Annotated in this window: 44 protein-coding genes and 6 pseudogenes; 28 read left to right on the forward strand and 22 right to left on the reverse strand. The window is 46.8% G+C overall.

Features of this window, described 5'->3' with window-relative positions; all coding sequences use genetic code 11:
• Positions 1-339: 339 nt before the first annotated feature.
• The 6 genes and pseudogenes from NDI52_RS25680 to NDI52_RS25705 all read right to left on the reverse strand — a co-directional run bounded on the left by NDI52_RS25680 (position 340) and on the right by NDI52_RS25705 (position 4,165).
• Positions 340-876 (reverse strand): general stress protein, encoded by a 537-nt coding sequence (locus tag NDI52_RS25680; protein WP_190775630.1) that lies wholly within the window; start codon positions 874-876, stop codon positions 340-342.
• Between the two features lie 38 nt (positions 877-914).
• Positions 915-1,151: pseudogene (locus NDI52_RS25685) on the reverse strand (response regulator transcription factor); the annotation flags it as partial.
• A 309-nt stretch (positions 1,152-1,460) separates the two neighbouring features.
• Positions 1,461-2,024: a hypothetical protein gene (locus NDI52_RS25690; RefSeq protein ID WP_190775628.1), complete on the reverse strand. Its 564-nt coding sequence runs from the start codon at positions 2,022-2,024 to the stop codon at positions 1,461-1,463.
• Positions 2,025-2,446: 422 nt separating this feature from the next.
• Positions 2,447-2,620 (reverse strand): hypothetical protein, encoded by a 174-nt coding sequence (locus NDI52_RS25695; protein WP_348256552.1) that lies wholly within the window; start codon positions 2,618-2,620, stop codon positions 2,447-2,449.
• 33 nt (positions 2,621-2,653) lie between these two features.
• Positions 2,654-3,562 carry an alpha/beta hydrolase gene (locus tag NDI52_RS25700; protein ID WP_190775627.1) on the reverse strand — a complete coding sequence of 303 codons (909 nt, stop codon included), beginning with the start codon at positions 3,560-3,562 and terminating at the stop codon, positions 2,654-2,656.
• Between the two features lie 456 nt (positions 3,563-4,018).
• Positions 4,019-4,165, reverse strand: coding sequence for a XapX domain protein (locus NDI52_RS25705; protein WP_242046002.1), 147 nt, complete (start codon positions 4,163-4,165; stop codon positions 4,019-4,021).
• A gap of 330 nt (positions 4,166-4,495) precedes the next feature.
• Here NDI52_RS25705 and NDI52_RS25710 point away from each other — a divergent pair, with 330 nt between their 5' ends.
• Together NDI52_RS25710 and NDI52_RS25715 are read left to right on the forward strand one after the other, a co-directional pair.
• Complete coding sequence (locus NDI52_RS25710; protein ID WP_348256553.1) at positions 4,496-4,993, forward strand: helix-turn-helix domain-containing protein; 498 nt, start codon at positions 4,496-4,498, stop codon at positions 4,991-4,993.
• Positions 4,993-5,559 carry an IS630 family transposase gene (locus tag NDI52_RS25715; protein WP_190775625.1) on the forward strand — a complete coding sequence of 189 codons (567 nt, stop codon included), beginning with the start codon at positions 4,993-4,995 and terminating at the stop codon, positions 5,557-5,559. The genes NDI52_RS25710 and NDI52_RS25715 overlap by 1 nt, the downstream gene beginning before the upstream one ends.
• Positions 5,560-5,684: 125 nt before the next feature.
• Here NDI52_RS25715 and NDI52_RS25720 read toward each other — a convergent pair whose 3' ends face one another.
• The 10 genes from NDI52_RS25720 to NDI52_RS25765 form a co-directional block, all read right to left on the reverse strand.
• Positions 5,685-6,122, reverse strand: a complete 438-nt coding sequence (locus NDI52_RS25720) for a thiamine pyrophosphate-dependent enzyme (RefSeq protein ID WP_190775632.1) — start codon at positions 6,120-6,122, stop codon at positions 5,685-5,687.
• Entirely contained in the window at positions 6,095-7,483 is a 1,389-nt protein-coding gene (locus NDI52_RS25725) for an FAD-dependent oxidoreductase (RefSeq protein ID WP_190775624.1), read from the reverse strand. The genes NDI52_RS25720 and NDI52_RS25725 overlap by 28 nt, the downstream gene beginning before the upstream one ends.
• Complete coding sequence (locus tag NDI52_RS25730; protein WP_190775623.1) at positions 7,473-7,904, reverse strand: DUF6130 family protein; 432 nt, start codon at positions 7,902-7,904, stop codon at positions 7,473-7,475. Before NDI52_RS25730 ends, NDI52_RS25725 begins: the two co-directional genes overlap by 11 nt.
• 185 nt (positions 7,905-8,089) lie before the next feature.
• A complete protein-coding gene (locus NDI52_RS25735) occupies positions 8,090-8,479 on the reverse strand; it encodes a DUF302 domain-containing protein (protein ID WP_190775622.1) in 390 nt (129 codons plus the stop codon).
• A 107-nt stretch (positions 8,480-8,586) separates the two neighbouring features.
• Positions 8,587-8,916 (reverse strand): SDR family NAD(P)-dependent oxidoreductase, encoded by a 330-nt coding sequence (locus NDI52_RS25740; RefSeq protein ID WP_199330956.1) that lies wholly within the window; start codon positions 8,914-8,916, stop codon positions 8,587-8,589.
• On the reverse strand, positions 8,917-9,069 hold the full coding sequence (locus NDI52_RS25745; protein ID WP_199330954.1) for an SDR family NAD(P)-dependent oxidoreductase: 153 nt from the start codon (positions 9,067-9,069) through the stop codon (positions 8,917-8,919). It abuts the gene before it with no gap.
• A 45-nt stretch (positions 9,070-9,114) separates the two neighbouring features.
• Positions 9,115-9,618: a quercetin 2,3-dioxygenase gene (locus NDI52_RS25750; protein ID WP_190775621.1), complete on the reverse strand. Its 504-nt coding sequence runs from the start codon at positions 9,616-9,618 to the stop codon at positions 9,115-9,117.
• A 69-nt stretch (positions 9,619-9,687) separates the two neighbouring features.
• Positions 9,688-10,599: an SDR family NAD(P)-dependent oxidoreductase gene (locus NDI52_RS25755; protein ID WP_190775631.1), complete on the reverse strand. Its 912-nt coding sequence runs from the start codon at positions 10,597-10,599 to the stop codon at positions 9,688-9,690.
• Between the two features lie 8 nt (positions 10,600-10,607).
• The gene (locus tag NDI52_RS25760) at positions 10,608-11,483 is read right to left on the reverse strand and encodes an SDR family NAD(P)-dependent oxidoreductase (protein ID WP_348256554.1); all 876 of its coding nucleotides are present in this window, start codon (positions 11,481-11,483) and stop codon (positions 10,608-10,610) included.
• 293 nt (positions 11,484-11,776) lie between these two features.
• A complete protein-coding gene (locus NDI52_RS25765; RefSeq protein ID WP_190774120.1) occupies positions 11,777-12,106 on the reverse strand; it encodes a hypothetical protein in 330 nt (109 codons plus the stop codon).
• Between the two features lie 775 nt (positions 12,107-12,881).
• Between NDI52_RS25765 and NDI52_RS25770 the strand changes: the two genes are divergently transcribed.
• The 3 genes from NDI52_RS25770 to NDI52_RS25780 all read left to right on the forward strand — a co-directional run bounded on the left by NDI52_RS25770 (position 12,882) and on the right by NDI52_RS25780 (position 17,475).
• A complete protein-coding gene (locus tag NDI52_RS25770; protein WP_190774121.1) occupies positions 12,882-14,204 on the forward strand; it encodes an HlyD family secretion protein in 1,323 nt (440 codons plus the stop codon).
• Positions 14,205-14,678: 474 nt separating this feature from the next.
• On the forward strand, positions 14,679-16,250 hold the full coding sequence (locus tag NDI52_RS25775; RefSeq protein WP_190774122.1) for a DHA2 family efflux MFS transporter permease subunit: 1,572 nt from the start codon (positions 14,679-14,681) through the stop codon (positions 16,248-16,250).
• Positions 16,251-16,494: 244 nt separating this feature from the next.
• Positions 16,495-17,475 (forward strand): SGNH/GDSL hydrolase family protein, encoded by a 981-nt coding sequence (locus NDI52_RS25780; protein WP_348256555.1) that lies wholly within the window; start codon positions 16,495-16,497, stop codon positions 17,473-17,475.
• A gap of 144 nt (positions 17,476-17,619) precedes the next feature.
• On the opposite strand, the gene NDI52_RS25785 is transcribed toward NDI52_RS25780, so the two are convergent.
• Positions 17,620-17,781, reverse strand: coding sequence for a hypothetical protein (locus tag NDI52_RS25785; protein WP_190774124.1), 162 nt, complete (start codon positions 17,779-17,781; stop codon positions 17,620-17,622).
• Between the two features lie 49 nt (positions 17,782-17,830).
• Positions 17,831-20,071 carry an ATP-binding protein gene (locus NDI52_RS25790; RefSeq protein ID WP_190774125.1) on the reverse strand — a complete coding sequence of 747 codons (2,241 nt, stop codon included), beginning with the start codon at positions 20,069-20,071 and terminating at the stop codon, positions 17,831-17,833.
• Positions 20,072-20,264: 193 nt separating this feature from the next.
• Between NDI52_RS25790 and NDI52_RS25795 the strand changes: the two are divergent.
• The 23 genes and pseudogenes from NDI52_RS25795 to NDI52_RS25905 form a co-directional block, all read left to right on the forward strand.
• Positions 20,265-20,848: pseudogene (locus tag NDI52_RS25795) on the forward strand (IS3 family transposase); the annotation flags it as partial.
• 21 nt (positions 20,849-20,869) lie between these two features.
• On the forward strand, positions 20,870-21,313 hold the full coding sequence (locus tag NDI52_RS25800) for an ATP-binding protein (RefSeq protein ID WP_242045964.1): 444 nt from the start codon (positions 20,870-20,872) through the stop codon (positions 21,311-21,313).
• Positions 21,314-21,546: 233 nt separating this feature from the next.
• Positions 21,547-22,212: pseudogene (locus NDI52_RS25805) on the forward strand (DUF2231 domain-containing protein); the annotation flags it as partial.
• Between the two features lie 112 nt (positions 22,213-22,324).
• Positions 22,325-22,471 (forward strand): annotated as a pseudogene (locus NDI52_RS25810) (DUF2231 domain-containing protein); the annotation flags it as partial.
• Between the two features lie 85 nt (positions 22,472-22,556).
• Positions 22,557-22,901 carry a hypothetical protein gene (locus NDI52_RS25815; protein WP_190774129.1) on the forward strand — a complete coding sequence of 115 codons (345 nt, stop codon included), beginning with the start codon at positions 22,557-22,559 and terminating at the stop codon, positions 22,899-22,901.
• A gap of 272 nt (positions 22,902-23,173) precedes the next feature.
• On the forward strand, positions 23,174-23,620 hold the full coding sequence (locus NDI52_RS25820) for a cytochrome c oxidase subunit II transmembrane domain-containing protein (protein ID WP_190774130.1): 447 nt from the start codon (positions 23,174-23,176) through the stop codon (positions 23,618-23,620).
• Positions 23,610-23,985 (forward strand): annotated as a pseudogene (locus NDI52_RS25825) (cbb3-type cytochrome c oxidase subunit I); the annotation flags it as partial. The gene NDI52_RS25820 and the pseudogene NDI52_RS25825, both read left to right, overlap by 11 nt.
• Positions 23,972-24,365, forward strand: a pseudogene (locus NDI52_RS25830) (cytochrome c oxidase subunit 3); the annotation flags it as partial. The pseudogenes NDI52_RS25825 and NDI52_RS25830, both read left to right, overlap by 14 nt.
• A 104-nt stretch (positions 24,366-24,469) precedes the next feature.
• On the forward strand, positions 24,470-25,099 hold the full coding sequence (locus tag NDI52_RS25835) for a response regulator transcription factor (protein ID WP_190774132.1): 630 nt from the start codon (positions 24,470-24,472) through the stop codon (positions 25,097-25,099).
• Between the two features lie 700 nt (positions 25,100-25,799).
• Positions 25,800-26,534, forward strand: coding sequence for an alpha/beta hydrolase (locus NDI52_RS25840; RefSeq protein WP_199330881.1), 735 nt, complete (start codon positions 25,800-25,802; stop codon positions 26,532-26,534).
• A 47-nt stretch (positions 26,535-26,581) separates the two neighbouring features.
• On the forward strand, positions 26,582-27,172 hold the full coding sequence (locus NDI52_RS25845; RefSeq protein WP_190774133.1) for a DNA starvation/stationary phase protection protein: 591 nt from the start codon (positions 26,582-26,584) through the stop codon (positions 27,170-27,172).
• A gap of 40 nt (positions 27,173-27,212) precedes the next feature.
• On the forward strand, positions 27,213-27,683 hold the full coding sequence (locus NDI52_RS25850) for a cupin domain-containing protein (protein ID WP_190774134.1): 471 nt from the start codon (positions 27,213-27,215) through the stop codon (positions 27,681-27,683).
• A 24-nt stretch (positions 27,684-27,707) separates the two neighbouring features.
• Positions 27,708-29,285 carry a GMC family oxidoreductase N-terminal domain-containing protein gene (locus NDI52_RS25855; RefSeq protein WP_190774135.1) on the forward strand — a complete coding sequence of 526 codons (1,578 nt, stop codon included), beginning with the start codon at positions 27,708-27,710 and terminating at the stop codon, positions 29,283-29,285.
• A gap of 3 nt (positions 29,286-29,288) precedes the next feature.
• The gene (locus NDI52_RS25860) at positions 29,289-30,782 is read left to right on the forward strand and encodes an FAD-binding oxidoreductase (protein ID WP_190774136.1); all 1,494 of its coding nucleotides are present in this window, start codon (positions 29,289-29,291) and stop codon (positions 30,780-30,782) included.
• Between the two features lie 28 nt (positions 30,783-30,810).
• Positions 30,811-31,461, forward strand: a complete 651-nt coding sequence (locus NDI52_RS25865; RefSeq protein WP_190774137.1) for an MOSC domain-containing protein — start codon at positions 30,811-30,813, stop codon at positions 31,459-31,461.
• Positions 31,462-31,519: 58 nt separating this feature from the next.
• Complete coding sequence (locus tag NDI52_RS25870; RefSeq protein ID WP_190774138.1) at positions 31,520-32,389, forward strand: alpha/beta hydrolase; 870 nt, start codon at positions 31,520-31,522, stop codon at positions 32,387-32,389.
• Positions 32,390-32,427: 38 nt separating this feature from the next.
• Positions 32,428-33,300: an alpha/beta hydrolase gene (locus NDI52_RS25875; protein ID WP_190774139.1), complete on the forward strand. Its 873-nt coding sequence runs from the start codon at positions 32,428-32,430 to the stop codon at positions 33,298-33,300.
• A 185-nt stretch (positions 33,301-33,485) separates the two neighbouring features.
• Positions 33,486-34,202: a dienelactone hydrolase family protein gene (locus NDI52_RS25880; protein ID WP_190774140.1), complete on the forward strand. Its 717-nt coding sequence runs from the start codon at positions 33,486-33,488 to the stop codon at positions 34,200-34,202.
• A 113-nt stretch (positions 34,203-34,315) separates the two neighbouring features.
• Positions 34,316-35,311, forward strand: coding sequence for an alpha/beta hydrolase (locus NDI52_RS25885; protein WP_190774141.1), 996 nt, complete (start codon positions 34,316-34,318; stop codon positions 35,309-35,311).
• A 145-nt stretch (positions 35,312-35,456) separates the two neighbouring features.
• Positions 35,457-36,104, forward strand: coding sequence for a cysteine hydrolase (locus tag NDI52_RS25890; RefSeq protein ID WP_190774142.1), 648 nt, complete (start codon positions 35,457-35,459; stop codon positions 36,102-36,104).
• A 206-nt stretch (positions 36,105-36,310) separates the two neighbouring features.
• A complete protein-coding gene (locus NDI52_RS25895) occupies positions 36,311-37,279 on the forward strand; it encodes an alpha/beta hydrolase (RefSeq protein WP_199330882.1) in 969 nt (322 codons plus the stop codon).
• A 60-nt stretch (positions 37,280-37,339) separates the two neighbouring features.
• Positions 37,340-37,732 carry a DUF6130 family protein gene (locus NDI52_RS25900; RefSeq protein WP_348256556.1) on the forward strand — a complete coding sequence of 131 codons (393 nt, stop codon included), beginning with the start codon at positions 37,340-37,342 and terminating at the stop codon, positions 37,730-37,732.
• Between the two features lie 522 nt (positions 37,733-38,254).
• Entirely contained in the window at positions 38,255-38,659 is a 405-nt protein-coding gene (locus NDI52_RS25905; protein WP_190774145.1) for a DUF302 domain-containing protein, read from the forward strand.
• A 324-nt stretch (positions 38,660-38,983) separates the two neighbouring features.
• On the opposite strand, the gene NDI52_RS25910 is transcribed toward NDI52_RS25905, so the two are convergent.
• The 4 genes from NDI52_RS25910 to NDI52_RS25925 form a co-directional block, all read right to left on the reverse strand.
• Complete coding sequence (locus NDI52_RS25910; protein WP_190774170.1) at positions 38,984-39,616, reverse strand: response regulator transcription factor; 633 nt, start codon at positions 39,614-39,616, stop codon at positions 38,984-38,986.
• A 316-nt stretch (positions 39,617-39,932) separates the two neighbouring features.
• Entirely contained in the window at positions 39,933-40,556 is a 624-nt protein-coding gene (locus NDI52_RS25915; RefSeq protein WP_190774146.1) for a response regulator transcription factor, read from the reverse strand.
• Between the two features lie 6 nt (positions 40,557-40,562).
• Positions 40,563-43,283: a PAS domain S-box protein gene (locus NDI52_RS25920; RefSeq protein ID WP_348256557.1), complete on the reverse strand. Its 2,721-nt coding sequence runs from the start codon at positions 43,281-43,283 to the stop codon at positions 40,563-40,565.
• Positions 43,284-43,330: 47 nt separating this feature from the next.
• Positions 43,331-49,216, reverse strand: a complete 5,886-nt coding sequence (locus NDI52_RS25925; protein WP_348256558.1) for an AAA family ATPase — start codon at positions 49,214-49,216, stop codon at positions 43,331-43,333.
• Between the last annotated feature and the right edge of the window lie 72 nt (positions 49,217-49,288).

The following is a 49,288-nucleotide window of genomic DNA, read 5'->3' on the forward strand; positions in this document are numbered from 1 at the left end:
GGGAGGTGATTGAAGGAGTGAAATTCAAGGATGGGATCCGAGTAGACCCAAAAACCGACATCAGCAAGAACGCCGCTTAATCTTTCTTCGTACACCAGATTTGACGATAACTCATCAAGAACAACACTATGTAAACAATACCTATGCCCAGAAATGGGGCGGTGTCAAAAAGTACGATCGCAAACAAACTTCCTGCTGCCCTACTCAAATCACCTGCTGCTGCCCAGATAACCGGGGGGAATAGCACTGACCGCTCCTCTTAGAACAATGTTCTGGGTGTGATGCCGTTTTAACCGGTGAGTGTAGAGCAGCACGTAAAGGAGAACCCCGACTATTGAATTAAGCAACAACAGATCGAGGAATTTCATGATTTGCGTTTTGCAGAATCTGTTGTACCTGATCCGTTTCCTCATCCGTGCCTGAGACAACTACCATAAACTTACCGGCTTTGATTTCTGTCTCGTACTTCAGAGCCTGCTCTTTGGGAATTCCCAATCCAACTAGAGCACCCACCAGTCCCCCAGCAACAGCAGCGCCCACACCACCCACAATCATCCCTTCGATCCAACCTGCTAACACTCCGACAGCGTGTCCAGCCACAATCACCGGGCCAACTCCTGGAATAAACAGCAAACCAACTCCTGTGAGAATGCCGAATAACCCACCAAAGAAAGTACCCCAGTATCCCGCTTCCCCAGCTCCAGTTTTAGCTGTGTCTTTCCAGGTGAGGAAGCCACGAATATGCTCAGAGGTTTGATAGTCCTTACCAATAATCGAAATCTTTTGCATATCGAAGCCTGCTCTTTGCAGTTTTAAGACGGCGATTTCTGCCTCAACATGGGATGGGAAAATGCTTACAGCTTGTTTGTCTGACATGGTTTTATCTCCGTTAAGAATTCAATGACATCGACTTTTTAGTGAACAAGACCCGACCGAAGGGCCCGAATTGCTGCTTGAGTGCGACCGCTAGCACATAGCTTCTTCAAAATGTTGCGAACATGGGTTTTCACCGTACCCGCACTGATGCACAAATTTTGCGCGATTCTACCATTGCTGTACCCGTCTACAATCAGTTGCAGTACCTCTAATTCGCGCTCAGTCAACGGTTCAACAGTCAGAATATGCCTGTATTCGGGCTCGATCGCCCGAATGGCAATTGTTCCAACCTGATCGCCACTACCAGCTTGAATCAGGTAAGTATGTTGCAGTAAATTAGAAACCTCTTGTGCAACATGAGTGAAGGCATGGTTGACAGAGGAGTCACTTAAAGAACCAACCTGATCTAAAACTCTGAAATGTTCAAAATCATTTTTGGCTAATAATGGTATACGTGTCATAAAACTATCCTTCGTGAAATATTAATTGAAACGGTTGGTTCAATTAGCAGATGCTCTGAGCCATTTGAAATACTAAAAATCATCCTGTTGTTGCAAGATTGTGAATGAAAACCAACAGCCCCATTAACGCAACATAGTTTCAGCGAACAGTCTATGCTCCAACTGCTGGTTAACAGAGTTCTCATTCAGCTTCAACTGCTGGAACAGCCGCTCGTACTTTCTCATGCGCTGCCTCAATTGACTCAGTTCTTCGACGAGTTGATCAAGGTCAACTGGTTGCGTTGGTGGTTTCGCATCAGTTAGAGCTTTAGACGTTACAGCACCGGTTCCATGACTATTGGACAAGGTATAATCACTTGCTTCTAACGACAAGTTGAATGCCCGGAAAAATGTTTTAAGCGTACTCTTATCAACTTTGACTTCGCAGGTCAACAATCGGCTGACAGTGCGTTCAGTCAGATTCGATCGCTCACTCAACTGTTCGTAAGTGTAGCGGCATCCTAATTCGTCGTACAATACTCCAGCTTGCATCAACTTTTGCCAGCCCTGAGGCGACAAAACCACACCTCGGTTGCGGCTACGCTTCACGGATGAGAGATAAGACTGGGGTTGTTCATCGTTGTTCTGCCGGTGATACGCATCTGTTGAAGCAATGGGGATAGGTTGAGAACACAGAGTTTGAGCCATTGTTTTCACCTCGGTTTTTCAGGTTGGTTTTTGCTGGCTTAATAAGCTGCCTTGCCAGAGAAACGAGTAGCGGTTTGGGGTCATGCTCGTCGCTTACTGATACCCCTGGAGAAAAGCGTCCTACCGCGCAAGCGACGCCTGCGGCGGGCTACGCCTACGCCTACAGCTTCTCTAAAAACTGTGTTAAATAAACATTGCTTGACAACTGGGTCGCTTTGCTACCCTTGTTAGCATCAGCCTACTATAGGCAATTGCCTCTCATTTTTCGTCCACTCAGAGTTGGAACTTTTGCACCATAATAGGATTGGTTGTTCATTCCATCTCAACATGGAAATCTAGATGCAACTCAAGTTGGGCCCAAACTCAAACCTGAGTACAGCTCACAAACTCACAATCCCACGCTTAACTGCAATAATCACGGCTTAAGCACAATGATTCATGGCTCGTTGGCTAAGAATGCGATGAACATAGGATCTAATAGTACTTTCACCGATACTCACATTGCGCCACAGGTCGGTTTGCACCATGCCTGGAGAGACTGCATTGACGCGAATAGGACAGAACAATCGAGCCGTCTTGGCATTCAGACGATACACTTTACGAGAACGGTAGCTTCCAAAACAGGTGCTTCAAGCCTGCTTTAAATATTTCTCGAACCAGCTCAAGGCAGTTGTACTTGCAACCTTAAAGCCCTCTCCCTGGAAGCCGTCAAAGTGCCCGCCCTTCAAAACTGTGAAAGACTTTGGCTCCATTGCCCGTGCATAGACAGAAGCGGCCAAGTCGGGAGTTGCAAGGAAGTCCTTCTCGCCCACAATCATGCAGAGTGGGGTTGGAAAGATTGCTTCAGGGTGAGGAACCGATTCATAGTAGAGACAGTGTTCAATTGATTCATAAGTGAGCCGATTTTTCCATCGTCCTTCGCTGGCGCTCTTAGCCGATTCAGCCCAAGCGAATGCGTCAGGTGTTGCCAGGAAGCAGGGTTGACCGGGCGGGGCAACCAAGGGGAAGTAGCTCACCTCTCCGGTTTGATACCGTTTTATCCGGTCAATTAAAAGCGTTTTCTTGAGTTCGTCGAGCTCAAGGGGGGAGGCTAAGCGGCGGGAGTTAAGAAACGCATTCACCGTAGGCATTTGTACCACGATCGCTTTCACACGCGGATCGAATGCAGCCACATGCAGCACATGACCGCCACTATAGGAGAAGCCCCAGAGACCAATGCGCTCAGGGTCAACTTCGGGTTGGAGCTGGGTCCAGGTGATGGCATTGCGGTAGTCCTCATGTTGCTCGCTAGGAAGCATTTGCTCACGTGGTTCTCCCTCACTGGCACCCATGTAGCGATAATCAAACAGTGTGACGACGAATCCAGCTTGAACAAAGAACTCAGCAAACTGCGGCAGACCCATCTCTTTGATCAAGCCAATGCCATGAGCCATGACAATCGCTGGATAGCGATCGCCCGATGCAGCTTCATCCGGCGTGTAAAATGTGACGGAACACTTCAGACCTTTACTGTCGAAACCGGTAGTTCTTATTTTCATAGATAAAACCAGGATAAGTTTGTAATTTTCTCGACGATCGAGTTTAGCGTGACACTTGCTAACAAGGTGATTACTGAATTGTTTTTACGACCTTGGCTGTCCCCCAGCCTCAATCAAAAATTAAAGTTTGATACGTTCATTTGTAGAAACCCTGGAAATCCTGAGGGCTTTCCACCAAGATCTAGTCAGAAAGTGGGTGTTCTACCATTGGTAATCCGTACAGTACGAGAAGACTTCCCCAAATGGCTCTAAGCACCAGAAGCCCCCAGCCCGAGAAGCCATTGAGAAAAGTGAGAAGCTGTTCAATTAAGATTGGAAGTTCCATACATTTAGCGCAAATGTGGTTTACTTGGTTCGAAATAGGTAATTCCTATTCTTCAGAAGTCAGTTAATTCAAACCAGGCAAGATTGTGAAGATAGGCCTTATCTCAAAGGAATGAGTCGTCTTCATCACCATTACTCAACACCCAGCAAAACCCCAACTGCTTTAATCAAACCCAACCATGGCGGTACGGGAGGGATTAACTTCATGTCGGCCAAAAACACTCCAACAACCCAACCTCCTAATAACACCATGCCAGCTTCTTTCATGAACCCTGTCATTCTGTGGCTCCTGCTTCATGGCAATACTAAACGGCGGCTAACCCTTCTTTCACTTTGCTAAAAAATGGATCGGGTTGTTCAAATCAGGAAAAATAACCCGCCTTCTCAATCAAAATGAACTTAGAGCCTACAATTCCCGTATGCAGTTGATGGGCATGGAGGGGTGAGCAAATAAAGTCATGGCTGCCAACCACAACTAAAGCTGGAACTTGGTCTCTTTCAGCCGCGGCATCAAGTTGGTCTTGTTCCACTGGGACTGAGCAGCATCCTTATACCAATTAAATATGAAGCTGCGTCAAAATAAAGAGGTTCCCTTTGAGTGCAACAGCCATGCGAGGACGCCCCTTTCGAGTAACGGTGAGCGAAAGTCTGGAACAGTTGGAGAAATCGCTGCAAAAGGCTCGTACGGTGAGCCAAAAGGAACACCTACAGATGCTGGTGTGGTTAAAGCAAGGAGTGGTGAGCAGTCGCGGTGAACTAGCAGAGCGGTGCCAACGCAACAACTCCACGATCACACGCTGGCTTACTCGCTATCAGCAAGGAGGACTGAAGGAATTACTGGCAACCCGTCATGCTCCGGGTGCCACTCCCAAAATTCAAGGGGAAGCCCTGGAGAAACTGAAAGCTCGATTAGCCCAAGCTGAAGGGTTTCACAGTTACTCAGAGATCCAACAGTGGTTGGAGCAAACCTGTCAGTTAACAGTGGAGTATGGCACGCTCTACCGAGTGGTGCGCTACGAACTGAAAGCAAAACCGAAAGTACCCCGTCCCCGTGCCCTGAAGCAGGAATCCGCAAAACTGGATGGCTTCAAAAAAAAATTGCCTTGATGCTCAAAGGGCTACAACGCTCAGCGAAACCAGGGCAGCACGTTCGTTACTTATGCCAGGATGAGACCCGCTTGGGCTTGAAAACAATACCGGGGCGATTGATCACGGCCTGCGGCGTCAAGCCTATCGGAGAAACGCAATGGAAACGGGACTGCTTTTGGCTCTATGGGGTGGTCGAACCGCTGACAGGCTTCAGTTTCTTCTATGAGTTCTCCCACCTCGACCGCCCGTGCTTCCAACAGTTTCTAGACCTCCTATCGCAGGAATTGGGGGAGGACATTGCCCTGATTCAAGTGGATCAAGCCTCGGCTCACACAGCGAATGCCTTGATCTGTCCGAGCAATATCATCCTCACGTTTCAGCCGTCTCATTCTCCAGAACTGAATCCGATTGAACGGTTTTGGTTATTGCTTAAAAAACGATTCGCTTGGATCAACTGTCCAACCCTGGAGGAACTGCGTAAACTCCTCGCCTCAGAACTCGAGAAACTCTCCCCGGATACGATCGCGTCATTGACGTCCTACGATTTCATTCTCGAAGCCCTATTTGGCGCAGCTTCATATTGAAATGGTATTAAACGCATCCACAGACATTAGACATTGATGTGGCAGCATAGTGAGCCGCATTCCGCTCACCAATAATTCAGAGGGAAGGGAGGACTCTGCCTTTCTCCCATTTAGAGTGCTTTAAGTTAGCGATGAATTTGTTTATCGAGTTCCTTCGTCATTCGCTGCAAAGCGGCTGAGATATCATGCGGCTCAATATGCACCTCTAAGATGCAGAAAGTTTCAGTATGTATCCGACTTTCTCTCAGCGCTGTTTCTAGCTCCCCTTCTGTCGAAATCTCAAATCTCCGACCTGCATTCAGCATTTCTGGGATCCGGCTATAGCGCCAAGAGTGAATGACGTTAAATTTTCCATCCAGCATAGGACGCTCTGTCGCATAGCCACCGTTGTTCAAAACAATGACGATCGGATTTAAGCCGTAGCGAGCGATCGTAGACAGTTCCACTCCTGTCATTTGAAATGCGCCATCTCCCACGAGGATCAAAGGACGAAGGTTGGGATTGGCAAACTGAGCGCCCAGCCCACCATCGTCGCCTACAACTTTGAGAACAGCAAGTTCAATCCTTCGGCCATGGTAGGATGGGTCAAAACGCCATCACGTAGAACGGTATAGGGCATTTGGGACAACATTACCATCTGCACCGTCGAAATCACTTCACCTGCTGCATGGCATAACAGGGAACAACCGAGAATACGACCCGTTGTGGTATCCACGATCGCTTTCAACACTCCATCAGTTTGACCCGATGTTTTCGCTCTGGGAATGGCTGAAGCATCCAGCTTCGCTACTCGAATAGCATACCCTTGTTGTTGTGCTTCGGTTTCAGTCAAACCCACATGAGCCAGTTCTGGATCAATGAATAGACAGGATGGTACCAGGCGATCGCGCCTACTGCGGCTGCTTCCATCAATCAGATTCGCTTTGATAATACGATTATCGTCGAGCGATATATGGGTGTATTGTGGTCCCCCATTAATATCGCCTAACGCCCAGATCCCCGGTATGTTCGTTTCTAGGCAATCGTTAACTGGAATGAATCCGTGGGCATCGGTTGCTACACCTGCAGCGGTTAAATTTAAGCTGTCCGTGTTTGGGGACCGACCGACGGCAACGAGTAACTGCGATCCCTGAAGGTTGATCTTCCGCTCAGCAACTTGAAGCTGAAGAACGATGTCATGAACCACACGATCGACCTTCAACACCTTCGTCTTCATCAGAAATTCAATGCCATCTCGTTCTAGCAAGGTTTGAACGGCGATCGCAATGTCAGGATCTTGTTGGGATAGGATTTGCTCACTTTGTCCAATCACAGTAACACGCGAGCCAAAGCGCCGAAACATCTGGGCAAATTCCAAGCCAATGTAACCACTACCAAGAACGATTAAATGTTCCGGCAACTGTTCCAGCTCCATGATTGACTCGCTCGTCAGAAATCCCGCAGCTTCAAGCCCAGGCACCGACGGAATTAAGGGTCGTGTACCTGTGTTGATAAATAATCGCTCTGCCGTGAAGTGTCGAGTGACGCCTTCAGCCATTATTACTTTAATCGTTTTAGAATCGACAAACCGCCCCATTCCAATAATCAGATCATGACCTAGAGCAGTTTCTAAATTGTGCAAGTTCGCTGCACGCGCAGATTCCACGACCGATCGCTTTCGTCGAATCACGGCTGCTAAATCAACGGTAGATGCAGTAGCTTTAACTCCATAAGCAGCAGCATTTCGCAAGGTGTTGGAAACGTTAGCACTCGCCACCATCGTCTTGGTAGGAATACAAGCGACATTAATGCACCCACCACCAATCATGTTTAAACTGCGTTCGACTAGCGCGACTTTCCGCCCGTTCGCAACCAGTGCAGGTGCCAGCGTTTTTCCAGCCTTACCGCCACCAATAATAATATCGTCGTAGTATTCAGTGTCCACTGTTCCATCCTCGCTGAGGACCAGGCAACATGAACGTTACCGTTTCGCTGGTGATGGCTCTGTTTACTGGGCCAGCTAGCTCGGTCAGCACCTCATGCAAGCCAGATTCCGGTTCAAGCAGGATGATTGTTTCATCACTGGCATCGACAAAATGCCAAGGTGCATCATCCACGGCGATGTGGATATGTCCGATGCGCGGCGATGCTTTCAGGGCACCTTTGCCAAACACTGGCAACGTACGCAGGTTCTCCGTCCGATGCTGGATGAAGATACAACCCTGAGCCAGCGGTTTAGCAAGCGGTGGATCGACAATCAGCTGAGTGGGTGCTTCGTTTTCGATCGCAATCAATGGGGATGGTCTGGTAATGCTACTGACGGTTTGGGCAGAGGCCCTGGTGGTGCACGGAGTATATCTGGTCATGGTGGCTATGTTTCTGAGAGTGGCCCCGAAGGGTGGTCTTTTCAAGGAGATACAGAGTTATAACTCTGGAGAAGTATCAACGTTTCTTCGATGTGAGTTTCCAGACCGCAATCTTTAGCTCCGATAGTTTAAATGACATTCAATTACAGCAATTAACATGAAATATCGTAAACTCAGTGAATTATTTACTGAAGTACTTGGTGAATTAATGGCGCAATTACAGCAATATTTTCAACCAATTCATCGGAGAGTGAAAATCGTTGCTTTAAATAATTGGGGTCGTTGTAACTTAGCCAAACCTTTCCATCAACTGCCTCCCAAGCGAGAACTTTCAGAGGCAAATCCAGGGCAATTGTTGGTTCTGCCACCATCATTGGGGTTCCAGCTCGCGGATTACCAAACAGCAACAACTGCGTTGGAAGCAAGCTGAGTCCAACTTTCTCGGCTTCTGCCTGTTGATCGATGCGGGCAAAGATGGTGATACCTTTTTCCTGAAGGATGGCTTCTAAGCGATCGATAGTGTCGGTAACTGAATAGAGACTGAGCTGACTGATGATGCCATTAGTTGCAGTCATAACAGTGAATTCCTTAATGATTTTTGTATGAGTATAACTAAGTCTTCTGGCTGTTGCTTGCTGTATCGGCTACTTTTCGAGTGCTTCAAATCCGTGTTATGCCGCTATCAGCAGACAGTTCCAACGTACGCCAGAGTTGCATCGTAAAGCGGTAGGGTGCGCTGAATCGATAAAATATGGATGATGACGCCCGAATTTTGTTCTAGCATCTTGGGCAGAAACGCTCGATCTAAGCGAATAGCCGCGAATAAATTCGCATTAAATGTTTGCTGCCAGTTCTCAGCACTGAGAGCAAGTACACCCCCGCTAGGTGCAGAAGAACCACCCACATTATTGGTCAGGACATTCACACCATCGAAATGAGCAAACACTTCTTTGACAACTTTCTCCACCCCGTCGGACGTGCTGACATCTGCTTGAATGGATAACGCTGCCAACTAAATATCAGGGACTGAGCGGGCGGTTGTGATGACCGTCGCGCCAGCTTGCCTCAGCCGTTTGACAAATGCTTCGCCCATGCCTTTGCTTCCACCTGTAACCAATGCTCCCTTGCCAGATAACTCACCGGGGGCAATTGGGATCGTTGTCATGGACCTGAAATCTTCTGATTATTTAGATTGCGAACTGCTACTGGTTCAAGCTTCCAGCTCGCTACTAATGGATGGTGGAGGAGGCAAAATGGTTAGACCGTATTGGGGAGCTAAGGCGATCGTCTTTTGGATCTCTGCATCCGTAACAGGGGGTGGCGGTGCCGTGGGATCATCCACTGGATTACCAATCTCCATGAAAAACTGTTCCAGTCCAGCAGGCGTAACCCAGCACAGCATTTGGGCCGGTTGATCGCTAATGTTTGTAAACAGATGAGTTTGCCCTCTAGGCGAGTAGATGAAAGTTCCAGGAGTTGCCACAAGGATTTGTCCATCAATTTGAAACTGAATTTCTCCCGATTGAATAAAGAAAGATTCATCTTCGCGGCTGTGGATATGAGGCGGTGAACCAGTCTGGGGATAAACGATCATCTCCATCAGCGAATACGCTCCACTTGTATCTTTGCTGACGGTTTTAAAGGTATACAAGTCGCCTAATACCCAGTAAGACTCTCCCTGCCCAGGCTGCAATAAAAGACCATTTGGATTCATATAATGGTTCCTGTTTGAGAATGTGGTTTCGTGATTATGGTCGTGATTCTCCTGTTCAAAAACACTGAGTCAGGCGAACAGGCGCAATGATTCTGCCCAAAGCCGATCAGCATTGTCTGGGTTGAGGGCGTAGGGGGCAACACCACTCACGTAGCCATTGCCGTTTGTGACAATCATGGCTTCGTTGCAGTCCTCAAAGTAACGTCCACCAATGCCCTCTAGCAGTGGAGAGACCGCCAGCAGAACTGAGGTAGCAGCGCCTTGCTCCGGTGTTTTCTGCCGCTCTGGTGGGCTCTTAAGAGCACCCGTGTAGCGTTGGAGGTTAGTCGCGATCGCTCCAGGCATTAGGGCATTGGCGGTGATACCATCTCTAAACCAGCGCGTAGTGGCACCAACGGCAAAGAGAATGTTTGCGGTCTTAGATTGAGCATAGGCTAGCAGTGGGTCATAGGGGCGAAACGCAAAATGAATATCGTCAAACACAACAGGTGATGCTAGGTGCCCGCTAGAGCTGACGGATACAATCCGTGCAGCACCGTCTGCAGCAAGAGCATCGTGGAGCCCGAGTGCCAGGGCGAAGTGTCCGAGGTAGTTGGTGGCAAACTGCATTTCCCAGCCCTCGGGCGTGTGCTGTTCGGGTAATGCCATTACCCCTGCGTTATTAACGAGGATATGCAGCGGACCATCCCACGTAGCGATGAATTTGGCGATCGAAGCTTGGTCAGTTAGATCAAGCGGGGCGACATGGATGTTGTGGTTCCCGGTGGTAGCCATAATGTCAGGCACCGTTTGTGCTCCAGCATCGACGTTACGCACAGCCAGTGTTACCTCAGCCCCGGTGCGAGCCAGTGCCCTTGCTGTCTCTACGCCGATACCCGATGCCGCTCCGGTGACGATCGCCCGCTTACCAGTCAGATCGATTCCTCTGACGATCTCAGCCGCAGTGGAATGCTGCCCAAATGGTGTCGTAATGGGTGCCATCATACGCTCTAAACCTTCTGGGCGAGATTGGACTGCTTTGATGCCTCACTCGCATTGGCGGTAGAATCCTGCCAGATATCCTCAAAGCGCTGATATTCTTCAATATCTGAGGAAAGCTTTTGGATAATCATTGGTAGCGCGCTAGGGCCGATCGCTAAATGAAGGGGTGGATCAGGTAATTCTACGACTTTTAAGATTGCCTGAACACCTGTCGGCACATGACCCTGAGGATGCTCCAGAGAAAACGCAGCCATTTGCTCTCGGAAGGGGGCATACTCTGGCATTTGCACTGCCGTCACCATCGATCGGTTTACAAAGTCAGTCTCAAAACCTCCTGGCTCAATGATCGTCACTTTGATGCCAAAGGGTTTAAGCTCTTGTGCCAGGGTTTCTGAAAGCCCTTCCACAGCAAACTTTGAGGCATGATATAGGCCCAGCATCGGTAATGTGACTCGTCCGCCTGCTGAGGAGAGGTTCAAAATGTGACCGGTAGCCTGTTTCTTAAATGTGGGAATAATGGCGCGGGTTACATTCAAGAGGCCAAAGAAATTAGTTTCAAGCTGATTGCGGATCTGCTCATCGCTCACTTCCTCAACAGCACCCATTAATCCATATCCTGCGTTATTCACCAGCACATCAATTCTGTTAAATGCTGCTAGACCAATTTGCACAGCCGATTGAATTGTTGCTTGATCGGTGACATCTAAACGAACTACCTTTGCCGTTTGCGGATATTGATGTTCTAGGTCTTGAATTTTGCTAATATCACGAGCCGTTACAATAACATGATCGTCCTGAGCTAATGCTGCTTCGGCCAGAGCGCGACCAAAGCCCGTTGAGCTACCCGTAATTAACCATACAAGAGACGATTTCCGATTTGTCATACTTGTTACCCTGATTAGACGGAGATCATTGACACAAGAAAATCAATACACATAAATCACTGCTAGACACATCGACGCATTCTGCCAGAATAAAAGTTTTCTGGTTTGGTATATAGATTATCCGCTTTGAAAAATAACACGGTTGTGTCATTATCCTTCATCTACCGCTCTAACTTTACCCGCAATTATGACAATGCGAATGGGATGCGCAATATATCCATATACCCCCATCAAGCTATATTACTTGTGGGGGTATGGATACTACTTGAAGGTGACGCAGTAGAAGCTACTACCTAGTTACCCGAGCCATTATCCCCATTGCTTAACGTTCTCATCTGAAGTTCAACTGCCTCTGAATATGCTCGATCATTGATCGTGTTAGGCATCAAGCGGCCATCATCAATCCCAGCTTGAATAAGCTGACTAGAAGTCACCCGCCCCTCTTCAATTTCATCGATCAATCTCCCGCCTTCAGGAATTCCCTGATCCTGAAGATAACCGTCTTGGGCCAGAGAAAGAAGTTGAAATGGCGTCACTTCCACTGTTTCTGCCTTGGCGGCGGTTGTCATGGCAGCACTTGACAACAAAATAGATGACAATAAGCCAATAGCTAAATACTTCATGCCGGATTCCTCCAATAAACTAAACTAACTGGGCCACTATTGAAGAGTTATGTTGCGATCGCCGCTTCTGTATGAGCCCGATCATCCCGACAAGATCTGGCACCACCCCAAGAAAGACACCGATCAACAAACTTCAAAAACTCTTATAGCTTTACGCCTTTGTAGAACAAACTATCTTCAGTTTCGAGGTAAACAGCAAACTTGTGTAGGAAACATTGATAGCTTAAACAGGAACTTAAGGAATCCGCAAACAAAGGGCGATTGCAAGCTTTGGGTAGTCCCGATTAATATCATATCGGGTTCAATATCGATGATAAAAAGTAGTGCGGCGCTTTGCACCGTACTACTTTTTATCATCGATATTGAATTTTACTTATTGAAACAGATTAGAAACAAGAGAACAGGATGTCTCAAGTGAAATTTATCGAACTGATCCCTGGAATGGCTGCCTAGAGAAACGCGAATGATGCAGATCACTCGTTACTTAGAAACCTTTGCGGCACAACCACATTTGGTAGGGTTAGATGTGACAGCGGTGCGGTGGCAATTAGGCGTCATGCTGCAGAATAGCTGAATTAGGACAGGCACCATTTTTAATTCATCGATCCCCATGTTTTTAAAGGCAGGTGAAATGTCTTAAGTGTCGCTAAACTTACCTAACACTCATTCATCTGACACAAAATAAGCTATAAACTGTGGCCATTGGCTCAACAATCCAGTAAGATTTTCTGGCGACTTTGCAAGATTGTATCCACAGATTCTTGGAGAAATTCTCATGCGGCTTCGCAGACCATTTACCTCTATTTTTCCTCATAAATTAGATAGTGCGACAGGTGGTGCAGAAAATCTGTCAAATAAATCTTCATCTTTGAAACAATTTAGCAAGAAGCGCATTTTGATTGTTTCGGGTATTGCGATCGCAACCACTTTAGGGATTGTTGGTTATCGCTGGTGGTCTTATACTGCAACCCATGAATCAACTGATGATGCTTATGTAACGGGCTATATCCATCCTGTGAGTAGCCGGATTGCCGGAACTGTTGTTCAAGTCGATGTGAATGATAATCAGGATGTTCAAAAAGGACAATTATTGATTGGACTTGATCCAAAAGATTATCAAGTTGTGGTGCAGCAGGCGCAAGCAGCATTAGAAAATGCCAGACAACAAGCCAGTGCCGCTCAAGCCACTATTAATCTGGCATCTCAAACAGCTCAAGCAAATACAACCGAGGCACAAGGGGCAGTGGGAGAGGCGATCGCTAGCATCGCCAGTTCCCAGGCGGCTGTGAACCAAGCGCAAGCTGCAATTATAGCGGCACAAGATCAACTCACCAAAACCCAGGCACAGGAAGCCAATGTCAAAATTACTTACCAGCGCTACGAGCAGCTTTACCAAGCAGGGGCAATTCCTCAACAGCAGCGTGATGATGCTCTGACTGCTTATCAGGTGGCTCAGGCAGAGACACAGTCGGCGCAACAGGGAATTGTAGAGGCAAAAGCGAAGTATCAATCAGCCATCGATGGCATTGATCAATCCAGAGCCAATTTAGTCGATTCACAGGGTAAAGTGCAGCAGGCAAAAGCCAGTGGACAACAAACCGAAGTTAACCGCAGCCAGTTTGAAGCAGCCCAAGCACAAATTGCAACGGCAGTTGCCCATCTCAAACAAGCGCAACTGAATCTGTCCTACACTCTGATTAAGGCGCCAGTTGCAGGCAGAATTGGCAACAAAACTGTTCAAGTTGGTCAACGAATTCAACCAGATCAACCGCTGCTTTCTGTAGTAAGTGATGACAGCTGGATTATTGCCAACTTTAATGAAACACAGGTGAGCAAGATGCAGCCTGGAGAGTCAGTTGATATTCATATGGATGCATTTCCAGGTCAAACCTTTAAAGGTGTAGTCAACAGCCAATCCCCTGCATCCGGTTCAGATTTTTCCTTGCTACCGCCCGATAATGCTACCGGAAACTTCACAAAGGTAGTGCAGCGAATCCCAGTCAAAATTACCTTTGATCGTAATAGTATTCAAGCTTATGAAAGCCGCATCACGCCCGGAATGTCGGTTGAAGTAACGGTTAATACGGGAAATGATTGAACCTTTAGAAAGATTCTAATAAAAAATAAAACTTATTTAGGAGAAGTAGCCTACCGTCCTACAACTACAGATAATTGCTTGGCGATCGTCGCTCTTTTGCCCTTTGGGTCGTTCAACCTGGGCTAGAAGGATTCATGGATGCTTCTGTTTCTACCCTGGCACCAATCTTTGCAGCCGTATTTGCAACTCAAAAGTTCTAGTGGGGTTTGTTGTTGAGCTTTCAGCAGTAGTTGGCACGGGAATCATCTGGAGTTGTTGTATTAAGTTAATTGTTATTTCCCACACCCACTATCGATTCTTCCAGCTAAATTTTATTAAATCTGCTTCTCAAGTTGTTATCGGAGTTAATCTCGTTTTTCTTCCTGGCGTTCTGATTGGAGATAGATAGCTACAAACCTAATGTTATAAAAGCTCGATTGCTTAAAATTTAGCATTGCTCCATTTAAGAAGAGATAGGGAGAAGAGAAAACTATAATGATCAAAGCACAGGTTAAACAATCGAGTAATGTTGTTTCCGCATCAACCTGGTTAGCAGTCCTAGGGATGAATCTAGGCGCATTAATGTCATCTTTAGATGTGACTGCGACGAATGCATCATTGCAAGATATGACGGGTGCGTTATCTGCCACCCTCGATCAAGGGTCCTGGATTGCTACTGCTTATCTGATAGGTGAGATTATCGTCGTTCCATTAACGGGTTGGTTGGGCAAAATTTTTTCTACCCGTTGGTATATGACGCTTAGCACCGTTCTATTTTTAGTTTTTTCCATTGCTTGTGCTAATGCCACAACGTTAGGCGAAATGATTGCTTTTCGTGCTTTCCAAGGATTTTTTGCAGGTGCGTTTGTCCCTGTAGCAATGGCATACGTACTGCGTCATTTACCACCCTCAAAGCACACGATCGGATTGGCAATCTTTGGCTTGACTGTCACCTCCGGGCCTGCAATTGGACCAGCACTAGGTGGCTGGTTGACTTATAACTATAGTTGGCAGTACATCTTCTATATCAACTTAGTCCCTGGGATCTTGATGCTGGCAACGTGCCTCTTTCTCATCGAGCGCGAACCCATGCAATTAAGTGAATTGAAGCGAGGAGATTGGGTAGGCATATCAGCGATGGCGATCGGTTTAGCGTGTTTACAAACCGTGTTGGAGGAGGGAAACCGTGATCTCTGGTTTAGTTCGCCGTTCATTGTCCGATTGACAATGCTTGCCATTGCCTCCCTAACCCTATTTCTGATAATCGAACTGACCAGAAAACGCCCTTTTATCAATTTGCGTTTAATGCAGCGTCGCAACCTTGCCCTTGCTAGTTTCATCAGTTTTGTCGCTGGATGTGGCATTTTTGGTGCTCTATATGTAATGCCAATCTATCTAGACTCTGTACAGCATTACACGCCCTATCAAGTTGGGCTGACCCTCATGTGGGTTGGATTTGGTTCAGTGTTGGTAATGCCATTTTTACCTCTGATTCAAGCCAAGGTTGATTCACGGGTGATTGTCGCTGTAGGATGTGCCATTTATGCCATCAGTAATTTCATGAATTCTCACATAAGCGCTCAATCCGGCACTCCGCAATTGATGCTACCAGAGTTTATTCAAGGAATCGGGCAAAGTTTAATCACGATTCCCTTATCTGCTCTAGCAACGACCGGAATTCCAGGAGAGCACTTAAGTGATGCTAGTGCCCTGTTTAACCAAGTGCGCTACCTAGGCGGTTCCTTTGCAGATGCCATTTTTGCAACCGTAATCCAGCATCGTTCAGAATTCCATTACGAGCGCTTACGAGGAGATGTCAGTCTCTACAATGAAGTAACTCAACAGCGGCTTCAAGAAATGATGCAGTATTTTATGAGTAAAGGAGCCGATGCCGCCACTGCCAGTGAACAGGCTACTATTGCGATTGCTCAAGCTGTGCAGCAGCAGGCAACTGTAATGGCGATCGATGACTGCTACTACCTACTAGGGCTGCTAATTCTAATCAGCGGAACTGCCCTTCTAGGCATGAAGAAAGCTAAAACAACCGGAAATATTCCTGTTCATTAGTAACAGCATCTGTAGACTCAGAAAAAGCTAGGGAAAAGAGATTTGTCGCTACCTTCTGTTGCTGAAGCCGATATTTAAAGGACCGTTGCTCTGGCTTCCCAAAGTAGGCTGGCTATTCCTTCCCCTAATAACAAGTAAAGTTAAATGCTTATGATAAAAAGTGGCGCGACGCTTTGCGCCGCGCCACTTTTTATCATAAGCATTTAACCCGACATGATATAACTCTATTTCACTGAATTTATTTTTGGAGAACGCGGCCATGATTAGCTTACATGAGATTACAAGCTCCTACCGATCGATTGATTCTACTTCAAGATCTACTGATCACACGCCAAGTATTTTGTCATCACTGATGAATTGGCTTGAAGAACACGACAACCACTGTGAATTCAATCAGATCTACGTATTTGGTGACAGCCTCTCAGATATCGGCAACTCTTTTACCATCACACAAAAAGCTACGGGAGAAGGGCTTCCACCTTCACCTCCCTATTTTGAAGGACGCTTTTCCAATGGGTTAGTTTGGATCGAGTATTTGGCCCATCTGCTTAAAATCCCATCTGATCATCACACTAATTATGCAACAGGTGGAGCAAATACAGACAGTACGAATACTTACATTCCTGATAATCCAGCTCATTTACCGGGCTTGCAGCAACAGGTTGATGCTTTTGTCACCTCGCTTAATCAGCACTCAGCGAATCCAAAGGGGCTTTACATCGTGTGGGCAGGTGCAAACGATTACCTCAGCGGAAGTGCAACCAATCCTACGGAAGCGATCGCTAATATCATCCATGCCGTTCAGTGTCTCGCTAACGTGGATGCTCGACATATTCTAGTAGCAAATTTGCCAGACCTAGGCGACCTGCCAGTCGCTACGCAGAATCAACGTTCTGCCCCCTTCACTGCTCTGACTCAAGCTCATAATTCAGGTTTAGCAGCCGCGTTGCAAACGCTGAAGCCATTATTAAAGCCCAATACCAGCATCACGCTGCTTGATGTCGCTTCATTGTTTAAGCGGGTATTTGACAAACCTACAGAATGTGGATTTACCAACATTAAGGATATAGAACTTGAACAGCTAGCCCATTTTCAGGGTTATACGGATAAATTTTTCTTTTGGGATGCAATTCACCCAACAACAGCTGCACATGCGGTGTTAGCACAATCTGCGTTTGCTCTGCTTCAGCCCACCTCCGCAATTCTCAACCCTACTTATGGATGAGCGAATGATTTAGCGCAATTAGCATTCGGCTCGATCCGACCAATTCTGGTAATACGTATGGTGAGACGATTACACTGTGTGTGGGCAAATAAAAGCTGTCCTTGTCGGGCTAGTCCGGGATTTTGGGACAGATCGGGCAGTCGTTCACCAGGCAACAGTCCATCCAGTCTCTGGCAAAACGATTGGTGCCCACCACAGCCAGCTAAACCCGTAAGGCAGCATGCAAAAGAGGATAACTTGATGCCAATGTACTCGGGCCTCTGTACCAAACGCCACCGTCGTTTTAGAGCCAAGTTTTCTGCTCATAAAGCCTTCCAAGAACGAAGCTTCATGTCACATGGGTATGCCAAATTGTTTATTTAGCAGTTTGATACTGTTGTGCAAAGGGAATCTGAATTAGAAATTCGGTTCCTTCTCCCGGTGTTGAGAAACACTCAAACTTACCACTATGCTTTTCGGTGATAATTTGATAGCTAATAGACATTCCCATACCTGTTCCTTTGCCGATCGGCTTTGTTGTAAAGAACGGATTGAAGATGTGTTTTTGAATGGCTTCTGGCATGCCTAATCCATTATCCGCAATCGAAATTTGCACCCATTGAGCATTCACCATTGATGTCCGAATAGTGATTTGACTTGGATCAGCTTCAATTTGTTGATAGGTGCGTTTAGCATTACGTTCTTCCATCGCATCGAGCGCATTTGCCAAAATATTCATAAACACCTGATTTAATTGACCAGGGTAGCACTCTACTAAAGGTAAATCGTCGTAGTCCTTCTGAACTCTAACAGCTGGACGTTCTGAGTTGCCCTTCAAGCGGTGTTGCAGAATTAACAGTGTACTATCAATGCCTTCATGAATATTGACGTCTTTGAACTCAGCTTCATCAATTCGTGAAAAATTACGCAACGACAAAACAATCTGCCGAATGCGATCGGTGCCCAGCTTCATAGAGTCAAGCATTTTGGGCAGATCTTTCTGAACAAATTCTAAGTCAATCTCATCAACCTCGGCTTGAATTTCATCAGCGGGTTTAGGATAGTACTTCTGGTAAAGGTTTAAAACATTCAATAGATTGTGTGCATACTCCTGCACATGGATCAAATTACCATGAATGAAGTTAACCGGGTTGTTAATTTCATGAGCTACCCCTGCAACCATCTGGCCCAACGCAGACATCTTTTCACTCTGAACGATTTGCGCTTGAGTTCGACTCAAGTTGTGAAGAGCCTGTTTTAACTCAGTCGTTCGTACTTCAACTCGATTTTCTAACTCAGCATTGACTTCCTCCAGAGACTGAAAAGCAGCCTGAAGCTGTTGCGTCATCTCATCAATTGTTTCCGCCAAAACATCTATCTCATCGCCTGATTGATAATCTGCTTCATCTTCACTTGGAGTAGCTGCGAGGCTCAAGTCCTGATTTTCCTGGAGATAGCGTTGAGTTCGGCCGACCTTAAGGTCATTACACTGCTTTAAAATTGGATTGAGGCGTTGATTGAGCTGTTTAACAAACAACGCAACAACACACAACAAAATCATCCCAATTCCTACAGCTCCTACAATGGTGTAGAGCAAAACATGTCTGAGAGCCGCCGATTTAGGAACTACCGCCAGTACAATCCAATTAGTCGCTTCAATTCGCTGATATGCCCAATATTGTCCATCAACTTCAACCAACCCAGATTGTCCTTGATTAATCTGTGACCAAACTTGCTTCAAACTTGGAATATCTTCAAACGTTGCGAGTGATTTCGCCTGTTGCTGATTGGGTGGATAGGCTAACAAGCGCCCCTGAGCACTCAAAATCGCGAAATATCCACCTTCTGTAATGACTGAGGTATTAACCTCTTTTCCTAAGGTGGTAACACTAACATCCACCCCAACCATACCAATCACATCATTACTGCGATTGAAAATAGGAGCAGCGCAGGTCGTCAATGTTATCCCATACCAATGATAGGGTTCAACCCAAATGGGTCTTTTAGCTGCAATAACTTCTGTATAGTAAGGCTGCTCAAAATAGCGATCGTCTATTAAATCCGCGTAGCGAATATGTTGATTAGGAGCAGGTAATGGTTGACCAAACTGATCAGGAACTGACTGATCTAAGAAGAAATAAGGCAAAAACCATTTTCGATTTGGCACTAGCTCAAACTCCGCTTGTCCTATCCCTAAGCCCATCATTAGTGGAATACTACGCTTCTTAAACGTGTTTAAAACAAGCTGTTTGTAGACGTTGGGATCAGTTATGTTCGATTCATCCAGCGTTTGAGAGGCAGCCGACAAATCTTGTGCGATCGCTCTTGCAGTTTGAAGCTGTCCTTCAATAGACTCTGCTTTCGTGTTGAGTTTGCTCTGAATCTCTCCCCTAATTCGCGCTTCTAGATTGGTGTAGAAGAAGAAAGCGGTGCCACCCAATGCCAAAAGTGAAGTTCCTAGAACATAAATGAATAATTTTGTACCAATCGAGTTTCGCCACGAATAGCGCGTTTGCAGGCGGATACCAGATTGAACGAGAGAGAGCTTTTTTTTAAGAACCAAGAGCATGGTCAATAACTCAACGCGACTATTGATGTAGAGTGATGTTCCAGACATGCTGTGGTTTTTAAGTAGAGCGCTACGTCGCTTCTCTAAGAAATAACAACATATTTGCAAGACCACCGATGTAAGCCTGGGTGAACCAAGGTAAAGCTGAGCCTAGAATTCCCAAACTACTGAATAGGCTAACTTTCAACTAACGGGGGAGCGAAAAGAAAGCTGGAAAACGTTTAGAGCCTGGTGCCCTAGAGGGCAATATCCGACGTATGGCTACCGTCATGTCACTGTCATGCTACATCGCCAGGGATATGAAATTAACCATAAGCGGGTAGCTCAATTGATGCGGGAGTTAAGTCTGGCAGGCAAGCGTCCAGCCAAGCGAAAACGAACCACCAACAACCATGACTTCAAGCGGTATCCCAACCTGGTAATGGAGGTGGCGATCGTGCGGCCGGATCAGGTTTGCGTGGGAGATATCACCTACAGCAGGCTGCAACAGGAGTTTGTTTATTTAACCGTGTTGATGGATGGGTTTACACTCAGTATCCGGGATTGACATTCTGCAAGAAGTGTGGGTGTGAGCTTGACGATGACAGCCTTAAACAAAGGGTTGGCAAGGGGACAACCGGAAATCCATCATACAGATCAGGGAGTATAGTATGCAGCGAGCGAGTATGTAAAACTACTGCAACAGCACGGAGTTAAGCTGAGTATGGCTGAAGTGGGACAGACATGGTAAAACGGTTTGCAGAGCCCTTAATGAGAACGATTAAGGAGGAAGAGATTGACTTGTCAGAGTATCGGAATTTTATAGAAGCGTATGGGCAGATTGAGTAGTTCTTGAAGAATATGTACATGAAAAAGAGAATATATTCGTCATTGGGTTATTTGGCGATCGCAGAGGAAGTCACGCTGAGTGCTGATCTTCAAGTTTCTGAACCGATAACGGTTGTTGGCAACGAAGAGCAGCTTTATAGGATGGTTAGTAATCTGATTGATAATGCAATTCAAGCAACCCCTGTAGGTGGTAAGGTGCTCGCCGCCCTAAGCCGGAGTGAGAACTATGCCATCATTCAGGTTCAAGATACGGGTGTGGGGATTAACCCTGAAGATCAACGTCACATTTTTGATCGCTTCTACCGGATTCAGGGCGATCGCTCCCGGCGGACAGGAGGGGCAGTTTTGGGATTGGCGATCGTTCTAGCTATTGTGCAAGCCCATCAGGGTAGCATTCATGTTCAAAGCCAGCCAGAGCAGGGTAGCATTTTCACCGTCCGACTTCCACTTGATCGCAAGTAAAGCTACTCATTTTTTGGGCGGGATGATGACACACTTAGCGCGCCACGTTCGGGTACCGTTTTCAGCGGCGCTGTGCGGCGCTAAAAACCGCTAAACGAAAAAGAGGCAGGATGTGAAGCTAATTACTTATCTACCTGAGGGCATAGATACCTTTCATTCCAACTTCACTATTCTGTTGAATAATGCAGGCAGTCTAACAGATGAGGCTAACCCGATTGACAGTCGGTAAGGAGATGTTCAATCTACCTCTCAATCAGCAAAACCTACCCTATCCTGATCCTATTCATCCCATCCTGGTTTACTTTGTGATTGCGATGGTATTGTTTTCGTTTGTTTGTGATGTTTGGGGTTATGTAGCGCACCAACATCGCTTGTTTGAGGTAAGTTTTTGGAATTTGTTCTTCGCTGCAATTGTGATTTTTCCAGTTATTATCTTCGGTCAATTTGAGGCAGGCTTAGCACAGCCCTATAAAGCTGCTCAATCAATTCTAAATCTACATACTGTCACAGGTTGGTCTTTGGCCGTATTATCGACAATTATTGTAGCCTGGCGATTTGCAATACGTCGGCAGAATCCGCTCAAAGTTTCCCCCATCTATCTAGGAGCGGCTACGCTGTTGAGTTGTCTGGTCGTGTTTCAGACTTTTCTGGGCACTCAATTGGTGATTCTGGCGATCGCCTTTGGCATGGCTGGAACACTATTTTCTTTTGGAAAACCCATCTTCAAATTTCTGGCACTTCCTGCTTTCCGTTCACGCTTTTATGATGTGGGTTGGTACAACCTTGCCGCAGCAGCGATCATCACGTTTGCTACGGTTCTATTGCTGCACGGGATCGGGGGAGTTTTATTACTTGCTGTGATTGAAGGAATGACACTATGGCGAGGGTTACAACGGTACCACTAGTACTCTGTCAAGAAGTTTTTGAGGGGTCTGCGACCCCTCAAAAAATCCTCAAGTTTCATGTTCAAGTGTGGGATAACCCCACACTTGAACATTGACAGACCACTAGCGTGTAAATGCTTCCAGGCAAGTGCAGTGGAGCTACTTGTTAGTTGGCGTATTTCTACTAGGCGCGTTATATCTTCATGGAACACTTGGAGCTCACTTAAGAAATGAATTTGGTATTCATAATTCAGCAGTACACCTACTCAGGTAGGGTGAGAATCCTAATGAGATACTGCTAAAATAAGCGTTTTGCTATGTAGATTTGCAGGCATTTAGTGTTATGTAGGGCTGTATTAATGTTGATCCTCGATGTATTCCTTGGAAGTGTAGCACTGTACTTATTGATGAAGCGAATGAGCATCAGTCGCTATATATCTTCTATGGGTATTTTTACGTTTAACATTTTTGCATACCGTTATATTATTGCATCTGAATCTAAAGCTCAGAGGTCTATTCCACAGGCTCAATCTGATCCCTTGATTGATTACGGTGGAGAAGTGGCTGTCTATATTGGTGCAGTTCTTTTTATTTTAATCATTGCAGCGATTGTAGGTTTCTTTAGCCGACGATTTGAGCATGCCCTGATTACAGCCTTCTCTCTTAGCTTTGTGTTGTTAGTGTTGTTTGCTTTTTCAAGGTAGAAACGGTGGAAGAGAATGAGGTAATACCTCATCCCTCAGGGTGCACTCACAAAAACAGATTTTCAACCTACAAAACTGGGATGCATCTCAGCTTTTGTCTTGTACAGCATGACTCATATAAAAGTAAAATTTTAGTGAAACTTGCCTCTTACTTTTGAGAGTCTTTCCTGCTATCCCAGGGGTTAGATGCCTAACCGTCCAGGGTACTTTAAGTTCTTCCTATAGGATTATCTCAATCCACGAAAAGGTTATGAAACCTCTTGGAATAAAATATGGTGGGGATTTTTGAGTATGTGTTGCTAACGGCTTCCATCGCCGCCCCTACTATTGTGAGCCGATGGATAGGGCTCCAATCTTATAATTGGATGCCACCTCAGGCTACGACAGAAGCTCAGAATGTCGATCAATTGTTCAGCTTCCTTGTGGCTGTTGGAGCCTTTATTTTTCTGGGGCTGGTGGGTATGATTCTTTACTCAGTCCTATTCTTTCGTGCAAAACCTGGTGATTACAGTGAGGGCCATCCTGCGCGGGGAAGCACAAAACTGGAAATTTTATGGGCTATCGTTCCGTTACTGTTAGTAGCCTGGATCGCATTTCAAAACATTAATATTTACAATCAACTCAATATTTTGGGCCTGAAGCAGATTGTGCAGCTTCCTCTAGAAGTGCCCCCTGCGATCGCCGTTTCCACTACGTCCCTAAAACCTGCTTCCCCATGACCCGGCTCAGGCGGGTTGGTGGTCTTCCACCGATGAGTTTGCAATTTCCCCCAGGGCCACCGATTAACGGTGAGCTTTTCTGGATTGTGAGTCTTTTGCTGATCGGGATTTCCTCCATCATGGGAGCGGTCAATTTTGTCAGCACCATTATTTGGTTACGGGCACCCGGTATGACCTTTTTTCGCATGCCCGTCTTTGTCTGGTCTGTTCTCAGTGCCCAATTGTTGCAATTGGTGAATCTACCTTCACTGGCAGGCGCACTGATTCTGCTGATGTTTGACCTTTCTGCTGGCACTCATATTTTCAAGCCATCGGAGGGCGGCGATCCCATTCTTTATCAGCATCTATGTTTTATGGGCAGTAACCACGTTAATGGGAACTTATTTTCTCATTGGGCAGGGCATTGAGTGGAGCCATCTCGACTTTGGCCTGAGAACAGGATTAACGGGAGCTATATTCTCATTAGTTCGGACAGTTTTTCTGAAACCCTTGATTTTGCGTGCGCGAAGCGCACGCAAAATCAAGGGTTTCAGAAAACTGTCCAGAGTATTGATTCTATATCCTGGCAGGCTTTCATGGATTGCATATGCTGAGCGGTGTGATTTTGCAACTCGTGATGCTGGGGCGATCGCTCCTGTTTCATAACTATGATCATGGTCACTTTGGTGTGAGTGCTACAACCCTGTTCTGGCGTTTTGTGGATAGTATTTGGGTGATTCTATTTTTGCTACTTTACATCTGGTAGGAACCGCTAGCGGCTGGATCTTCTTACAAAACACAGCTCTCAATTGAGAGCCAACTGGGGTAAGGTACAGAAGTGGTTGTCACTGTGAACCGGGAGGCAGCAGTATGAGCCCATCTACAACAGTCCGCATTTTAATCGTCGATGATCACGCGATCGTCCGGCAGGGACTCGCCGCCATGATTGAGAATGAGCCAGACATGACTGTGGTGGGACAAGCAGGTAACGGGCAGGACGCGATCGACCGATATCGACAGCTACAGCCTGATGTTGTCCTAATGGACTTACGAATGCCGCACATGGGCGGTGTGGATGCGACCATCGCCATCTGCGCCGAATTTGCCCATGCCCGCATCATTGTGCTAACGACTTACGATGGTGACGAAGATATTTATCGTGGATTACATGCTGGAGCTAAAGGCTATTTGCTCAAAGATGCTGAACCCGATGCACTCCTCAATGCTATCCATATTGTTCACAGCGGGCAACAATATATCCCTCCCGAAGTGGGTGCCAAGCTGGTGCAACGTATGAATAACCCAGTATTGAGCGATCGCGAACGGGAAGTCATTTATCTCATGGTGGATGGCTTAAGCAATCATGATATTGGTACGGCTTTGAATATTACTGAAAGTACTGTAAAATTCCACATCAACCGTATTTTGAGCAAATTGGGCGTGAGCGATCGCACTCAGGCGGTGGTTACAGCCTTGAAACGAGGACTTGCAAAGCTGTAACTGAACTTAAGTTCGATTGATGATTAGTTGTAGAGATAGATAGTGCTCATCCTTTCGTTTCTGCCAAGACTCAACTCCGAGTTGGCGACAAAGGAGCATTAGTTTTATAAGCTAAAGCCATACAAATAACGAATTGAAGTTCCCAATTTTGGGAAAGGATAGAGAGTAAAGGTAAAACAAATTACTTTCCATCTCTTTTGCTCTTTCCTCTGAGATGGGCTGTATTTGAAGGTTCAACAATGGCAGGAGGAATCATAAATATTAAGCCGTGGCACTCGCTCTATGCATGGCCTACTGTTTACGCATCAACAGGCGCTAAAAAACAGCTCTCTTGTAGCGTATGCCAATGATTTAGGGCTCAATATTTCTCAACGATGGTATCCATCATATCGAGAGCGACTATCAAAGTGGAGTAACGGCTACCTCAGCATTGGTTATTAATAGAATTTGCTATACCGCTCACTGGGCTATTGAGCGAATGATGGTAGCCATTGTTGCTGCACATAATTAAGGGTTTTGATGCTTATCCTAGCCAGCATTTCAGCAGGAAGTATTTCACAACTTCTATATAGGATGAGAACCAAGGTTTCAGCAATTTAGTAGGAATATAGAGGTGGTCACAATGATGGCTTTTAGATGGAAAACAGTTCAAAAATTGTTGCTGTGGTTATTTGCATTAGGTGCTGTCGTTGGGATATCAATGCGTTCAACAACAGCCATTTCACAAGAATTGCCTCAATCGTCCAATTCTAAACCTGCGATCGTTCTCGTGCATGGGGCTTATGCTGACGGCACATCCTGGCAACACGTCATTCCATTGTTGGAACAGGACGGCTACACAGTAACCGCTGTGCAAATTCCACTCACCTCCCTTGCTGATGATGTAGCAACGACGAAGCGTGTGATTAGCAATCAGGAGGGTCCTGTTGTTGTAGTCGGGCATTCCTATGGTGGCAATGTGATTACGGGTGCTGCAGCAGGCCATCCACAGGTGAAAGCTCTGGTTTATGTGAATGCTTTCGCACCCGATGTTGGTGAAAAGACGAGTGATTTGAATAAACGGTACGCAGCACCTCCGATTAGTACGGCAATCGTGTCGGATACAGAAAACTTTCTCTATGTTGATCGCGGGAAGTTTCACGAATTTTTTGCCCAAGACGTATCAGAGACTGAGGCGCGGGTGATGGCAGCCACTCAAAAGCCGATTGCTAGCGCTGCATTTGAGCAATCAGTGAATGACATTGCCTGGAAAACAATTCCCTCCTGGTTTCTAGTGACTCAAAGCGATCGCGCCATCAACCCTGAACTTCAGCGTTTCATGGCTCAACGAATGGGTGCTCAGGTAACCGAAGTCAACTCCAGCCATGTTCCTTTTATCTCTCATCCAGAAGAGGTTGCCAGAGTGATTGAAGCAGCAAGTTCTGCTGTGGAGTAATCCAAAAACATTGAAGACGCCCATTACTGATTTTAGGAGATCCGATCGTGCCGGCTCAAAACACAGGTAAAATTGCTGAAGTTGATCGCAGCCAGCCTCTACTGCATCAACATGGATATGAACTACAGCAGTACGGTACTCTGCGCGATCTGCCAATTGTTCTCAACCCCAGCGCCCGCAGCGAAAGCTGCACCTTGGTCAATCAAATTTTGGCAGATACGATCATTCTCTACCAACTTTACAAGAAACATCACTGGTTGATGCGCGGGCATACGTTTTACCAACTGCATCTGTTGCTCGACAAACACGCCAGTGAGCAGATTGAGTTGATTGATGCATTGGGTGAACGGGTACAAACATTGGGGGGAGTGGCGATCGCTGATCCTCGTCATGTGGCAGAAGTCACCAAAATTAATCGTCCTCCCAACGGCGTTGAGGAAGTACCCGTGATGTTGTCACGACTGCTGGAAGCCCATGAGTTGATCATTGGGGAATTGCGGGTGGCGATCGATAAAACAGCCGCAAATCAAGACAGTGGCACTAATGATTTGTTAGTAAGTCAAGCCTTGCGAACTCATGAGACACAAGTTTGGTTTCTAGCAGAGCATTTGGTCGATACACCGCTGGTACATAGCTAGCTTCGATTATTCAGGAACTTATATCAACAAGAGCAAGCTCATGACACAGTCTTTCTGGCTTTTTGGCAACCGCCTTACCATCATTGCCGATCACACTACAACCGGTGGCCAGTACGACCTAATCGAGGGCTACAACCCTCCGGGTACAATGACACCCCTCCATCGCCACACGCGCTATTCCGAACAACTCTACGTGCTGGAAGGAGAACTCACGGTCTGGGCAGGTGAGAACAAGGTAGTGCTAACCCTTGGCGAAAGCTTTCTGATTTCTCCTGGCATTTCTCATGTTGTTGGCGTGTTAAGCGATAAACCAGCGCGTGCATTAGTCGTTTCTGCACCCAGCAGTTTTGCTCGGTTAATTGCAGCAACCGGGACGTTAGATGAAACAGAACCAGCAGATATGGCGCTATTTGAACGCATTTCTGCCGAGATCGGAGACGAGTTTCTGGGTCCTCCTGGAACGTTGCCTACAGGATCCAATAAAGATGTAGCAATCCTCGCGGAACAATGAACAGAACTAACGCAGGAGATTTCTATGACTCAGTATGACTATATTGTGATCGGTGCGGGGTCAGCAGGTTGTGTAGTTGCTAACCGTCTAACAGAAGACCCTGACACAACTGTGTTGCTCCTCGAAGCGGGCAATCCAGATACGAAGCCGGAGATCCAGATTCCAGCAAAATGCATTAGTTTACTTGGCTCTGAGGTGGACTGGGGCTATTTCTCTGAGCCGGAACCCTACCTGAATCATCGCAAAATGTTTTGCTCGCGTGGCAAAGTCTTGGGGGGCAGCAGTTCGATTAATTTCATGATGTATGTCCGGGGCAACCCTCACAATTATGATCACTGGCAGTCGTTGGGAAATTCCGGTTGGAGTTATCAGGATGTTTTGCCCTACTTTAAGAAATCAGAGCACCAGCAGCGAGGCGCATCGGATTTTCACGGGGTTGATGGGGAGTTGAGCGTTACCGATGTAATGGCCCCTGCTGCGGTTTCCAACTGCTTTGTCGATGCCTGTGTGTTAATGGGATACGACTATAATCCTGATTTTAACGGTCCACAGCAGGAAGGGGCAGGACCTTATCAGTTAACCGTTAAGGATGGTAAACGGCACAGTGCTGCTGCTGCCTTTCTCCTCCCCATTCTCGATCGGCCCAATCTGACTATAACGACAGGGGCATTGGTAACGCGATTGCTGTTTGAGGGCAGCCGTGCCGTTGGAGTGGAATATCTGCAGGAGGGTACGCTGCAACGGGTCAGAGCCGACCAGGAAGTGATCTTAAGTGCAGGCGCATTTGATTCACCCAAGTTGCTGATGCTATCTGGTGTTGGGGATGCAGAACATCTACAAGCAATGGGAATTTCTGTAGTCGTTGATTTACCAGGGGTTGGTCAAAATCTTCAGGATCACATTCTCACTTGTGTTGTTCAGGAAGCCGTTCAGGATGTACATCCTGCTATCACCAGTAATGGCACCGAAGCCGGATTGTTTTTGCATAGTGAGGGCAATCCAGATGCTGCGCCAGATTTACAGTTCTTCTTTGGTCCTATTCAATTCTTATCACCGGGTTATACCCCCGCTAATTTTGGATTTACGGGTGCAGTCTCTCTTACCCGTTTCCAAAATCTTGGCAGTGTCAGCTTGCGATCATCCGATCCAAAAGACCCGCCAGTCATGCAGATGAACTACCTGCAAAATCAAGCCGATGTGCAGAAGCTGGTTGAGGGCATTAAATTAATGCGTCAATTGTTTCAGAGCCATACCTTCAATGAGTTTCGTGGAAAGGAAATCGCTCCGGGGGCTGACATTCAGAGTGATGCAGCACTTGAAGCTTACATTCGGGACACTTGCAGTACCCTATGGCATCCGGTCGGCACCTGCAAAATGGGTATTGATTCAATGGCCGTGGTAGATCCTGAACTACGAGTACGTGGGGTTGAGGGGCTACGTGTGGTTGATGCCTCTATCATGCCAACCATCACTACAGGAAATACAAACGCACCGACCATCATGATCGGTGAGAAGGCAGCGGATTTAATTAAAGCAAGTCGCAGACACAACTCCTTGAGCAACAGAAATATTCTCATATCTCCAAACAATCCCAGGAAATAACTTATGTTAAAGCATCAGGATGTAGCTCAGTCCAACTCAAATGGACCATCTCACGGTCAAACAACATCTTCACAAGAGAAGCAATATGCCGACAGACAGGCGCTGGAGAGACTGACCTCGAACTTGCGAGGTGAACTGATTCTTCCGGGCGACCCTGCTTATGAAGCTGAACGAAAAGTCTGGAACGGTTTCTATGATCACTATCCTGCTGCGATCGTGCGCTGTGCCGATGCCGAAGATGTCAGAATTGCTGTCATTTTTGCGCGGGAGTTGACGATGACGCTTTCGGTACGGAGCGGCGGACACAGTCTCTCCGGATATAGCAGCAACGATAGTGGACTGGTGATCGACCTTTCCAATCTGAAGACGATTACAATCGATCCAGTTTGTCGCACGGCTCGTTTGGAGCCTGGGCTCACCTGGGGCGAGGTTGCCAATACGCTTCAGCCGTTTGGTCTGGCAATAACGGCGGGCGATACTTCCAATGTAGGGGTAGGTGGCTTACTCGTGGGTGGTGGCATCGGTTGGATGGTACGCGCCTACGGTCTAACCATTGACCACCTGCGATCGGTAGAAGTGGTGACTGCGGATGGACAGATCCTGCGTGCCAGTGCCGATGAAAATCCTGAACTGTTTTGGGGCCTGCGCGGTGGCGGTGGCAACTTCGGCATTGCGACCGCATTTGAGGTAGATCTGCACCCAGGCGGAATGATTCTGGGCGGTATCGTCTTCTACGAAGCAACGGAGGCGGAGCGCATCCTGCGAGAGTATGTTCGTCTAGCAACCGCCGCCCCGGATGGGCTCTCGACCCAGGCACTGTTTACCCTTGCCCCACCTGCTCCTTTCATTCCACCTGAGAAGCAGGGAAAACCGATTGTCGGTATTTTCGTCTGCTATACGGGCGACCTCAGTGAAGGTGAGCGGGTTTTGGCTCCCCTACGTCAGATTGCCACCCCGATCGCTGACTTGATTACACCAATGCCCTATCCGAACATTTTTTCGTTCACTGAGATCGGGACGATACCGGGTATGCAACATCATGGGCGATCGCTGTTGTTTGAGACGTTCTCTGAGGAAATATTGCATACGTTGGTTGAATCCTCTCAGTCCGTCATGTCGCCTGAAATGACCGTCATCCTGCGTGTTCTTGGTGGAGCGATGAGTCGAGTCGCCCCAGAGGCAACTGCCTTTGCTCACCGCGACAAACAGGGCATGGTGTTGATCGCCCATTCCGAACCAGTATCGGTTGATGCTACCAGTCTTGATGCCCACATGCTGCACGTTTTTCGGACGCTCTTGCCCTATACCAACGCTGCCTATGTGAACTTCCTGGCAGACGAAGGAGAACACGGTGTTCATGAAGCTTACCCACCTGCTACCTACGCTCGATTGGTTGCGCTCAAGAACCAATATGACCCAACTAATCTGTTCCGTCTTAACCAGAATATCAAACCCACCGTTACCCCAGCGCTGCTTACTGCCCCGGCGAGGTTATAGCCCTCCATCATTCAAACTGGAGTGAATTATGCAACTCATCTCTGTCAATGTTGGACTACCACGCGAAGTGAACTGGAAAGGGAAAACCGTTAGCACTGGAATTTTCAAAGAGCCAGTCAACGCGAGAGTGATGGTGCGATCGCTCAATTTGGATGGCGATCGACAGGCGGATCTCACCGTTCATGGTGGAGTAGATAAAGCCATTTATGTCTATCCATTTGAACATTACGATTACTGGCGGAGCGAATTGCCTGACATAGAGTTGACACCAGGTATCTTTGGTGAAAATTTCACAGTTACGGGATTTAAAGAAGAAGAATTGAACATTGGCGATCGCTTTCAGATCGGCAGTGTGGAACTAATGGTGACTCAACCGCGATTACCTTGCTACAAGCTGGGAATTCGCTTTGGGCGACCCGATATGGTGAAACGATTTCTCGCCAGCCGTCGCACTGGCTTTTACTTCTCCGTTTTGCGAGAAGGTGAAGTTGGAACCGGAGACACGTTGGAGCTAGTCAGTCGCGATGACCACAACATCACGGTTGCCGACATCACTCAACTTTATGTACGTGAGCAGGATAATCCCGATCTACTGCGTCGCGCGGCTCAACTGGAAGCGTTACCCGCAAGTTGGCGAGACTATTTTCAGGAACAGATCCGGCGTCAGGATATGAGATAAACCAACCTGTCGTAAAACGTCATCATGCCATTTCTATACATTTATAAGGAGTAATTCCATGACTACATATCGCACCGTTTCGATCGATGGTTTAGACATTTTCTACCGTGAAGCTGGCTCTCGTGATAACCCAACAATTCTGCTGCTACACGGCTTCCCAACTTCATCTCATATGTTCCGCAACTTAATATCCACACTGGCCGATAAGTTCCATCTGGTTGCGCCTGATTATCCTGGCTATGGCAACAGTTCGATGCCAACAGTGGATGAATTTGACTACACGTTTGATCATCTAGCTGAGATCATGGAGAAGTTTATTGCTGCGATTGATCTCAAAAAGTACAGCCTTTATGTGATGGATTATGGTGCTCCAGTTGGCTACCGGATTGCCGCTAAACATCCAGAGCGCGTGCAATCTCTGATTGTGCAAAATGGCAATGCTTACGAGGAAGGGCTGCGCGAATTTTGGGAACCGATTAAGGCTTACTGGCAGGAGCGATCGCCTGAGAACGCTGAAAAGCTTCAATACCTTGCCACTCTGGAAGCAACGAAGTGGCAATATACCAATGGTGTTCGCAACTTGGAAGCAATTAGCCCTGACACCTGGACAATAGATCAACATTTCCTCGATCGCCCTGGCAACGGTGAGATTCAACTGGCGCTGCTGTATAGCTATGGCACAAATCCACCGCTCTATCCGCAATGGCAAGAGTATTTCCGTCAGTATCAACCTCCAACTCTAATTGTTTGGGGCAAAAACGATCACATTTTCCCCGCTGATGGTGCTTATCCCTATCAGCGCGACCTGAAAGATGTTGAATTGCATCTACTTGATACCGGACATTTTGCTTTAGAAGAAGATGGGGACGCGATCGCAGCCCATATCAGCCAATTCCTCGCGTCTCGACTGCAACCCATCGCTGCCTGATGCTGTGGAGGTAATCATCATTCAGAAAAGTAAACTCCATGACTACATTTCGCACAGTTTCGGTTGATGGCTTGGATATCTTCTACCGTGAAGCTGGTTCGCGTGACAAACCCACGGTGCTACTGCTGCACGGTTATCCAACGTCATCTCACATGTTCCGCAATCTGATCCCTGCGCTTGCAGATAAGTTCCATCTCATTGCCCCTGATTACCCTGGCTTTGGTTATAGTGCCATGCCCACGGTGGATGAGTTTGATTACACCTTCGATCGCCTTACTGAAGTGATGGCAGGCTTTATCACTGCGATCGGCTTAAACCGCTACAGCCTTTACTTGATGGATTATGGCGCTCCAATTGGCTATCGCCTGGCCACGCAGCATCCGGAGCGGATCGAAACGCTGATTGTACAAAATGGCAACGCCTACGAGGAGGGGCTGGGTGACTTCTGGAAGCCCATGCGAGCCTATTGGCAGAACCGGACACCTGAGAATGCGGATCGGGTGCGCCAGACGATGACAGCGGATGTCACGAAACGGTATTACACTACCGGAACCAAGAATCTAGAAAGCCTCAGCCCCGATACCTGGACTCTAGATCAAGCACGCCTCGATCGCCCAGGTAACCAGGACATTCAACTGGCATTGAAATATGACTACCAGTCCAATGTGTTGCTGTACCCCGAATGGCAAGCGTACTTGCGTCAATATCAACCACCTACACTGGTGGTGTGGGGCAAAAACGATCGCGGCTTTTTAGTCGAGGGAGCCTATGCCTACAAACGCGACTTAGAGAACCTTGAGTTTCATTTGTTTGACACTGGGCACTTTGCGCTAGAGGAAGAGGGGGATGCGATCGCCAGTCATATCGCTCAATTTCTCGCGTCACAGTTCCAACCGATCGCGGCTTTATGAGAAGGCTTAATCGCTGACCTGGCAGTCATTTAACCACCCTAAAGAGTACACCATCTTGTCGCAGTGACTTCCTCTTGTGCTCATTGCAATCGTGCTGATGACGCTTGGCGATCTCTTTCTACTTGCATTCGGTTACATTGTTGAATTCGGTCAGCGTCTAACCAGTAAATTTTCAAAGGGGCACCATGATAACTCAAAATTTAGTCGTTCAGAATGTAACCATCCCAGCTTTATCTGGAGAGAGTTTTAGCGCCTATCTAGCAGCACCCAGTACTCAACCGCGTGCAGGAATTGTGTTGATTCAAGAAATTGTTGGGGTCAATCAAAATATGCGAGAGATTGCCAATGATTTTGCGAAGGTCGGCTATCGGGTGCTCGTACCTGATTTGTATTGGCGGCTAGAACCCGGTATCGAACTTGATTTCGACGATGAGAAGCAGCGTACTAAAGCCTTTGAGCTACTTGGAGTGTTTGATTGGGATAGCGGCATAGAAGACCTGAAAGCAAGTCTATCTTTTCTACGGCAGCATCCCAGCGACACAGATAAAGTTGGTAGTGTGGGCTTTTGTTCGGGCGGTAAACTGGCCTATTTCATGGCAACACGTACGGATGCGGATGCCAACGTCAGTTACTACGGTGTTGACATTGATCAGAATCTAGCAGAGGCAACAAAGATTCAGAAACCGCTAATCTTGCACATGGCAGGAAATGATGAGTATGTGCCATCCAGTGCTCAATCAACCATTCAGCAAGGGCTGAAAGATAACCCGCTGGTCACAATCTATCGCTATGAAGGAGTGAGCCATGGGTTTAGTCGTGCAGGAAGCTCCGCTTATCGCAAAGAAGCCGCAGAATTAGCGGGCGATCGCACGTTGGCGTTTCTAAAACAGCATTTAGGGTAGTCGGTGATTGCCCTTTCCCGAGCGTTGTACATCAACGAACATTGTCGAGTCAGGTAGCTTGACAGTGCCAATTCAGCAGATTATCCACCATCTATAAACTTAAGGAGAATGTCATGGTTGCTCAGGTAAACTCACAAGCAGCAAAACTTTTGGAAGTTGCAGATGATCCACGTCTTTCCAAAGGAACAAAGGAATTTCTGAAACTACTGAATTCAGGCGGTGTGGCACTGGAACAACTCACTCCAATTGAAGCACGCCAGGTTCTTGTGGATGCACAAGCCTCCGTCCCAGTCGATCTTTCGGGCATTGAAGAGTCTGAGAAAACAATTATCGCCGATGGTTATTCGGTTACGCTCAATATTGTGCGACCTGAAGGGGTCAAAGGCATCTTGCCTGTTTTCATCTTTATTCATGGTGGCGGTTGGGTACTGGGCGATTATCCGACACACAAACGCATGGTGCGTGACCTGGTTGTGCTTTCAGGGTTTGCAGGGGTATTTGTCAACTACACTCGCACGCCAGATGCTCAGTATCCCCAGGCGATCAATGAGATTTATGCTGCGACTAAATGGGTTGCCGAGCACGGTGAGGAGATTGGTGTGGATGGCAAGAATCTAGCAGTCGTCGGCAACAGTGTTGGCGGCAATATGACAACAGTAACGGCTTTGAAAGCGAAAGAAAAAGGAGGACCACACATCAAGTTACAAATTATGATGTGGCCGATCGTCGCTGCCGATTTTGAAACGAATTCTTATCAGCAATTTGGCGACAAACGGTTCCTCACCGTACCCACGATGAAATGGATGTATGACATGTACATCCCTGACCCAGAAAAGCGCAAAGATATTTATGCCTCTCCTCTGCAAGCGACGGTTGAGCAACTGAAAGGTTTACCTCCAACGTTACTTGTGGTCGCAGAGAGCGATGTTTTGCATGACGAAGGCACAGCGTATGGGCGCAAGCTCGATGAAGCTGGGGTAGAGGTAACAACCGTGCAGTACAACGGCATGATTCATGACTTTGGACTGCTGAATGGTTTAGCTGAGCTGCCAGAAGTCCGCTCTCTGTTTGTTCAAGCTGCTGCTGAATTGAAGAAACGTCTCCAATAGGCTGCGATCGTTTTCCGCTGTGCTAAGACCTTGGGGGTTTCAGCTCCTAAATGAGACGTTATGGCTCATTTTTAGTACAAATCTCCGGGGTTTATGCCAGCGGAAAGGAGATTATTCAATTACAAATGAACACATCAGAGGAGATATGAATATCAACAAAAACGATACTGCGATCGTCGTTATTGATCCACAAAATGATGTCTTAAGTGAAACAGGCGTTTCCTGGGATTTGGTGGGTGAAAGTGTCAAAGACAATAGAACTGTTAAGAATATTGAACGAGTCTTCAAAGCTGCTAAACAGGGAGACTTTGAGGTATTCATTTCCCCACACTATTACTACCCCACCGACTACAACTGGAAGTTTGCCGGAACTCTGGAGCAGATGATGCTTGGGGTAAAGGAGTTTGTTCGCACGGGGCCCTTAACCCTCGATGGTTTTCAAGGATCAGGTGCGGATTGGCTCGATTGCTACAAGCCTTTTATTGAGGATGGCAAAACGATCGTAGTTAGTCCCCACAAGGTCTATGGGCCGCAAAGCAACGATCTCGTTCTACAACTGCGTAAGCGCAACCTGAGCAAAGTTATTCTGCTTGGAATGTTGGCAAACCTCTGTGTTGAAGCTCACCTGCGTGATCTGATTGAACAGGGATTTGAGGTTCTTGTCGTCAAGGATGCAACGGCAGCTCCTCGCCATCCGGACCTGGGGGATGGTTACAAGGCAGCACTGATCAATTTTGGTTATATCGCCAATGCGGTTCTGTCCACAGACGATGTTGTAGCAGCCATGGCGTGATGCCAAATCCACGCTCTACACCTATTTCTTGTTTATGGATTGCGGATTGAGGGGAAGATGCTTTGCAGTTGTTTCTGGTACTAAGCTCCGCGTAACCACCTCATTCACCAATCTAATAAACAAGCCCCATACTCAAAACAATTAAACACAACCATTACCACTTTCTGTAAACGTCGGTAGCAAGTATGCTCACAGAAATAACACTTATGGGTACCGTATACACAAACTCCGACAAGTCCAAACAATCCGAATTTGAGTTTGCTCCCATCAAGCAGATCAATGCGGGCGTCCTCGACATAGGTTATTACGAAGCAGGACCGAGCAATGGATCTCCGGTGCTACTGTTGCATGGGTTCCCATATTCCATCGATAGCTATGTTGACATTGCACCAATGCTCGCTGCTCGCGGATGTCGAGTGATTGTCCCCTACCTGCGGGGACATGGATCAACCTGTTTCCTTGATAGCGAAACACCCCGCTCTGGGCAGCAAGCTGCGATCGGTGTTGATGTGATTGCCCTGATGGATGCACTGCAGCTAAATCAGGCTGTACTTGCTGGCTATGACTGGGGTGGGCGAGCTGCTTGCGTTGTTGCGGCACTCTGGCCTGAACGCTGCATGGGTCTGGTGTCCGTCAACAGCTACCTGATCCAGGATATTGCCAAGGCAGGGCTACCACTTTCACCCATGATCGAATCTGGCATCTGGTATCAATACTATTTTGTGACTGAGCGTGGACGCGCCGGACTGACAGCTAACAGGCGTGAGATTGCCAAAACCCTTTGGACTCGCAACTCACCGGCCTGGCGGTTCGACGAAGCGACGCTCGATCGCCACGCCAGCGCGTTTGATAATCCTGACTATGTGGATGTGGTAATCCATTCCTACCGCCATCGGCTGGGACTTGCAGCAGGATATCCAATGTACGAGGAGCTTGAGCAGCGGCTCGCAACGCAACCGACCATTTCTGTACCGACAATCACGTTGGACGGGGATGCAGATGGTATCGTGCCAGCAACAGATGGCAAATCGACGGCAGCGAAGTTCACTGGCAACCGGCAGCATCAAGTTATTCCAAACGTCGGTCACAACCTGCCCGAAGAAGATCCCCAAGCATTCGTAGCTGCGGTCTGGGAACTTGCAGCAAACAAAGGTATAGCTTCTCTAAAGCTGTAATTCTAGATTTTTCGCTGTTCAAAAAATGTTCTATACACCGCTCTCAGGAACTTAACCGACATGAACGCCCATGCATTAAGCGCCAAAGATATTCGCGGATCATCGCCCTTGATTGCGATTGAAAACGAAGCACCAGCCAAATTGATTGTTGATCCACCGCTTCCTGAACCGTTGGCTCAGGGGCGCGTCTTTATCCAGTACCGAACGGAGAACTTGCGCGTGTTGCCAGTGTTCGGCAAAGGTGCTCTCGCAGTATCGCCGCGCGTCGGGCATATCCACATCACCGTTGACGACGCGCCGTGGCACTTTGTCGATGCCAGCGGTGAAACGATTATTTTGGTTGGTTTGGCACCTGGCTCACACACAGTGCTGATTGAACTAGCTGACCCTACGCACAAAGTACTTACTAGCGAAACTGTGACGTTCATGCTGCCTGGCTTAAAGAATGAGTAGGCACCTCACCTTTTCGTAACACTCCAGCGCACATTTCTAAGAGCAAGTTTCGTAGAAGGAGTCCACTCATGGCATATTAGCCAATCTAGCCCATATTCAGTAGCGGAACCCATCGATCGCTTGGAGAACCTACTTCAGCCAAAAATATCACCATGCCTATTCCTATTGCTCAACAGGCTGAAACCGTAAAAATGGACTAAGTCTACTCCCAACCCAGTTGCTGCCGTTTGGCAATCCTAAAGCTTAAACGTCGCTCATCGTGGCATAACCCACTATCACCCTCAATCTTCCTATCCAAGTACTAAATTGGGAAGTACCTGAGAGCCAAGTATGGCTGAGTTACAGCGATCCCAATTACTTAAGAGAGCGTTTCTCGCTTTTCAACGAATTAGTTACTTGCAGGACTGGGATATACTCTGGCGATCGCTGGAACATAGAACAATTGATAGCAGCGGCTGTTGCTACGAACGCTAAGTTTATTAGCCCTTTAAGCAAACCAAGTAATTGAACAGGAGCGAATTGATGCAGGCTAATTTAGTAAGCATAAGTAACGGTATTATCAACCAACCCAGCCCCTATTCGGTCACAGAAACAATTAATCGCCTGACGGCTCTCCTTCAGGCAAAAGGTATCACTATCTTTGCCTGTATTGATCAGCAAGCTGAAGCTAAAAAAGTTGGTCTGTCCCTACCTCCAATGCAGTTGCTGCTATTCGGTAGCCCTAAAGCGGGAACTCCATTGATGGTGGCCGAGCCTACTATCGCTCTGGATCTACCTTTGAAGATATTGGTATGGGAAGCAGTTGGCAACAGGGTATGGCTAAGTTATAACAACCCTAATTATCTAAAAAAACGCTTCTCCCTGCCGGATGACCTGATCAAAAATATTGCAGTTACTACGACTTTAATTGAACAAGTATTGGTCTAGGGCTATATTCCAATGTTATTTCTTAATCGAATTAGGGCCTGTTATAAGACCATTTTTTCGTGTGCGAAGCGCACGGAAAAGTCACTCTTTCAACCAACTTTACCTAAATAAACCTTAACTTGCAATTGGGCCACTTTGCCACCAGCAATTCTCATTTTGGAATGAAGCCTGTGAGCTTGCGCCCTACAGACACGATCTCTCAGCTTTGAAGCCCGAAAATAGCCCGCCCTCGGCGGGCTATTTTCGGGTTGGATTCCAAAATGAGAATTGCTACTTTGCTACCCTTGTTAGCATGAGTTCACTTTAGGCAAACCTGAGTACAGCTCACAAACTCACAATTCCACGCTTGACCGCAATAATGACTGCTTGAGTGCGATCGTTGACTCCCAGCTTACTTAAAATACGATTAATATGAGACTTAACGGTGCTTTCACTAATACTCAAAGCAGTGGCAATATCTAGATTACTCATCCCTCGCGCGACCAATCGCAGTACCGCTAACTCTCGTTCACTCAGCTCTGGGTTTCTCATCCGCTGCACCAGTTTTGCTCCTACTTCTGGTGAGATATACTTTTGGCCTCGATGGACGGTACGAACTGCAGTCAGCAGTTCATTCGGTTTAGCATCCTTGAGCAGGTAACCCTGAGCACCTGCTTGCAATCCCCGATGGATATCTTCATCACCATCGTAGGTTGTCAATACCATGATACGAGCTGCTTGAAATTCACCGCAAATTGTATTAATCGCTTCTACACCGGCCACCTGAGGCATTCGCAGATCCATCAGGGTCACATCGGGTTGATGTTCGCGGAAGAGGTCTATCGCCTGTTGTCCATTTTCGGCTTGAGCAACCACTGTCATCTCGGGGTCGCGGTTGATAATGGTAGCCAATCCTTGCCGAACGATGGAGTGGTCATCAACAATGAGAACACGAATTGAAGCGGATTGGCTATTCATCTGTTCGCTCTCGATGGGAGGCAGTATTGATGTAATTTTCTGAGGAAACTGATTAATCATGAAAAATCTCCAGTTTTAACGATCGCAGTAAGTAAAGGTTCAAGTTCTAAAGTTTTGTACTATGGGTACTAATCAATCTCTTTTCTTCAATCCGAGCCACCTCTCGTATGGCTCAATATACAACGTAGGCTCAAATCTGTCTTAGATTTGAGTCTAGATCTAGGTAGCGAAATAGCTATGAATATGTAACTTAAAGTATTACGATAACCTAAACTTTAGTTCAGTTCATTCTTGAACTTGAATTGGTACGATCAGCTTAGAGGCTAGCAATTCCCCGCTTAAGAGCAATAATGGCTGCCTGGATGCGATCTTTAGCTCCTAACTTGCTGAGAATTCGGCTGAGATTAACTTTGACTGTGCTTTCACTAATATTTAAGGCAGTGCTGATTTCCAAATTGTTCATGCCCTGTGCAACCAGTCGGAGTATCTCCACCTCACGCTGACTCAATTCCGGATGATCTAGGCGCTGCACGAGCTTCGCAGCGACGTGCGGGGGAATATACCGTTGCCCTGCATGGACAGTACGAATTGCCGTTCGCAAATCGTCGGATTCACAGTCCTTGAGCAGGTAGCCCTTTGCCCCGGCTCGTAACCCTTGATAAATATCTTCATCTCCATCGTAAGTGGTGAGTATGATGATGCGGGCTGCGCTGAACTCAGCACTAATAGCACTAATGGCTTCGGCCCCTCCCATCTGGGGCATTCGTAAGTCCATTAAGGTCACGTCAGGCTGTAATTGGCGAAATAAGGCGATTGCCTCAATTCCATCCTTGGCCTCGCCTACAACAGTCATATCAGGTTGTTTGTTGATAACGGCAGCTAATCCTTGCTGGACGATCTTGTGGTCATCGACAATTAGAACACGAATGACTGGGTTCATGAGGTGCTACTTCCGATTCACAATCACAACAATTTCTGTACCTTGCCCAGGCTGGCTTCTGATGATCAGCTCACCGCCAATACGCTCAACCCGTTCGCTCATTCCCAATAAACCAAACCCTTTATCCGATGCAAACTGGTTAACTTCAAACCCCTGTCCATCATCTTTAACCCGTAGAAGACACTGCGTCTCCTCACACACGAGTTCAACATGAATTTCTGTGGCATGGGCATGTTTAATCGCATTCGTTAGGGCTTCTTGTCCAATCCGGAGTAAATGGTTCTCTATATCAGGGGATAAAGCGTAGGCTGTACCGATGATTTCACAGGTGAGATTCGTATTTGTAGAAGATTTCATTTGATTGGTTAAGTGTTTGAGGGCACTGAATAAATCTCCTTCCTCCAGGAGTTTAGGTCGCAGCGCTGCAACCGATCGGCGAGCTTCAGTCAGCCCAGTTCGTGCCAACTCATCGATCATGTCTAGATGTGCCTGTGTTGCTTCCAAATCATCTGTTAACACTTGGGTTGCAGCTCCTACCTGGACAAGAATGCCAGTAAAAGCTTGAGCTAGTGTGTCATGAATTTCCCGTGCCATACGATTGCGTTCGTCTAAGATAGAGGCGGCCTCAGCGCGTTTGCGATCGCTAATATCTTGCCCAATCCCAACATTCATACCATTTGAAAGTCGAATATTTGCCCAGGATGTATCAATATAGCGACCATCTTTTGTCCGATTTTTCATATCCATCCACTTTCCCGTTGCTGCCAGCATGTGCTCTAAAACAGTTTCTTGTTGTTCTAAGTCAGGAAAACTTTCTGCTAATAAATTAATTTTTTCTAGTTCTGTTGTGGACCATCCTAAATATTGCTCAAATGCCTGGTTAATGAACTGCACTCGTCCATCCGCACCGTAAAGTGTGATCATGACAGGAATATGATCGATGATGGTTTGGAGAAGCTGCTTTTCCTGTGCCAGTTCGTTTGTTTGTTGATCAACTTGCTGTTTCAGCGTTTGATTATAGCCAGCTAGAAGTCGCTCTGCCTGCTTGCGCTCAGTAATATCTTGAAATGCCGCAATCGCATAGAGGATGTTTCCAGACTCATCAAAAATTGGGGTTCCCCAACTTTCGATCGGAATAACCCGATCCTCCTGATGAATTTCGATATCATCTACACTGTTCTGTTCACCGTTGAGTGCCCGCACAATCATCAGTTGTTCGGTGGGGTAGGGGCGATCGGTTCCTGCCACATAGAGTTGATAAACCTCAGCAATTTGCTCTGAGGTGATGAACGGCAGCACACCTTTACCCAAAAGCTGAATTGCCTTCTGATTCGCATAGTAGGGACGACCCGCTGCATCCAAAACCGCAATTCCTACCGGAACCGACTCTAAAAATTTCTTGAGGCGGGTTTCACTTTGAGCGAGGCTATGGTTCAAAGACTGCATTTCGGCAAACGCGGCTTGAAGCTGGTGCGCCATCTGATTAAATGATCGGGCTAGCTCGCCCAAATCGCCCGATCGCTCAATTTCTACCGTCTGATCCCATTCCCCGTCTGCTAGCGCTTTTGCCGACCGGCTGACGTTGACGATCGGTTTGGTGATCCATCGGGCAACCAAAATACAGACAACAACACCAAATAGCAAGGCTGCAACACAAAGCAGAATGGTCGTGTGAATACTCTGGTGAATTTTTGCCATGAAATCTGATTCGGGCAATACCGTGACAATTAGCCAATCTAGCCCGTGGGAATCTTTGAATGACACCACCTGAACCAACTGTCTCCTGCCATTAAGATTAAAATCAAGCTGCTCCGCAGCCTGGATCTGCTGCAAATTGCTGAAATGATCGCGCAAATGGGCAACTGTCGCTCGCACGGTAGGGTTATGGCTCTCCATGGCAGACAATTGATTAGCAGAAGCCCCGCTACTCATAATCGCCTCTTCAGTGGAGGTGGCAACCAGCCGTCCCGATCGCTCCAGAATAAAGGCAATGCCTGCCTTCCCAATTTGCAGACTAGCCAAAAATCGGCTCATTTCATTAGGCAAAAACACATCAGTAGCGCAGACTCCCAACAGCGATCGATCAGCAGCACTATAGACAGGCGTACTGGCGGTTATCGTCGGTAACTGGGTGGCAAAGTCTGCATAAATTTCACTCCAGACTGGCTCACCTGCCATTACTGCTGCTTTGTACCAGGGACGCACACGCGGATCGAAGGGTTGGTTACCTTTACTAATCAACTGGTCTCGCTGACCATTGTGGTCGAGGTTATAGCCGTAGATTTTATACCCTGTAGCCGCGTTGCTTGAGCGCAATTCAATTGATTGATCGGCAGGAATTCGTCGCACTCCCAGCGTAGAACCGTGGCGATCGCCACAATAAATGTCGCTAACCGTAGGATAAATTTGGATTTGCTGCCAGAGTGGAAACTCACCTCTAGCTGCGCTTACATCGATTTTACCCTGAGCAAAGGTACTGGCATTTAGCCGATTGATGTTATGGGGGATCTCAGTGTAGGTTTGTAGCTTGCCTTCAATCCGATTCGTCAGTTCGCGTCGGAGTTGACTGGCTAGATCTTTAACGGATTCCTGCCTATTCTTGAAGGAGAAATATCCGACTAAGCCGACCGTTACCAACGTTTGCACCACAAACGGCACAATCAAAACCGTTTGCAACGGCACTGTTCTGGAGACTTGAGCCACAACTTGCTTGAACAGTCTGCTCATCACTCAGATGCCTCATTTATGGCAGTTGGCGCACGTTGGCTCATGCCCTACTCCCGATTCACAATCACAACAATTTCTGTGCCTTGTCCAGGCTGACTTCTAATGATTAGCTCACTGCCAATCTGCTCTACCCGTTCACTCATCCCTAATAAACCAAATCCTCGATTTATAGCGCTTGGCTCCGTGCTAAATCCCTGCCCATTGTCTTTGATTCGTAGAGTGCACTGCGCCTCTTCGTAGATCAACTCAATCTGGATAACTGTGGCATGAGCGTGCTTGATGACATTGGTTAGCGCTTCTTGCCCAATGCGGAGCAGATGATTCTCTACCGTGGATGACAGAGGATAAGCTGTACCGACAACCTGACAAGTCACTTGTGTACTGGCAGGAGACTGCATCTGAGCCGTAAGATGCTTAAGAGCATTGGGTAGGTCTCTCTCCTCCAGAATTTGTGGACGAAGTGCTACTACTGATCGCCGCGCTTCAGCCAGCCCAATATGGGCTAATTTGATGATGATTTGCAGGTATTCCTGTACCGCCTTTGGTTCCTCTGTGATTAACTCTGTGGCAGTTCTGCCATGCAGCAAGATACCCGTGAAGGCTTGCGCTAGCGTATCATGTATTTCCCGTGCCATGCGGTTGCGTTCTTCGAAAATTGAAGCTTCCTCAGCGCGTTTGCGATCGCTAATATCGAGAATCACACCCAACATTCGTACAGGTTCTCCAGCCTCGCTATAAATGCCTCGACCTCTACCAACCAACCAGCGAATGCTACCATTCGGGTAGATGACTCGATATTCTGCCTCATAGTCGGTACGGGTTGCCAGGGCTGTCGCGACGGCTTGCTCAATCCGATTAATGTCTTCTGGATGAACGCGCTCACGCCATGCCTGATAGCTGCCCTCAACCTCACCAGAAACTAACCCCAGCAATTGAGCATGGTTGTCGTTCCAGTCTGTTGTATTTTCCACAATATTCCAATTCCAACTACCAATGTGGGTGAAGTCCATTGTCAGCCTACGTTGTTCTTCACTTTGTCGCAGGGCGTTCTCAACTCGTTGACGCTCTTCAATCTCCTGAGAAAGTAGTAATGTGCGCTCGGTAACTTGTTGTTTCAATGTTCGGTTGTAATCGGCTAGCAGGTCCTCTGATTGCTTGCGTTCGGTAATGTCTTGAAAAGCAACGATCGCAAAGATGACATTGCCCTGTTCATCAAAGACAGGAGTACCCCATACCTCAAGGGGAATGGTTCGATTGCTGTGGTAGATCTCCATGTCATTAACCGTGGTCCGTTCACCGCTCAACGCCCTAACAATGGGCATCTTCTCAATCGGATAGGGTTGATCTGTTCCTGCTATATAAACTCGATAATCGTCTGCAAGTTGATCTGTCGCTACAGTAAGGTCAACATTTTTGCCCACTAACTGAATGCCGAGTCGATTGGTGTAGTAAGGACGACCAGCTGCATCCAATATATTAATCCCGACAGGCATTGCTTCGAGAAATTGTTTCATTCTACTTTCATTCGCCCGTAGCTCTGAGTAGAGCTTGGAATTTTCGATCGCGATGGATGCTTGAGTGGAAAGTAGATTCAGAAGTTGCAATCGTTCTGCTGTAAATGCCCCAACGACTAATCGATTTTCTAGATACAACACGCCTACGAGCTTACTTTGATTCAGCAGTGGCAAACATAAGAGCGATTGAGTTTGATGATATTGAATGTAAGGATCATGAATGAAGTTATCTTCGTGAGCCGCATCATTGAGGATCACCAATTCATGAGTTCGGATTACATATTGAACAACGGATTCGGGTAAGCAATTTGCCATTGGAAGTGATTGCAGCACTTGTCTGGTGAAAGCCTGCTCACCCTCATAAAGTTCACAAGCTGCTTCGATCTTCCATTCTCCTGAATTTTCCAAAATCAAGAATCCAATTTGTGCGCCAGCGTTCTCAATTAAGATCTGCATTAAGGAACGAAGTAACTGATCTAATTCAATTTCACGAGCGATCGCTTGTGAAGCTTTCATTACTGTTGCTAAATCGAGAGCAATTTGCGGGGTGTTCGAGGTCGTTCTAGCAGTGGTGCGGACTGGTATAGAGTTTGCGCCAGGTGACTGAGAAAAGAACTGGGGATAGCGAGTTTCTAAATCCTTGACCTTTACTGTTGCTCCCCACTGTTCATAACAGTAGTAAGCTTCTTTCATGTATGTTTGGGCAAACTTTTCCATGCCCCTTGTTAGATAAAATTTGGCGGCTAATTCATAAGCCAAAGCTTCTTCTTGAATATATTCGTTATCTTTAGCTCCTTTAATTGCATGCTCATAAGCATCCATTGCTTCGACAACTTGACCCAAGACTCGTGCTTTTTCTGCCTCAACTAGATGATATTTATGTAAATAATTCATCGGTGCATGATCCGCCCATCGCTTCATTCTCTCTTGGCTAATAGCGACTTTTTCGAGAATTTCTTTCTGCTCTTGAGTATTGCTATTAAGATAGAGCGCAAGTTTTGCTAGAGAATTATAGAGATAGTACAAAGGTTCAAGAGGGGTACCTATTAACCGGATTAAATAACTTTCTGCTAGGGCTGCACTTTTAATAGCTTGTGCATATTCGGAAAATAAGTAGCATAGAAAAAGCTTGTTAAAATACACAGCAAAGATAGCACTTCCATCATTTGCTGCTTCGTACTGTGGTAGTTCATTTTCTTCATCGTACGATTCACCAATGAGAAAGGTTCGATTGGCCGATCGTCCTAGCAAGTTTATGATCGCCTGTCGAAATATCCGATTCCAGGTATGTGATACTTTCTGTTTAATTTGATGAATTGCTTCACCATAAATTGCCATCTTGCGTTCAACCTCTACAAGTTCTTCGCCATTAGCGTAAGATTGAAAGCAGTAGGTATAAGCACAATAGGCCGCGAACTCTAAATCCCCAGTTTCTAATCCACTTTGATAACCCTCTAGTAATGGCTTCAATAGCTCTCTAGCATGTTCTTTTCGGTGGATGATGAAGTTATTTACGATATTCGAGGTCCTAGCTTTAAGTGGATGGGAATTCACCTGTGACAACATCGCTAGAGCCAGCTGTCCAAACTGATAGCCAGCCTCGATATTGCCGATTATTCCACAAAGAATTAACCCAAAATTGGCATACGCAAAAGGAGACACAAATGCATTGCCATATTGAATCGACAAGATAACTTGTTTAGATACAAGCAAAGGCATTAGATTAGGAGCAGCAATATAGGCAGAAATTGATATCTTTGATAGAATGCGCATTACTGCCAACTTATCCACCTCTCTCATTTCTGGCAGATGAATCAAGTCTGTAATCTTTTTATCACTCAAGAGTGATGTAATTGCGTCTAGCTCAAGTAGAATATCCGCCTGACTAGGTGTACTAGGAAAACTGATTCCCAGGTGTTGTAAAGCTTTCAATGCAGTATTGATTGCCTCTAATAATTCACTTTGTGCAATGTCAGTTTGAATTTTGACTTCATAAACTTTCACGCTGTCAAGAAATATTTTGGCTTCTTGCAAAACAATCGCCGCCGAGTGTTCTGCCTGCTCAAACTCTCCACATAGGTACGCAACTTCTGTTGTTTCTGTGTACAACGCTAAGGTCAGGTCATAGTTTACTTGCCAGCTGGAGGCTGAGAGCCATCTTTGGCCTGTGGCTAAGTAGTTTTGAGCCGTCCTATAGGCGATCGCCGCTTTTGCTTTCTGACCTGCCATCAAATTCAATTTAGCGAACTCATCTCGTTCTACTTGATTGTTGACCAGTTCAATCCCATGATTGAGGTGATCAATAATTTCAAATAATCGTTCTGGTAGTCGTTCTGGCAAAGTCTTTTCGAGCAAATTACGACCAATTTGTAAGTGAACAACCCGTTTTTGCGATTCGTCAATTAACGCACAGGCGGCTTGCTGCACGCGATCGTGTAAGAACTTATAATCCTGTACTAGCAAGTCTTCGTTCAATTCAGAGAGCGGCTGAATTAGATCAGCTTGTACTGCTGGTAATAAGTCCTGAAAAATTGTTTTAGGCGATCGCTCACACACGAGCGATAGTGTTGTCAAATCAAATTCAGCTCCGATGCATGCAGCTAGCTGAAGCATCTGCTGTGTCATCTCTGGTAGTTTCTTTAGCTTGCTCAACAGCAACTCCACCACATTGTCAGTGATGTTTTGAGCTTCAATCTGAGCGATGTCCCACTGCCAGTTTTGTTGCCCATTGACGAAGAGCAACCAATTTTCGCTGTATAACAATCGTAAAAATTCATTGATAAAGAAGGGGTTTCCCCCTGTTTTACGCAACACTAACTTTGCTAAGGGGCAAACCGTATCCGTTTTGTGGTGTAGGGTTTCAGCAATCAACTGGCTTAACGGCTCCAGCGCTAAAGGTGACAAATTGATCTCCTGAAACACTGTGCCTTGCTGTCGTAATCTCTCCAGCGTGAATACTAGCGGATGCGTTGGATTTACTTCATTATCCCGATAAGCTCCAATCAAAAATAGCGGCTGGGTTTGCCCATCTAACATCATTAGTTCGATTAACTTCAGCGTGGCTGAGTCGATCCACTGCAAGTCGTCTAAAAATATGACAAGTGGATGTTCCTTGGAGCAAAACACCCGAATGAACTGCTGAAAGACTCGATTAAATCGATTTTGGGCTTCTGTTGCTCCAACTTCCGGTACGGGTGCTTGCTTGCCAATGATCAACTCAACTTCCGGTATCACATCAATGATGAGTTGTCCGTTATTTCCCAATGCTATTAGTAGGCGCGATCGCCATTGTTGCAGTTGCTTGTCAGGTTCACTGAGCAATTGTTGAACTAATTGTTGTAGAGCATCTGCGATCGCGCTGTAAGGGATATTGCGCTGAAACTGGTCAAACTTACCAGAAATAAAATAGCCCCGCTTTGCAGTAATCGGCTTGTAAAGCTCTTTTACTAATGCTGATTTGCCAACACCAGCAGAACCGGAAATTAACATCATTTCAGAAGACGCGAGGACGCGGGTAGGTGAGGAGGCGGAGACATGATGATTGTCTGTGTAGCCTTCTTCTTCCCTCCCTGCGTCTCCGTGTCTTCTCCTCTCCGCGCCATTTTTCCCTGCTACCCTCTCAAACGCTTCTAATAATGCTGCAATTTCCTCCTCCCGCCCATAGAGTTTCTGTGGAATCTGAAAGCGATCGGACGCCTCCTGCAGACCCAGTTGAAAGGGATTAATTTGGCTTCTGGTTTCTAATTGATCAGCACAGTTCTCTAAATCTGCTTTGATACCCCAAGCACTTTGATAGCGATCCTCCGCATTCTTCGCCATCAGTTTCAAGATGATGTCTGAAACAGGCTTGGGAATTTTAGCGTTCAACTCATCCGGTGGTATGGGGGGTTTGGCAAGGTGACAGTGGACAAGTTCCAGGATATCGGTGGTGGGAAACGGCAACTGTCCAGTCAGGAGTTCGTAAAACGTTACGCCGAGCGAGTAAAAATCAGTGCGATAATCGATCGCACGGTTCATCCGCCTGGTCTGCTCTGGAGAGAGATAAGCAAGGGTGCCTTCTAAAACATGCGGGCTTTTGAACGTGGGATTCGTGCGCTCAAATTGAGTGGCAATCCCAAAGTCGATAATTTTGACAACGCCTGTATCGGGATTAAGAACAATGTTGCCAGGGTTAATATCTTTGTGAATAACATTAGCGGCATGAATTCTGCCTAGAATGCTGCTGAGTTTGATAGCAAGCGGCAAAAAAACTGATATAGGCATGGGACAGAAAGCCTCTGAACGTTGCCGTATCCAATACTCCAAGGATTCCCCACCAAAATCTTCCAGGAGAATGACGAGTGTACGTTGGTACTCCTGCTGGCTATATGCTTTGATGCTAGGTACAGGACAAAAATTGAAGGACGTGGAAAAACTCATCGATGAATAACTCCAGATTCAGTAGGATTTGACGCAGGTGGTCGAAACCATAGCGAAAGATACTCTTGGCTT

Source organism: Leptolyngbya sp. PL-A3 (genome assembly GCF_039962325.1).
In the GTDB taxonomy this organism is placed as follows: domain Bacteria; phylum Cyanobacteriota; class Cyanobacteriia; order Elainellales; family Elainellaceae; genus Vacuolonema.

Excerpts from the sequence above, each read along its gene's own strand:
- NDI52_RS25700 (WP_190775627.1), bottom strand. The coding sequence starts at position 3,562 with ATGAAAATAAGAACTACCGGTTTCGACAGTAAAGGTCTGAAGTGTTCC.
- NDI52_RS25770 (WP_190774121.1), top strand. The coding sequence starts at position 12,882 with ATGCGGCTTCGCAGACCATTTACCTCTATTTTTCCTCATAAATTAGAT.
- NDI52_RS25840 (WP_199330881.1), top strand. The coding sequence starts at position 25,800 with ATGCGTTCAACAACAGCCATTTCACAAGAATTGCCTCAATCGTCCAAT.
- NDI52_RS25870 (WP_190774138.1), top strand. The coding sequence starts at position 31,520 with ATGACTACATATCGCACCGTTTCGATCGATGGTTTAGACATTTTCTAC.
- NDI52_RS25800 (WP_242045964.1), top strand. The coding sequence starts at position 20,870 with ATGAAAAAGAGAATATATTCGTCATTGGGTTATTTGGCGATCGCAGAG.
- NDI52_RS25820 (WP_190774130.1), top strand. The coding sequence starts at position 23,174 with ATGGTGGGGATTTTTGAGTATGTGTTGCTAACGGCTTCCATCGCCGCC.
- NDI52_RS25765 (WP_190774120.1), bottom strand. The coding sequence starts at position 12,106 with ATGAAGTATTTAGCTATTGGCTTATTGTCATCTATTTTGTTGTCAAGT.
- NDI52_RS25750 (WP_190775621.1), bottom strand. The coding sequence starts at position 9,618 with ATGAATCCAAATGGTCTTTTATTGCAGCCTGGGCAGGGAGAGTCTTAC.
- NDI52_RS25850 (WP_190774134.1), top strand. The coding sequence starts at position 27,213 with ATGACACAGTCTTTCTGGCTTTTTGGCAACCGCCTTACCATCATTGCC.
- NDI52_RS25895 (WP_199330882.1), top strand. The coding sequence starts at position 36,311 with ATGGGTACCGTATACACAAACTCCGACAAGTCCAAACAATCCGAATTT.
- NDI52_RS25705 (WP_242046002.1), bottom strand. The coding sequence starts at position 4,165 with ATGACAGGGTTCATGAAAGAAGCTGGCATGGTGTTATTAGGAGGTTGG.
- NDI52_RS25715 (WP_190775625.1), top strand. The coding sequence starts at position 4,993 with ATGCTCAAAGGGCTACAACGCTCAGCGAAACCAGGGCAGCACGTTCGT.
- NDI52_RS25860 (WP_190774136.1), top strand. The coding sequence starts at position 29,289 with ATGTTAAAGCATCAGGATGTAGCTCAGTCCAACTCAAATGGACCATCT.
- NDI52_RS25755 (WP_190775631.1), bottom strand. The coding sequence starts at position 10,599 with ATGGCACCCATTACGACACCATTTGGGCAGCATTCCACTGCGGCTGAG.
- NDI52_RS25790 (WP_190774125.1), bottom strand. The coding sequence starts at position 20,071 with ATGTCTGGAACATCACTCTACATCAATAGTCGCGTTGAGTTATTGACC.
- NDI52_RS25900 (WP_348256556.1), top strand. The coding sequence starts at position 37,340 with ATGAACGCCCATGCATTAAGCGCCAAAGATATTCGCGGATCATCGCCC.
- NDI52_RS25865 (WP_190774137.1), top strand. The coding sequence starts at position 30,811 with ATGCAACTCATCTCTGTCAATGTTGGACTACCACGCGAAGTGAACTGG.
- NDI52_RS25915 (WP_190774146.1), bottom strand. The coding sequence starts at position 40,556 with ATGAACCCAGTCATTCGTGTTCTAATTGTCGATGACCACAAGATCGTC.
- NDI52_RS25710 (WP_348256553.1), top strand. The coding sequence starts at position 4,496 with ATGCGAGGACGCCCCTTTCGAGTAACGGTGAGCGAAAGTCTGGAACAG.
- NDI52_RS25855 (WP_190774135.1), top strand. The coding sequence starts at position 27,708 with ATGACTCAGTATGACTATATTGTGATCGGTGCGGGGTCAGCAGGTTGT.
- NDI52_RS25690 (WP_190775628.1), bottom strand. The coding sequence starts at position 2,024 with ATGGCTCAAACTCTGTGTTCTCAACCTATCCCCATTGCTTCAACAGAT.
- NDI52_RS25920 (WP_348256557.1), bottom strand. The coding sequence starts at position 43,283 with ATGAGCAGACTGTTCAAGCAAGTTGTGGCTCAAGTCTCCAGAACAGTG.
- NDI52_RS25745 (WP_199330954.1), bottom strand. The coding sequence starts at position 9,069 with ATGACAACGATCCCAATTGCCCCCGGTGAGTTATCTGGCAAGGGAGCA.
- NDI52_RS25835 (WP_190774132.1), top strand. The coding sequence starts at position 24,470 with ATGAGCCCATCTACAACAGTCCGCATTTTAATCGTCGATGATCACGCG.
- NDI52_RS25925 (WP_348256558.1), bottom strand. The coding sequence starts at position 49,216 with ATGAGTTTTTCCACGTCCTTCAATTTTTGTCCTGTACCTAGCATCAAA.
- NDI52_RS25680 (WP_190775630.1), bottom strand. The coding sequence starts at position 876 with ATGTCAGACAAACAAGCTGTAAGCATTTTCCCATCCCATGTTGAGGCA.
- NDI52_RS25890 (WP_190774142.1), top strand. The coding sequence starts at position 35,457 with ATGAATATCAACAAAAACGATACTGCGATCGTCGTTATTGATCCACAA.
- NDI52_RS25735 (WP_190775622.1), bottom strand. The coding sequence starts at position 8,479 with ATGACTGCAACTAATGGCATCATCAGTCAGCTCAGTCTCTATTCAGTT.
- NDI52_RS25775 (WP_190774122.1), top strand. The coding sequence starts at position 14,679 with ATGATCAAAGCACAGGTTAAACAATCGAGTAATGTTGTTTCCGCATCA.
- NDI52_RS25880 (WP_190774140.1), top strand. The coding sequence starts at position 33,486 with ATGATAACTCAAAATTTAGTCGTTCAGAATGTAACCATCCCAGCTTTA.
- NDI52_RS25785 (WP_190774124.1), bottom strand. The coding sequence starts at position 17,781 with ATGAGCAGAAAACTTGGCTCTAAAACGACGGTGGCGTTTGGTACAGAG.
- NDI52_RS25910 (WP_190774170.1), bottom strand. The coding sequence starts at position 39,616 with ATGAATAGCCAATCCGCTTCAATTCGTGTTCTCATTGTTGATGACCAC.
- NDI52_RS25905 (WP_190774145.1), top strand. The coding sequence starts at position 38,255 with ATGCAGGCTAATTTAGTAAGCATAAGTAACGGTATTATCAACCAACCC.
- NDI52_RS25875 (WP_190774139.1), top strand. The coding sequence starts at position 32,428 with ATGACTACATTTCGCACAGTTTCGGTTGATGGCTTGGATATCTTCTAC.
- NDI52_RS25885 (WP_190774141.1), top strand. The coding sequence starts at position 34,316 with ATGGTTGCTCAGGTAAACTCACAAGCAGCAAAACTTTTGGAAGTTGCA.
- NDI52_RS25760 (WP_348256554.1), bottom strand. The coding sequence starts at position 11,483 with ATGACAAATCGGAAATCGTCTCTTGTATGGTTAATTACGGGTAGCTCA.
- NDI52_RS25815 (WP_190774129.1), top strand. The coding sequence starts at position 22,557 with ATGTTGATCCTCGATGTATTCCTTGGAAGTGTAGCACTGTACTTATTG.
- NDI52_RS25730 (WP_190775623.1), bottom strand. The coding sequence starts at position 7,904 with ATGACCAGATATACTCCGTGCACCACCAGGGCCTCTGCCCAAACCGTC.